Here is a 56,577-nt window from a genome sequence, read left to right as displayed (position 1 = left end):
CCCGGGTCACCTTTAGTCTTGAGTCATGTCGTCGAATCGCCACATCCTGACCGCGGTCGCCTGGCCCTACGCCAACGGCCCGCGCCACATCGGCCACGTCTCCGGGTTCGGAGTCCCCTCGGACGTCTTCTCGCGCTTCCAGCGAATGTCGGGGAACAACGTGCTGATGGTCAGCGGCACCGACGAACACGGCACCCCGATCCAGGTGCTGGCCGACCAGGAGGGCGTGAGCGCCCGGGAGCTGGCCGACCGCTACAACCGGATCATCGCCGAGGACCTGGTCGCCCTCGGCCTGTCCTACGACCTGTTCACCCGGACCACCACCGGCAACCACTACTCCGTCGTCCGGGAGCTGTTCAGCACGCTCTACGACAACGGCTACGTCTTCACGCGCACCACCAAGGGCGCGAGGTCCCCGTCCACCGGCCGCACCCTGCCGGACCGCTACATCGAGGGCACCTGCCCCATCTGCGGTTACGACGGTGCTCGCGGCGACCAGTGCGACAACTGCGGCAACCAGCTCGACCCGATCGACCTGCTCTCGCCCCGCTCGCGGATCAACGGCGAGACGCCGGAGTTCGTGGACACCGAGCACTTCATGCTCGACCTGCCCGCCTTCGCCGAGGTCCTCACCGAGTGGCTCAGCGGCAAGGAGGGCGACTGGCGCCCCAACGTCCTCAAGTTCTCCCTGAACCTGGTGGAGGACCTCCAGCCGCGCGCGGTCACCCGTGACCTCAACTGGGGTGTGCCGATCCCGCTGGAGGGCTGGAGCGACAACGCCACCAAGCGCATCTACGTGTGGTTCGACGCGGTGATCGGCTACCTGTCCGCGTCGATCGAGTGGGCCCGGCGCATCGGTGAGCCCGAGGCCTGGCGGCGCTGGTGGCAGGGCGAGGAGAGCGAGTCCTTCTACTTCATGGGCAAGGACAACATCGTCTTCCACTCGGTCATCTGGCCCTCGATCCTGCTCGGAGCGAGCGGCGGGGGGGACCGGGGCGGCGAGGCCGGGCCGCTCGGCGAGCTGAACGTGCCCACCGAGGTGGTCTCCAGCGAGTTCCTCACCATGGAGGGGCAGAAGTTCTCCTCCTCGCGCCGCGTGGTGATCTACGTGCGCGACTTCCTGGAGCGCTACTCGGCGGACGCGCTGCGGTACTACATCATGGCCGCGGGCCCGGAGAACCAGGACACCGACTTCACCTGGGCCGAGTTCGTCCGGCGCAACAACGACGAGCTGGTGGCGGCCTGGGGCAACCTGGTCAACCGCTCCGTCTCCATGGCGGCCAAGAACCTCGGCGAGATCCCCGCCGCCGGTGAGCTGACCGAGGAGGACCGCAGGGTGCTGGACGCCTCGCGGGCAGCCTTCGCCACCGTCGGCGCCCGGTTGGAGAGGTCGCAGTTCAAGGCGGCTCTCCAGGAGGCCATGCGCACGGTCGCCGAGGCCAACAAGTACATCTCCGACCAGGCTCCGTGGGCGCTCAAGAAGACCGACCCGGAGCGGATGGCGACCGTTCTGCACGTGTCCCTCCAGCTGGTCAGCGACGCCAACACCCTGCTGACGCCGTTCCTGCCGGAGGCTGCCAACAAGGTGTACGCGATGCTCGGCGGAACCGGGACCTGGACGGGCATGCCCCGCATCGAGTCCGGCCACGACACCATCGGCGGCTCCGAGGAGAAGGTGGACTACCCGGTCATCACCGGTGACTACGCCGACAACGCCGCGCGCTGGGAGTCGGCCCCGATCGTTCCGGGCACGCCGCTGAGCCGTCCGCAGCCGCTGTTCACCAAGCTCGACCCGTCCGTGGTGGACGAGGAGCTGGCCCGCCTGGCCGACCCCACGGAGTAGGCCCGACAGCATGCGGGGGCCGCACCGGCACACACGTCCGGGGCGGCCCTCGCGTGTTCGGTCGGCTCAGTCGTCCCCGGACATCCGCAGGACGACGGCCCCTCTCTTGTGCCCGGTGCCGACGTGCCTGTGCGCCTCGACCGCCTGGTCGAGCGGGTATTCCCGGTCCGTGACCGCTCGGAGCGTCCCGGCTTCGGCGAGCTCCCTGATCAGCACGAGGTCCTTGGCCTTGTCGCCTGCCGGCCTCAGTCCGGTGAGCGCGATGCCGGCCCTCTTGCTGCCGAGTCTCGTCCACACCGTCTGCCCCATGATCGCCATGCTGGAGACGGTGGTGAGGTAGCGCCCGCCCGTCCTGAGCGCACCGCGGCAGCGCCCGAACGAACTCTTGCCGACCGCGTCGAAGACGACGTCGTAGGCCCCTCGGGCCCGGGTGAAGTCCTCGACGGTGTAGTCGATCGCCCGGTCGGCCCCCAGGGAACGGACCAGGTCGAGGTTGGCGCCGCTGCACACCGCGGTGACCTCGGCCCCCGTGTGCGCGGCCAGTTGGACGGCCGCGCTGCCGATGCTGCCCGAGGCGCCGTTGACGAGGATCGACTGACCGGACTCCAACCGGGCCGCGTCACGGAGGAAGGGCAGCGCGGTCATCGCCCCCTCGGTCACGGCGACGGTCTCGGCGTGGGTCAGGTCGGCGGACTTCGCCGCCACCGGCGAGTCCTGGGAGACGCAGACGTACTCGGCGTGGGTGCCGAAGCTTCCGCTGAGCGCGACGACCTCGTCACCTGGCGCGAAGCCGCGTACGTTCTCGCCGACGGCCTCGATCCGCCCCGCGCAGTCCGCGCCGAGTACGGGGTACTTCGGCCGGATCGGCCCGAAGGCCAGCCTCGCGGGCAGGGGTTCACCCTGACGGGCGGCGCAGTCCACGGCGGTGACCGTCGCCGCGTGGACGCGGATGAGCAACTCGTCGGCCTCGGGTACGGGCACGGGGACCTCCGCCACGCTCAGCACGTCGGGAGGGCCGAAGACACGGTGGACGACCGCTCTCATGACTACTCCACCGTCCGGAGGATCTTCTCGATGGAGGTGGCGCGCGAACGCAGTTCCGCGACGTCGTTGGCCGTGCGCTGTTGCGCGTCGAGGCTGTTCTCGGCCAGCTGCTCGTACCGGTGGACGAGCTGCCGGAGGTCGTCGCGCTGGGCCGCCTCCAGTTTGGTCTTGCGGATGTCGATGAACGCGGCCATCGCGCCGCCGATCAGAATCGTCGCCATGATCAGTACGCCGAACCCGAGGATGGCGCCCGGCCAGGTCGTGAGGTCCATCAGGACTGCTCCTTGGTGTGGGGACCCTTGCCCGGGTCCGGTGCGGTGAGGGTGGCGGCTGCTTCGGCGAGGGCCGACGGTGACAGGCGCACATCGAAGTCGGCGACCTCGTAGTACTTCATGGCCTTCCCGTCGTCGGAGAGCTCCAGGGTTCCGACGATCAGCCCCGCCGCCTCCAGGCGTTGCAGGTGCATGTGAAGGAGGGGGCGGCTGATGCCGATCTCGCGGGCGAGGCCGCTCACGTAGTTCCGGCGGGCGGCCAATGACGCGATGACGCGCAGCCGTAGCGGATTGGACAGCGCCGCCAGCATGCCGACCAGTTCGTCGCCGGTCGGCGGTGATGCTGTCATCACTCTCCTTCACCTGAAAGGTTTCTCTTACACATGAAAGTAACAGGCTCCTTCTGGGACGGCAAGGCCCTCTCCGGCACCCGCACCGCCTCCCCGGCCGATCCGGGTGTCCGTCCCGCCTAGAATCACCACGGCGACGCACACGACAACGGGGGCACGACATGGGTAAGCGCAGTGGCAGGGCGGTCAGGGAGCGCAACGCGCAGACGCCGCCCCCGGCACCCGAGGCCCTGCGCGTCGCGGTGGCCGACAGCCACACCCACATGGACATGCAGACCCCGGACGTCGAGGAGATCATCGCCGCCGCGGAGGGCGTCGGGGTGACCCCGCTCGTGCAGGTGGGCGTCGACCTGCCCTCCTCGCGCTGGGCGGCCGAGATCGCGGCGGCCCACCCGGGGAAGGTGTGGGCCGCGGTGGCCCTGCACCCCAACGAGGCACCGCGCGTGGTGCACGGTGACGGCGCCGAGGGTGTGGAGGCCGACGACACCGACTGGACGGAGAAGGCCCGTCCGGCGGGCGGGATCGAGGCCCTGGAGGCCGAACTCGCCGAGATCGACGAGCTGGCCGCCCTGCCCCAGGTGGTGGCGGTCGGCGAGACCGGCATGGACACCTTCCGCACCGGCCCCGAGGGCGCCCGCGCGCAGGAGGAGTCCTTCCGCCGCCACATCGCCATCGCCAAGCGCCACGGCAAGGCGCTCATGATCCACGACCGTGAGGCCCACGAGGACGTGCTGCGGGTCCTGGCGGAGGAGGGCGCGCCGGAACGCGTGGTCTTCCACTGCTTCTCCGGTGACGCCGACATGGCCCGGGTGTGCGCGGAGCACGGTTACTTCATGAGCTTCGCGGGCAACGTCACCTTCGCCAGCGCCGAACCCCTCCGCGAGGCGGCCAAGGTGGCACCGCCGGAGCTGGTCCTGGTGGAGACCGACGCCCCCTTCCTCACCCCCAAGCCCTACCGGGGCCGCCCCAACGCCCCGTACCTGGTCCCGCTGACGCTGCGCGTGCTGGCCGAGACCAAGGGGATGGGCGAGGAGGAACTCGCCGGGGTCGTCGCGGACAACGCCCGGAGGGCCTTCGGGTTCTGACCGCTGCCGGTTCCGACCGGGACCGGGGTTCTGCTAGAAGCCGCGCTTGAGACGGGCGGCCTCCCGGCCGGCCCGGTCGTTGCGCTTCCACTCCTTCCTGCGCTCCGCGCGCAGGCGGGCATCACCCCGGGACCGGTTCCACTCGGCCTCGCGGCGCAGCCTGTACCAGCGTTCGAGGCGTCGGGTGTCGAGTTCCCCCTCGTCCACGGCGGCGTTGACCGCGCACCCGGGCTCGGCGCCGTGGGAGCAGTCCCGGAACCGGCAGCGTTCGGCCAGTTCGCCGATATCGGCGAAGGTGCGGTCCACCCCGCTCCCGTCCCCGGGCACGTCGATGCGGCGCACCCCGGGGATGTCCAGGAACAGCGCGCCCCCGGGCATCGGGATCAGCTGCCGGTGGGTGGTGGTGTGGCGTCCGCGCCTGTCGTCGCGGATCTCGCCGGTGTCCATCACCGTGTCCCCGGCGAGCGCGTTGAGCAGACTGGATTTCCCGGCACCCGAGGTACCGAGCAGGACCCAGGTGGCACCGGGGCGCAGCCGCGCCGCCAGCTCCGCCAGGCCCAGCCCGGTGTGTGCGCTGACGGTGTGCACGTCGGCGCCGGTGGTGACGGTCTCGACCAGTTCGACCACCTCGGGCAGGCGCTCACCTGCGAGTTCGGCCTTGGTGACGGCCACGACCGGGGTGGCCCCGCTGGTCCAGGCGAGGCTGAGGAAGCGTTCCAGACGGCCCACGTTGGGCCCCTGGTCGGCGGCCTCACAGATCAGCACCGCGTCGATGTTGGCGGCCAGTACCTGGTCGTGGGAGTCCTTGGCCACGCCCTGGCGGACCAGGGTCCCGGCGCGGTCCAGGACGGCCTCGACGAGCCAGGCGTCCCCGGATCGGCGTACGGCGACCCAGTCCCCGCTGGTCGGGGCGGTACTGTGGTCGGACTCTGCGGCCTTGCGGACCCGGGGGGAGAGCTTGGCGGTCTCGTGTTGCGGCATGCGGAGCCCGACGGAGCCCCGGCGGGCTTCGGTGACCCGGGCGGGGGACAGCGCGTGTTCGTTGCCCAGGGCGACGGTGTCGAAGGCGGCCTCGACGCGGGAGTTCCAACCCAGCCGGCCGAGGGGGTGGGCGGAGCTGCCATCGGGTGCGGTGTTCGTGTTGTGGTGACTCACTGCGATCTCTCTGTGGAGCGCGAGCCGGTGCCGGCGGACGGGGCCGGAGGTGTTCCCCCGAGGCCCCGGACCGTTCCGGGGGTGTGTCCTAGGGCTCGCTGACGACGGGAAGGTTCGGGTTGGGGCCAGACACTGTGCAGGTCATGGCTTGCTCCTCTCGTCAGCGGCCGGCGCGGATCGCACGGCACGCATCGAGCCTAGGACGGGGCCCGTCCCGGCGCCATCGGTTTTCGCGGTGGTCGGGTCCTCCGTGCACGCCCGGCTCCCGATGTCCGCGGAGGCATCTCAGCGCCGTCTCGTCCACACGTCGTCGCCGGGGCGGGGCGCCTGTGGTTCGGGTGTGAGCGCCTTCGGGGCGCCGTGCCTGGGGACGTAGTACACGTCGGCGCTCTGGATGGTGTGCTCCGCCGCCCGGTGGGAGGGCGCGGCGTAGCCCCGGCGCTCGTACTCCTCCTCGCCGCCCAGCAGCAGGAAGAGGCTGCAGATCAGCAGGAAGACGAACATGCCCGTCATCAGGGGCAACAGCAGGTCGCGGGCCCGCATCCCCTCGGGGGCGCCGACGTGCATGAAGTCGGTGGGGGTGATGTGTACCCCGGCCATGCCGGTGTAGTGCACGGAGGTGACGGCGACCGCCATGACCAGGGCCGCGAGGATCATACTGCCGAGGCTGCGCAGGTGCCGGGCGAACCAGAGCGCCGCCGTGGCGGCGACCACGGCGATCACACAGGACAGGGCGACGTAGGCGGGATCGTGGTGCAGTTCGCCGTGGATGTTCATGGAGGCCATGCCCGTGTAGTGCATGGCGATGACGCCCACGCCGAGCAGGACCCCGCCGCACAGGAGCCAGCCGGTGCTGGGGCGTCTGACCACCAGGTGGAGAGCGAACCCCATGACCAGAATCGGGACGATCCCGCTGACGGCGGTGAGTACGGCGTCGTAACGGATGGCCGTCCCGCTGACGGTGTAGCCGAGCATGGCGACGAAGTGCATCGACCACACGGCCACTCCACCGATGGAGAGCGCTGCCAGGCTCAGCCACTGCCACCGGAAGAAACCCGTCGTACGACGGGCCCGGGAGGCGAAGGCGAGCCCGAGGAAGGATCCGATCGCCGAGACGGCGTAGGCGATCGAGGGGGTTATCCAGCCTTGGGCTAGGAGTTCGGCCACGGTCCTTTTTCTCTACTTTCCATGACTTAAGTCACATTTGTGGCTTGTGTGCATGGAGCCTAGGCAGGTCGGACGCCCCTTGCCAAGGGGGGTGAGTCTTCTCTGTTGGCCTGATGTGGCCACGGCGGACCTGATCCCGGGGCCGTTCCGGGGTCAGCGGCGGTGACGGGCGCGTTCGCCGAAGAGTCCGACCTCGCGTTCCCCCTCGCCGGAGGGTCGGGCGTCGCGCTCCTCCCCGTCGGAGGGCCGGATCCGGCGCTCGTCCTCGCCGGCGTTCAGCAGCAGGAAGAGGCTGCAGATCAGCAGGAAGACGAACAGGCCGGTGATGAGCGGCAGGAGCAGGTCCGGTGTGCTCGCCCCGGGCGGCGGCGTGGTCGGGGCGTTCTCGGCGGGGGTGAAGCTCATGCCGAACATCCCGGTGTAGTGCATGGCCGACACGGCCACGCCCATGAGGAGTGCGGCCACCAGGGAGTACGAGATCCTGCGCAGGTTCAGGGCGAACCACAGCGCCGCCGTGGCGGCGCTCACCGCGATCACGCAGGCGGCCGCCACGTAGGCCGGGTTGTGGTGCAGGTGACCGTGGATGTTCATGGAGGCCATGCCCATGTAGTGCATGCCCACCACGCCGGCACCCGCGATCACCCCGCCGCCGAGGAGCGCGGATGCCGATCGGCGCGCGGTGGCCAAGGTGAGGGCCACGGCCATCACCCCGATCGCGAGCAGGCCGCTGGCGATGGTGAGAGCGGTGTCGTAGCGGATGGGTGCCCCCTGGACCTGGAAGCCGACCATGGCCACGAAGTGCATGGTCCAGATGGCGGTACCGCCGAGGCAGGCGGAGCTCAGGGCCAGCCAGGGCCAGCGCCCGGCCCCGGAGGCGTCCCTGGCCAGCAGGGCGAACCTCAGGCCGATGAAGGAACCGATGACGGAGAGGGTGTAGGCGGCGACGGGCGTCCACCACCCGTAGGAGAAGTGGTCGATCATGGCGCGGGGCTCCGAGAGGGGGGTCCGGAAAGAAGGGGACGACTCCACCCTAGGTGCCCGTTCTGCTTATCGATATCCCCGAGAGTCATTTTTGTGCTGGTCAAAGGGGTCACGCGGGCTGAAAGCTCCGCTTGTCGGGCGTTCCCGCCGTGCCGGGGGCGCCTCGGTGATGCTGGGCACACGGGGGTCAGCCGCGGTGGGTGCGCAGCCCTTCGAAAGCGATCCGGCACAGGGAGTCGGCGATCTCCTCGCAGGCCATGCCCCGATCCGGCTTGTACCACTCGACGATCGAGTTGACCATCCCGAAGAGCAGGCGGGAGGCGACCGCGGGGTCGACGTCGCTGCGGATGTCGCCGTCGACGACACCCTCGCGGACCAGGTCGGCGATGAGGTGGTCGAACCTGCGGCGGCGTTCCAGAGCGTGCTTCTCCACCTGGGTGTTGCCGCGGACCCGGAGCAACAGGGTGACGTGGGGGAGTTCCTCCACCAGGACCCGGACGCTGCCGCGCATCACGTGTTCGAGCCGGGCGATGGCGGGGCCGGTCGTCGCCCCCTCCTCGCGGGTGACCTCGAACAGGGCGTCCATGGCCAGATCGAGGGACTGGCGCAGCAGTTCGGTCTTGCCGGTGACGTGGTGGTAGATCGCGGACTTGGTCACGCCCAGGGCGCGGGCCAGGTCCTCCATGCTCGTGCCGTCGTACCCGCGTTCGTTGAACACGCGTGCGGCCACGCGCAGCACGGAGTCGGCGTCGTGCCCCGGTCGGCCGGAGCGGCGCCTGCCGGTCTGCCGAGGAGCGGCTGGTTCGGATGGGGAAGATCGGGACACGGTTGTCGAATCTACCTTGTGACGGGCGTGGACGTGCGTGAGGTCGCGGCACCCGTCGTGTCATCCCGGTGCCGCACCGGGCTCCGGGCGGTGCCCGAAAAAGGGCGCGGGCCGGGACGGCATGCGACACGGGTCGTCGCGAGCGCGCCGACCGCACCGACGGGGGAGCCGTTCCGGGCCGTGGGAAATCGGGGCGTTAGGAACACGTCAATCCCTCTTGTGGGCCTTCGCAGGCCGGAGGTAGCTTTTTTCCGCTTTACGACAAAAGGTCTTTTGCGTGCGAAACGGAAAAGAGATCTCATGGCCATCACCCGCCGCGGTGCCTTGAAAGCCTCGGTCCTCAGCGGCGTCGGCACCGCCGTCGCCACCACCCTTCCGTCCGCGGCCTGGGCGGACACGGATCCGATCGAGACCGCCGCCGTCGACGCCGACAGGGCGCTGCGACTCCTCAGGCAGGGCAACAGGCGCTGGGCCCGGCACCACTCCAAGCACCCCCACGAGGGCAGGGCGCGCCGGGCCCAGCTCGTCGGGGGACAGGCCCCCTTCGCGACCGTCCTGGGTTGCGCGGACTCCCGGGTGCCCCCGGAGCTGGTCTTCGACCGCGGGCTGGGCGACCTCTTCACCGTCCGTTCGGCCGGTCAGGTCCTGGACGGCTCCGTCCTGGGCAGCCTCGCCTACGCGGCCGAACACCTGCACACCCCGCTGCTCGTGGTCATGGGCCACCAGAGCTGCGGTGCGGTCGGCGCCGCGGTGGAGGCCCACCGCACCGGCGAACTCCCGCCCGGGCACGTCGGCGGCCTGGTCGCGGAGATCCTGGAGGTCGTGGAGTCCACCCCGGACGATGGCGAGGACTTCATCGACGACTGCGTGCGGGCCAACGCCGAACACGTCGCCCGGCTCCTGAGGGAGGACGACGAGCTGGGCGGATTCGTCGCGGACGGACGGCTGAAGGTCGTCGCCGCCCGCTACGGCCTGGAGGACTCCCGGGTCTCCTGGCTCTGAGCGGCTGTGCTCCGAGCGACCGCGCGCCCCGCCCGTCCCTCCGGCGGGGCGCGCGGGCCGAAGGTCCCGGAAGGCGTCGGAGCACCCAGGCGCCGTCACAGGGTGATCTCCTCCCCTTTCCAGTGCTCCAGGCGCGTTAACCGCACATTCCGTAGAAAACTCCTCTCTCGCCTTTTCCTCCTCAATAACCTGCCAACCAGCTAAGACGCGATAAATGACAGAAAAGCCTGCGGAGGGGACTCCGGGGTTCTATTCTCATGCTGTCCCCAAGGACGTTTTCCGATCCGTCCGCGGATCGGCTCCGCCGTCCCCGATCTCGTAGAGGAACGCCGTGCTCGCCATCGATCAGCAGATGCGGGAGATGCTCCACACGCCAGGGGTGACCAGTGTCTGCCTCATCGACTGGCGCAGCGGCCGTGCCCTGACCCGGGTCGGTGCCGGCGGGGCGGACGGGGTGACGGGTACGGCGGCGATCCTCCAGGCCATCCACAGCGGTCCGCTCTGCGCAGCCCAGTCGGTCGAGGACGTGGTCGTCACCGAAGGCGACCACCACCTGTTGTTCGCCGTTCTGCGCGGGTCCGAGTTCTGCGTCCAGGTGCGGCTGGAACGGGACCGGGGCAGCCTCGGCTTCGCTCTGCGCCGACTGCGCTCCCTCGCCGACGACGTCGAGGTTCCGCAACGGGACCGGGGAGGCCCGCCCCGCCGGGGCAGGGGCCCCCAGCCCCGGCCCCGGGCCCTGGTCCCCGTGGACCGTCCGGTGCTGGAACGCGTCCTGGCCGCTCTGCGCACCCTGTCCCTGGGCCGGGCCGGGGCGGGGACGGTGGTCGCGTGACCGGCGGCTCCACCCCGCACCGGCGTGCTCCGGGCCTGCGTCGCTGGATCGCCGACCGGGGAGTGCTGCGTCGGCTCAACCAAAGGAAAGAGAAGGACATGCCGAACATCGAAACCGGGCTCAAGGACATGATGGAGATCGACGGCGCCATCGGCGCCGCCGTGGTCGACTACAGCAGCGGAATGGCCCTGGGAACGCTCTCCTCGACCAACGCCCTCGACCTCACCGTCGCCGCGGCCGGGAACACCGAGGTGGTCCGCGCCAAGATGCGGACCATGGACCAACTCGGTCTCAACGACGCGGTGGAGGACATCCTCATCACCCTGTCCGGCCAGTACCACATCATCCGCCCGCTCACCAGTAAGAAGGGGCAGGGGCTCTTCCTCTACCTCGCCCTGGACCGGGCCCGGGGCAACCTCGCCCTGGCCCGCCACCGGCTCAAGGGCATCGAGGGGGTCCTGGAGGTCTGAGACGGGGTCCTGGGTCCCGGGACGGGGCCCGGGAGGGGAGCGGTGGAGGCCGGGTCCGCCTCCGCCGACCGCCTCCGGTGTCCGGCCCGCGGACTTCACAGCCCTGCGGTGATGGGGGACAATACCGGTGACCACCCCCCATGGCATGGAGACCCCTATGTTCCGGATCGCGATCAGTCAGCTCACCGACGGCGGTCGGCGCATCACACCTGAGCACCGGAGCACCGCCATGTCCGTGGACGAGGCGGTACTGGCCCTCCGCGAACACCTGCCCACCGTCGACACCAGCGCGTTCCACAGCGAGGCGGTCCAGCGCTCGGTCAACCGGGTCAACGACTTCCGCCACGACGTGGACACCGCCGACGGCGGCCACTACCGCGTGGTCATCGCCCCCATGATGTGAACCCGGCCGTACGGGCCCGGCCCGCACCGGGGCCCGGAGCGCCGCGGACCACGGAGGGGCCGCAGGCTCCGGGGCCGGTGGTCAGTCCGAACCGAAGGCGGAGTCGAAGGACGCCTCGGGCGGGTCGAAGGCGTTGGCCCGCACGAACCGCACCGCCTCGGCCGCCCCGGTCAGGCGGTCCATGCCGGCGTCCTCCCACTCGATCGAGATCGGACCCTGGTAGCCGATCGAGTTCAGCACGCGGAAGCACGCCTCCCAGGGCACGTCGCCGCGGCCGGTGGACACGAAGTCCCACCCGCGGCGCGGGTCGCCCCAGGGCAGGTGTGAGCCGAGCCGCCCGTTGCGTCCGTTGCCCACCCGCTTGCGGGCGTCCTTGCAGTCCACGTGGTAGATGCGGTCGCGGAAGTCCCACAGGAAACCGACCGGGTCGATGTCCTGCCACACCATGTGGCTGGGGTCCCAGTTCAGCCCGAAGGCCTCCCGGTGTCCCACCGCCTCCAGCGCCGCCTGGGTCGACCAGTAGTCGTAGGCGATCTCGGAGGGGTGCACCTCGTGGGCGAAGCGCACACCCACCTCGTCGAACACGTCCAGGATCGGGTTCCAGCGGTCGGCGAAGTCCCGGTATCCGGCCCGGATGACGTCGTCGCCGACCGGCGGGAACATCGCCACGTACTTCCAGGTCGCCGACCCGGTGAAGCCCACGACCGTGGACACGCCCATCCTCGCGGCGGCCCGGGCGGTCAGCTTCATCTCCTCGGCGGCACGTCGGCGGACCCCCTCCGGGTCGCCGTCGCCCCACACCCGGGAGGGCAGGATGTCCCGGTGCCGGTGGTCGATGGGGTCGTCGCACACCGCCTGGCCCAGGAGGTGGTTCGAGATCGCCCACACACCCAGGCCGTGGCGCTTGAGTACGTCCAGGCGCTCCTGGACGTACCCGTCGTCCACCGCGGCGCGGGTGACGTCGAGGTGGTCGCCCCAGCAGGCGATCTCCAGGCCGTCGTAGCCCCAGGACGAGGCGAGCGCGCACACCTCCTCGAAGGGGAGGTCGGCCCACTGGCCGGTGAAGAGGGTGACCGGTCTGGTCATCGGGTTGCCTCCATGGTGTTCGGTGCGGGGCCGCGCCTTCGGAGCGGCGGCGGCCCCGCCGGTGCCGGTCGGTTCAGAGCGGGGACGGCCCCGCCGGTGCCGGCACACCGACGAGACCGAGCATGAGGTCGCGGACCTCGGTGGCCGCGACGCGCTCCCGGGCGGGCCCGGGTTCGGAGCACAGCAGGAGAGGGCCGTCCTCGGGGGTGTCGTGCGGGCGCCCGTGCGTGCCCCGGACGCAGCCCGGGTCCAGCGGGACGACGTTCATCGTGTAGCGCAGGCCCACCCTCTTGCGGACCAGGTTGGCCGCGGCCCGTGCCTTCACCAGCGGGTCGGCGGGGTTCAGGAAGAGCTCGGCCGGGTCGTACCCGGGTTTGCGGTGGATGTCGACGCCGCGCGCGAAGTCGGGGGCCGCCCCCTCGCTCAGCCAGTAGTAGTAGGTGAACCAGGCGCCGGGCGCGGCGAACAGGACCAGCTCCCCGGAACGTTCGTGGTCGAGTCCGTACCCGGCCTGGTCCTCGCGGTCCAGGACGAGGTCGACACCGGCCAGCCCGCGCAGGAGTCCGGCGACCTTCGGCACGTCCGCGGGGTCCCGGACGTACACGTGCGCGCATTGGTGGTCGGCGACGGCGAAGGCCCGGGAGACCCACGGGTCCAGGTACTCCATGCCCTCCTGCGTGTAGACCTCCAAAAGCCCCTCCTCGCGCAGCAGTCGGTTGACGTGCACCGGCTGCTCGGCGGGGGTGATCCCGTACTCGCTGAGCACCATGACCGCGGTCCCGGAGGACTCGGCGTCGTCGAGCAGGGGGGCGAGCGCGGCGTCGAGGTCGCGGACGGCCTGCCGGGCCTGGGCGGAACCGGGACCGAAGCGCTGCAGGTCGTAGTCCAGGTGCGGGACGTAGCACAGCGTCAGGTCGGCCCGGGGGAGGAGCCTGCGGGTGGCGGCGACGATCCACTCGGTGGAGCGGATCGAGGCGGTCGGACCCCAGTAGTTGAACAGGGGGAAGGGGCCCAGCTCCGAGGTGAGTTCGTCGTGCAGGGCGACCGGACGGGTGTAGCAGTCCGGGGACTTGCGCCCGTCCGCGTGGTAGACGGGTCGGGGGGTGACCGTCCAGTCGGTGGTGGCGCCCATGGCGTACCACCAGCAGATATTGGCGGTACGGAACTCCGGTCGGTGGCGCCGGGCGGTCTCCCACACCTTCTCCCCCCGGACCAGGCGGTTGTGCTGGCGCCACAGGTACACCTCGCCCAGGTCCCGGAAGTACCAGCCGTTGGCGACGGCTCCGTGGTCGGCGGGGGCGGTGCCGGTCAGGAACGTGGACTGCACGGTGCAGGTGACGGCGGGCAGGACGGTCTCCAGCTCCGCCTGCCAGCCGCGCTCCGCCAGGGCGCGCAGGCGGGGGGCGTGTTCGAGCAGTCGCGGGGTGAGCCCGACCGCGTTGACGACGAGGAGGCGTCGGTCCTTGGCCATGGGGGGCGGTCCCTTTCGGTGTTCGGGGCGGGGGTGCTGGGTCACAGCGCGGTCAGTCCGAGGCCGGTGAGCCGGTCCCGCGCCCAGGCCAGCTCGGCGGCGATCCCGGCGATCAGCCCGTCCTCACCGACGGGGCGGCGGTCCTCGGGGAGCACCGTCCAGGTGTAGGTCTCCACCTCCACGTGGTCGGTGCGGGCGCCGCCGGGCCCCAGTAGGTGTTCCAGGGTCTGGTCCAGGTGGCCGGTGGTGCCGCGCAGCGGCGCCGCGGCGGGGGAGTGCAGCGGTACGTGGAAGTGGGTGCGCCAGGGGCCGCCCCCGGCCAGGGGGTCGGGGCCGTCGAGGGCCCCGGGGAGGTCGTCGCGGCCCGCGGTGCGGTCCGCGAGGAGCTCGCGGGTCTGGTGCAGGAACCGGTCCTCGGCGAACGCGGACAGGGCCGCCCGGGCCGCGGGGTCCCGCGGGTCGGGGATCTCCACGGCGGCCGACGCCTGGGTCTTGACCACGGGCAGGCCGGCGGCGGCCAGCCGGTCCAGGGCGGCCCGCGGTTCCTCGAACCCGACCGCCAGGTGGCAGGTGTCCAGACACACGCCCAGGTGCGGGGGCGGGACCGTGAGCAGGCGGGCGGCGTCCCCGGTGGTCTCCACCACGCAGCCGGGCTCGGGCTCCAGGCCCACCCGGACCGGGCGCCCGTCCCCGGCCAGCCCCTCCAGGGCGTCGGAGAGTTCGGCCAGGTGGCGCCGGGCGGTGTCCAGGCGGTCGGCGTCCCAGGGGGTGCGCCAGGCCAGCGGCAGGGTGGAGACGCTGCCGCGGGCGGCGTCCTCGGGCAGCAGCCGGGCCAGGACCCGGGCGCAGTCCACGGTGTAGTCCAGCCGGGCCCGGTCGGTCCAGTCCGGGGAGTACACGGCGTGCTTGACCACGGGGGCGTGGAATCCGGTGTAGGGGAAGGCGTTGAGGGTGACGGTCTCCAGTCCGGCGGACTCCATCCCCTTGCGGAGCCGGTCGGTCAGGGCGGGGTCGGCGGCGAGTGCGCGGGCCAGCGGGGCGGGCAGCCACAGTCCGAGCCCGAGCAGGTCGGTGCCCAGCGCCGCGCGGACCCCGCCGCCGAACACCCGGATCTGCCGCAGGACACCGTCGAGGTCCTCCGCCGGGTGGACGTTGGTGCAGTAGGCCAGATGGACGACGGTGCCGTCGGGGTGCCGGAACCTCACGCCGGGCCCCCTTCCGGGCGCTCGCCGCGCAGGATCGAGTTGCCGGAGAAGGTGGCCGGAGTCGTCCCCGCGGCCCTGTCCTCCGCCAGCAGCAGCCGGCCGCTCCGGGCGTAGAACTCCACCGGGTTGCGCCACAGCACCCGGTCCACCTCGTCGTCGGTGAAACCCGCCGCGAGCATCGCCTGGCCGGTGTACAACGTGGTCAGCGGATCGCTGTGGCCCCAGTCCGCGGCCGAGTTGACGATCATCCGGTCCGGGCCCCACTCGGACAGGACGCGCACCATCCGGTCCGGGGACATCTTGGTGTCCGGGTAGATGGAGAAGCCCAGCACGCACCCGGAATCGTGGACCATCTCCACGGTGGTCTCGTTGAGGTGGTCCACCAGGACCCTCTCGGGGGCGATCCCGGACTCGGCGACGATCCGCAGGGTGTGCCGGGTGCCCTCGACCTTGTCCCGGTGCGGGGTGTGCACCAGGACCGGCAGCCCGAACTCCTTCGCCAGCTCCAACTGGTGGCGGAAGACCTTCTCCTCCTCCGGGGTCCGCGAGTCGAAACCCACCTCGCCGACCGCCACCACCCCGTCCTTGGCCAGGTAGCGGGGGAGGATGTCCAGCACCCCGGCCAGCCGGGGGTCGTTGGCCTCCTTCGGGTTGAGCGCCATCGTGCAGTGGTGGCGGATGCCGAACTGCGCGGCCCGGAACCGCTCCCAGCCGACGAGGCCGTCGAAGTAGTCGCGGAAGGAGCCCGTGCTGGTGCGCGGTTGGCCCAGCCAGAAGGCCGGTTCGACCAGGGCGCGCACCCCGGCGTCGTACATCGCCTGGTAGTCCGCGGTGGTCCGCGAGGTCATGTGGATGTGCGGGTCGAAGATACGCATCACGCCTCCGGGGGTGGAGAGGGCGGGTTCGCCGGCTGCCGGGGGAGCCGGTCCAGGACCAGGTGGACGTCGCGGGGCACGGCCCGGCCCGCGCGCTCGCGTTCGAGGGCGAAGTCCGCGCACATGCGGGCCAGTTCGGGGTCGGCCCGTTCGGACAGCCCCGCCACCAGGCGCAGCGGTACCCCGGTGAACAGGCACTTGAGCACCGTCTGGCGCCAGGAGTGGTCGTCGAGCAGGTCCTGGGCGGTGCTGGCGGCGGCAGCCGCGACCAACCGGGTGTCGTTGGTCCGCATCGCGTCCGCCAACAGCAGGCGTGCGGTGTCGCGGACACCGGGCACGTCGGCGGTCAGGGCACCGATCCCGTACAGGACCGCTCGGCGCTCCTCGGCGTCGCCGTACTCGTAGATCCCGGCGACCTCCCGGGCCAGCTCGTCCGGCGGCAGGACCCGGGACAGCACACGCAGCAGCTCCGCGCGCGCCAGGTCCTCCAGGGTCGGCCCCTCCGTCCCCGTCGGGTCGCCCGAGGGCCCGGCCCCGCGCGCGACCCGGCGGGCGACGGCGGGGAAGAGCACGGCGATCCGCCCGGGGTCCCCGGCCACTTCGGAGCACAGCTCGGCGAGGGTGGTACGGGCCCGGGGGCCCCACAGGTCCGGTGGGGCGTCCGGCCCCCGGGCACCGTCGCTCACGAACCCTCCTTCGCCAGTTCCCAGGCCGCGTCGAGCGCCCGCTTGGACCGCTCCGCGACCAGGGGCGCCGCGTGCCCGTGCCGGGGCAGCTCCACCGAGGCCAGCCCTGTGTACCCGGCCCGGTCCAGTGCGCGCAGGACCCCTGGGAGGTCGATGTCGCCCTCCCCGAACTCCAGGTGTTCGTGCACGTGCGGGCGCATGTCGTCCAGTTGCACGTTGGCGGTGAGGTGGCCGGAGCGGGCGACGGCCCCCTCCGGTCCGTCGGGTTCGTTGCACACCCCGTGCCCGACGTCGAGCGTCACCCGCAGCCGTTCGGGGTCGCCCAGCCTGTGCCGCAGCTCCAGCACGTCCGCCAACCGCTCGGCGAACATGCCCGGCTCGGGTTCGAAGGCCAGGTCCACCCCGAGTTCGTCCGCCGTCACCAGGACCTTCTCCACCCCGGAGGTGAGCCGGTCCCAGCCCTGCCCGGTGGTGGTGCCGGCCGGTAGTACACCCGACCAGAAGGACACCGCCTCGGCGCCCAGGGCGTCGGCGATCCGGACCGCCCGGCGCAGCAGGTCCACCCGCACGTCGCGGCCGTGGTCGGAGACCAGGGTGGGTTCGTGTTTGCGGCGGGGGTCCAGCAGGTACCGGGCGCCGGTCTCCACCACCACCGCCAGGTCCAGTTCGGCCAGCCTGCGGCCGATCGCGCCCACCCGGGCGTTCACGTCCAGGGAGAACGGGTCGAGGTGGGGGTGGTCCAGGGTCAGGCCGACCCCCTCGTACCCGAGGTCGGCGATGATCGCGAGGGCGTCGTCGAGCCGGTGGTCCCAGAAGCCGTTGGTTCCGTAGCCCAGTCTGATGTCACCGCTCATGTCACCGACACCGCCCTGGACGCCCTCGCCGCCAGCGGCGCCCCGGCCGCCAGGGCGCAGGCGGTGCCCACCGCCCCGTACCGGGACAGCAGGGCGGCCTGGAGCGGGATCATCCCGCGGATACCCGTGCCCGTCGCGGAGCGCGCGTGCTCGGCCGAGGGCTCGTTCAGGGCCCGGCCCTGCGCCGACCCGACGGCGGCGGCGAAGGAACCCGCGAAGGCCCCGGCCGCCACCTCGCCCACCGAGCCGCGCACGGTGTCGGGCGCAGTCCGCGCCGGGTAGGCCGCCACCGCGGCCCCGGCCAGGGTGCAGGCCAGCGCCCCGGCGGCGGTACCCGGGCGGGTGCCGTGCACCTCGCCCCGGCTCAGTGCCGTCACCCCCAGGGTGTGGACGGCCATGGCCGCCGCCGGCAGTACGGCGGCACGGGTGCGCTCGCCCGCACCGAGCAGCACGTCCAGCCCCCGGTTGGCCGCCATGCCCAGCGGGGCCAGCGGTGTCGGTTTGAGTACCAGGTCGTAGGCCCACACGGTCGAGGCCAGGGCGGCGGCGACCCGTGCGCTCCGGCGTCCGCCCGCCAGCGCGGCCACCCCCACCCCGGCCGCCGTGAGCCCGGCCGCGGCCGCGAGGGCCTCACCGGGGAGCACCGCCCCGGAGGGGATGGGGCGCTCGGGGCGCTCGACCGCGTCCAGGTCGCGGTCGGCGTAGTCGTTGAGGGCCATCCCGGCCCAGTACAGGCACACCGAGGACACCGGCAGCGCCCAGGTGCGGGGTTCGTGCAACCGTCCGGCGGCCGCGGCCCCGGTCAGGGTGTCGCCGAGGACGGTCAGGGCGGCGGGCAGGCGCACCAGCCGGGCCAGGTCGCGCAGCTTCGCCGCCATCAGGACTCCCCCTCCCGCGGGTCGCGTTCCGGACCGGCGCACCACCCGGTCAGCTCCCGCCACTGCTCGGCCAGGCCGTGCACCTCGCTCCCGGCCGGGTCCTTGAAGAAGAAGCCCAGCTCCGGGACGGGCCCCGTCCGACCGGTCCGGTGAGCGTGGGCGCACAGCCGGGCCAGGTCCAGGACCAGCGGGGCGGCCAGCGCGGAGTCGTAGCCCGACCAGGTGAACTGCAGGGTCATCCGGGCGCCCAGGAACCCCTCGAAGGACACGTGGTCCCAGGCGGTCTTGGTGCCGCCCAGGTCGGGCACGTAGTCGATGTGCAGGGGACCGTCCACGGGGTGCCCCAGCAGGTGCTCCAGGCCGCGGGCCTTGGAGGAGGTCTTGCTGCTGTTGCTCTCCGGGTCGGCGAGGGTGGCGCCGTCGCCGCCGCCCAGGAGGTTGGTCGAGGACCACGAGCGCACCCGCAGCGCCCGGGACGCGAACATCGGCGCGAGCACGCTCTTGACCAGGGTCTCCCCGGTCTTGCCGTCCGACCCCGCCCACGGCAGCCCCAGGCGTTCGGCCAGGGCGGCCAGGGCGGGCGGACGCGGTCCCGCGTTGGGGGTGAACTCCACGAAGGAGCACCCCGCCCGCAGGGCCGCGTAGGCGTAGGCGGTGCTCGCCGGGATCCGGGCGGTCCCCGCGTCCAGGGCCGCCTCCAGCAGGTCGGGGTCGGTGAGCTCGGCGGAGTGCACCGGAGGGGGTTCGGTACTGGACAGGTCCACCACCACGACGCGCTCCACAGCCTCGCGCTCCGCGAACTCGCGCAGGTCGTGTTCCAGGCGCTCCACCTGGGGGCGCCCCAGCCCCTCGGGGCCGGGTTCCACGCCCCTGCGGATCGCCCGGTCCGCCGCGTCGAGCTCCTCCGCGAGGGCCTCGGGTAGTTGCGGCGGGATCACCCCCGACCTGACCAGCGGCTCCGCGCTCTTGGCCAGGTGGGTGCCGCAGACGTCGTGCCCGCCGAAGACCAGGTCGTCGAGTCCGGGCAGGTCCGCGGAGGCGAACTCGGGGCGTTCGGTGACGCACCCGGTCCGCTCCGCTGCGCCCGACCGGACGGCCAGTGCGCCCAGGACGGCCGTGGTGGCGACCGATCCGCGGGCCCCGACCAACCACACTCCGATTCGTCTCATGTGCTCCCCTGTCAGTGGTCGTCGTGTCCGGGGGCCCCGCCGCCGTCGGCCCCGTCGCCCTCCTCGGCCCCGTCGGGCTGGAGTGCGCCGCTGCCGGGTTCGGCGGGCAGGTACAGGTGGATGTGGCCGTGCCCGGCCCCGATGCTGATCACGTCCAGCTGGGTGGCGGCCACGGACCACGCCCGGACCGCCTGGTCACGCAGGTCCGCGGAGAGTTCGAGCAGCTCCACCCGCTGGTCCCCCTCGGCCCGGACGGCCGAGTGGTAGGCACTCACGGCGGAACCGAGCAGGTCCACCGAACCGCTCAGCCCGGCGTGGGTGACGTTGAAGTCGGTCTGGCCGGAGTCGGCGCTGCCGAAGTGGCCCCCGGCCTCGCGGACGGTGCCGAGCCAGCCGTCGATCACCCCGCTGTCCGGCAGGTCCCCGGAGGGCGCGGACCCGTCGGCCGGCAGGACCTCGTTCAGGGACTCCAGGACCGGCACCAGCTCGCCGTGGGCCGCCCTGGTGTGGCCGATCAGGCTCTCCACCTGGGCGACGTGGCGGGCGTCGGCGGAGGCCTCCAGTTCGGCGACCCGGGCCGGGTCCGGGGCGACCGTTTCGTCCCCTCCTCGGAAGAGGAAGACCACCGAGGCGACGACGGCGCCGACCAACAGGACCGATCCGGCGGTCAACCACCAGGTGGTGCGGTTCGTCCCCGCGGGGTGGACCCGCGAGGTCGTGTCCGGGGCGGGGCCGCCGTCTTTGCCGGAGGGGTTCTTGCGCTGCTTCTGCTCGGTGCTCACGGGCACCTCCTGTCGGGTCGACACTTGCCGGGTCGCGTGCGGCGTGCGCCGTGCGAAGGACGCCGCGGGGTGTGGCGGGGGTGTGGCGGGGCCGGGGGCCGGCCCCGCCACGGTTCGTCGGGTGGTCGCCGTACGGCGTGTCCGGTCAGGTGACAGTCAGATGTTCGAGCCCGTCCGCCAGGCCCAGCAACTCCTCTCGTGCGCCTTCGTCGGCCACACTCGACACGGCCCTGCGGAAGCGGTCGAGGGAACGCCCGGCCTGGGCCGGGCGGCCCGCGTCCGCGTGGTGCTCGCCCAGGTCCAGGTGCGGGGTCAGTCGCCGGGCCTCGGAGAAGGTCAGTCCGCCCTCCTCCTCCAGCTCCTCGACCCGGTCGCGGGCCTCGTCGAAGGTGATCGGCTCCACCTCGTCCTCCAGGTCGGTGACCTGCACGTCGCGGAACCACACCAGGTCGTCGTCACCGTGGTTCTGGAGGCCGACGCGCCCGGACGACAGGTCCCGGGCCGGGTCGGTGCTCTCGAACTCGTTGACCAGCTCGCCGTTGATCCGGACCCGGATCACCGGGTCGTCGACCTCGATCTCCATCGTGTTCCACTCACCCACGACCTCCGGGTGGGAGTCCGCGGCCTGGAAGCCGTACACGGCCCCGGTCCGGGTGAGCGGATCGCCCTCCGGAGCCCCGTACGGGTCGATCTGGACCTCGTAGCCCTCGTCGACCGCCCTCCAGGGGTCGTCGCCGGGGTCGGGGAAACCGACGAAGACACCGGAGTTGTCGGTCTCCCCGTGGGTGAGGTAGTCCAGCTTCAACCGGTGGGAGCCGAGCTCGTCCTCGTGCCAGAGCAGGCCCATCCCGCCCTCGGTCTGCAGGACGCACCCGTCGCCGCCGTCGACGACCTCGAAGCCGCCCGGACCGGCCATGTTCCAGCCGTCCAGGGACTGCCCGTCCCACAGGGCGCGGTAGCCCTCGTCCGGGGCCGCCGGGGCGCACTCGACGGGGTCGGGCACCTCGCTGACCGTGACGGTATGGGTGGCGGAGACTCCGGTCCGGCCCTCGCCGTCGGTGGCGCGGGCGCTGACCGAGTACTCGCCCTCGGCGGCGTCGGCCCAGGTGGCCTCGTAGGGGCTCCCGGTCACCGTGGCGACCGGTTCGCCGTCCACGAGGAACTCCACCTCCTCGATCCCGGCGCCGCCGTGGTCGATGACCTCGGCCGTGAGCGGGATGTCCTCGCCCACCTCGTGGGCCGCGCCGTCCTCCGGGCTGGTCAGCTCGGTCTCGGGCCCGTCCTGGTGCCCGTCGTCGCCGTCGGCGTTCACCTCGAAGTAGTTGAGGTTGAACAGGCCGTCGGTGACGCCCGGGTCGTCCCCGGTGAACACCAGGTACAGCTCGATCGTCTCGCCCGGGTCGGTGACCTCCATGGTCACGTCGGTCCACTCCTGCCAGCCGCCGGTGACCGGGACGTCGACCGTGCCGAGCAGTTCGCCGTCCGGGGAGTCGGCGCGGGCCTCGACGGCACCGCCGAACCCCTCCGAGGCCACCCGGAAGTCGATCGTGTCGACCCCGTTCAGGTGCACCGGCGTGTAGGAGACCCAGTCACCGTGTCCGATCCAGGCGACGTTGCGCAGCCCGCCCCGGGGGTCCTCCGATGCCTCGGTCTGGATGCCCCGGCTGTCGGAGAAGTACTGCGCCTGCATCCGCGACGGGTTGAGGGTGACCCCGTCGCTGCCGCTCAGCGGGGGTGTGTCGGACCCGCCCCGGTCGGTGTACTCGGCCTGGAGCACCCAGAAGATGTCCATGTCGGCGCCGTGGCCGCCGTCGCTGGCGGGGGTGCTCACACCCTCGCAACCCTCGTGCTGCGTCCAGGGGTGGGAGTGCTGGTCGTGTCCGAGCGAGGAGGTGACCTGCACGTCCTCGCAGTCGATCCCGTCTCCGACCGTGCCGTCCTCGGCGTCCTGCACGGACACCCCGAACGGGATCTCCTCGCCCCAGTCGAAGAACTCCCCGTCCCGAGGGGTCCGGAAGGACACCTCGGGTGCGGAGTTGCCGACGGTGACGGTCACCGTGGCGGTGCCGGTGCGCCCCTCCTCGTCGGTCACGGTCAGGGTGACGGTGTACCGGCCGTCCTCGGTGAAGGTGTGCGTCGGCGAGGACCCGGTCGAGGTCCCGCCGTCACCGAAGGACCAGGCGTGGTCGATGCTCTGGCCACCGGGGTGGAAGGAGTCCTCACCGGAGAACTCCACGGTCAGCGGCGCCGGACCGGAGGTGGTGCTGGTGCCGATCCTGGCCACCGGGCTGTCCCCGGAGCCGGTGTAGTCGATACGGGAGATGGCCGAGTCCTCGGACCCGCCGAACCAGCCCGAACCGTACTCCAGCACGTACAGGGCGCCGTCCGGGCCGAACTCCATGTCCATGGGGTTGGCCAGGTCGATGTCCGGCACGGTTTCGGTGATGTCCAGGACACCGCCGTCGTCGTCCAGGTGCACCTGCTTGATCCACTGCCGGCTCCACTCGTACAGCAGCGGGACGCCGTCGTAGTACTCGGGCCACTTGACGTCCGACTCCAGTCCGGGGTCGAAGTGGTAGGCGGGTCCGCCCATCGGGGCGCCGCCGCCGGTGCCCAGGTGCGGGAACTCCTCGGACTCCCCGTAGTCGTACCAGATCGCGGCGGGCGTGACCGGCGGAAGCTCCTCCAGCCCCGTGTTGCGCGGGGAGTCGTTGACCGGTGCCTCGCAGTCGAACGGCTCTCCGGACGTTCCGGAACCGAAGTCGTAGTCGACGTAGGCGGAGTTGTCGCCGATGCAGTACGGCCAGCCGATGTTGGCCGGCCCGGTGATGTGGTGCCACGTCACCGTGTTCTGCGGTCCGCGCTCGGGGTCGGCCTCCGGGGCATCCGGGCCGTAGTCGGCCAGGTAGACGCTGTTGTCCGTCTTGTCGACGGAGAACCGGAACGGGTTGCGCAGACCCATCGCGAGGATCTCGGGCCGGGTCAGGTCACCGTCGGAGGACTCCGGCGGGAACAGGTTGCCCTCGGGGATGTCGTAGCTGCCGTCATCGTTCACCGAGATCCGCAGCAGCTTGCCGCGCAGGTCGTTGGTGTTGGCCGAACCGCGCTGGGCGTCGAAGGCCGGGTTGCGGGTCTCGCGCTCGTCGTGCGGGCTGAACCCGTCCGAGCCGAACGCGCTGGTGTCGTCACCGGTGGCCAGGAGGAGGTTGCCGTCACCGTCGAAGTCGATGTCCCCGCCCACGTGGCAGCACATGCCGCGGGTGGTCCCGACCTCCAGGATCACCTGTTCGCTGTCCAGGTCCAGGGTGGGGGTGTCCCCGTCGGTGAACTGGAAGCGGGACAGGTTGTTGTGCCCCTCGTAGGGTTCGAAGTCCTCCGGGTTCCCGTCGGAGGGGGCCTCCCCGGGCGGGATCCCGTCCAGGACGGGCGCGTAGTACAGGTACACCCATCCGTTCTCCTCGAAGTCCGGGTCGAGCGCGATGCCCTGGAGCCCGTCCTCGTCGTGGTCGTAGACCGGGACCTCGGCGACGGTGTCGGCGGTGTAGGTCTCCGGGGACCACAGGGACACCCGGCCGTCTCGCGAGGTGTGCATGACCCTGCCGTCGGGCAGGACGGCCATGCCCATGGGTTCGCCGACGTCCTCCTCGCCCTCGGCGAGGGTGACCTTCTCGAAGTGGTCCCACCGGGTGGCGCCGCAGTCGCCCTCGGCCCGTCCGGCGGCCCAGCGCAGGCCCCCGAGCAGGTGCTCGGTGAACTCCGCCTCTGAGTAGGACTCGGCGGTGTGGCCGCCGCCGGTGTACCAGGACCGGCCGCCGTCGTGGACCTGGCACCAGGCGATCGGGTGGTCGAAGCCCATCTGTCCGCCCGGGTCGACCTCCTCCTCGTAGGAGGACTCGTTCAGCCCCGCCAGGACGTGTACGTCACCGCGCGGGCTGACGTCGAAGTCGTACCACTCGTCGCGCCGCTCCCAACTGGCCGGGAGCATCTCGGTGGAGGGGTGGGCCCGGTCGTTGACCATGACCTCGGCGTCCTGGGTGCCGGGCGGGTGGCTGGCGAAGTACGCCCCGACCAGGTCGCCGTACCACTCCCAGCCGTAGTGGGTGTCGGACGCGGAGTGGACGCCGACGTACCCGCCGCCGCCCTGGACATAGCCCTCGAAGGCGGCCTGCTGCTCCTCGTCCAGCACGTCGCCGGTGGTGGAGAGCCAGACGACCGCGTCGAAGCGGGCCAGGTCCTGCGGGTTGAAGACCTCGGCGTCCTCGGTGTGCTCGGTCTCGAAGCCGTGCTCCTCGGCGAGGGCCTCGTAGAGAGCCACGCCGTAGGGGATGGAGTCGTGTCGGAAGCCGGTGGTCTTGGAGAAGATCAGGGCGGTGAACGGGTCCTGCCCGTCCTCGTCCGCCTGTGCCGGGACCGACGTCAGCCCGAGGGCCAACGCGATGCTCGCCGTGACGGCGCCCAGCGCTCGGAGGGGTCTTTTGATCACGGGAAACCTCACCTGGGGGTGGGGGGTCGATGAGTCCGTGCGGCGTGCCGGCGCCGACGGCAGGGACGGCAGATCGCGTTCGCGTGGACGACCGGGGGCGGTCGTGCAGCGGGCGCGAACCGTCGGAGAGTTCCTGCTATCGCGTTCGGGAAGCGGGGAGTGGCCGCCTCATCGGTGTGATCAGTGCACGGCGGCTCCTTCCGTCGGGGGCAGGGAACGCAGGTGGGCCAGGCCGTCGACCGCGATCGCGTCCTGGGAGGCGGCCAGGGGCCGCCACACGGACGCGGCCGTGGCGATGCTGGCATTGTCGGCCGTGAACGACTCGATGACCAGGGGGCCCGAGTAACCGGTCCGGTCCAGTGCGGTCACGATCCGTGACCAGTCCAGGTGGTCGGCCCCGGGGGCGCCCCGGTCGTTCGCGCAGACCTGGACGTGGTGGATCTTTTCGCCGGCCCGCTCGATCGCGGCCGCCACGTCACGCTCCTCGATGTTCATGTGGTAGAGGTCCAGCGCCAGCCCGCAGTGCCGGGCGGGCAGGTCAGCCAGCGCCTCCAGGGCCTGGTCGACCGTGTTGAGCACGCTGGTCTCGTACCGGTTCAGCGGTTCCACGGCCACCCGGACCCCCGCGGCCGCGGCGTGCTCGACCACGGGGGCGAGCGCCTCGGTGAGTTCCGCGCGCAGCCCCGCCCGCTCGGACGTGGACATCCGCCAGGTGCGTCCGACCGAGGCGTAGGCCGGGCCCGCCACGACGGTGGAACCGACCGTCGCCGCGGCGTCCACGACCCGCCTCAGGTAGTCCTGGGTCGCCGTCCGGGTGGCCGGGTCGGTCGCGACCAGCTCCCGCCCCGGCCCCATCACCAGCACGACGCCGGCGTCCAGGCCCAGACCGTCCAACAGCGTCCGGGCACGCCGGGGGTCCCAGTCACCGGTGTTCTCCACCGGTAGTTCGAGCACGTCGAACCCCCACCCCGCGACACGGGGCGCGATCCGTTCCAGCGCCTGGTCGGTGAGCGGTGACGTCCACACCCAGGTGTTGACCCCCAGCGCGCGCATCTACCGGTCCACCCAGGCCTCGGGGAAGCCCGGCAGGTCCTCGCCGCCGAACTTGGCGTAGTGCAGTGAGGGCATGGCGGAGTTACGCTCCAGGTAGTCGTCGAGCTCGTCCTCGCGGATCGGCTCCTGCGGCAGCACCCACTCGGCCGGGACCTCCTCGCCCGCCAGGATCATGCCCGCCGCGATGACCGGGGTCCGCCACTGGAAGTTGGAGTACACCGGGGCGATCGCCGTCAGGTCCTCCTCGTCCCACTTGCGCATGAAGCTCAGCTCGTCCTCGCCGGAGATCACCGGGTAGGGCCGGCCGGCGTCCTCGAAGGCCTCCAGGCCCGCGACCGCGCCGTCGCCCGCGTCCATCCAGATGCCGTCCACGTCGCCGCGCTGGAGGTGCTGGGAGACCAGGTCCTTGATCTGGGCCCCGTCGCCCTCGGTGAACTCGAAGCCGAGGACCTCCAGTTCGCTCTCGCCGAAGACCTGCTGGGCGGCGGCCCAACGGTGTTCGAGCACGTCCACGCCGGGCAGGATGCGCAGCGCCAGCACCGTCGAACCCGGGTCCAGGTTCTCGACCAGGAAGTCGGCGGCGTCGGCACCGTAGGCGTAGCCGCCGATCGGGTGGATGAACGTGACCATGCAGTCGGAGTTCACGCCGCGGTCGAAGACGATGACCGGGACGCCGCTCTCACAGGCGGTCTCGACCGCGGGGGTCAGGGTCGCGGTGGTGGACGGCGAGATGATGATCGCGTCGCAGTCCCCGGCGTCCACGAACGCCTGGATGTCGGAGATCTGCTGGTTGTCGTCGTCGGCCGCGTCCGAGGAGCGGAAGTCGCCGATCCGACCCTCCTCGACGAGCTCCTCCACCTGCTGCTCCATGGTGATGAAGCCGGTCACCCGCCAGGGGTTGGACACCGAGGCGTTGGAGAAGCAGACGGTGGCGTCCTCGGGGTTGTCGATCGCGAACTCGGAGGTGTCGATCCACTCGGGTTCGATCGCCTGCATCCAGGGCTCGTCCTCGGGGCCCTCCGGGGTGATGTCGCGCTGGGCGAGCTGGGTGTCGAACTCGGCCTGGTCGAACCACTCGGCGTCCGGCGTCAGCGAGCCCTCCTGTCCGCCGTCCGCGGCGCCGGGGGCGCCCTCGGGATCGTCGGTCGTACAGGCCGTGAGTACCAGGGTGAGGCTGGCGGCGCCAGCCAGGAGTACGCGTGGCACGCGCATGGGGGGTTACCTCCTGGGAGAGTCGAGCGGTTGCTCGGTCGGGTGGTCCGGTCGCCGTCTCAGGCGCTCCGGCAGTCGTAGGTCGCCGCGGCGCGAGGCGTAGGCCACGGCCGCGATGATGATGAGCCCCTGTGCCGTCGGCTGGATGGTCGACGGCAGGTACAGCTGGTTGAACAGGGTGAAGAGCGCCTCGACGGTGAGGGCGCCGAGCACGGCGGCCACCACGGTTCCGCGGCCTCCGCCCAACACCACGCCGCCGAGGACGACGGCCGTGATGGCGGTGAACTCCAGGCCCTCACCGACCTGGGCGGTGACCCCCGCGAAGCCGCCGATGAGGATGGCGGCGACGGTGGCAGCCAGGGAGGAGCCGACGAAGGCCAGGGTGCGCACCCGCCACACCCGGACCCCGGAGAAGGCGGCGGCGGTGTCGTTGTCACCGGTCGCCATGAGCGTGCGCCCGTAGGGCGAGCGCATCAGCAGCACCGCTCCGGCGGTGATGACCGCTGCGATGACCAGCGCCCAGGGGATCTGGCCGAGCACCGGGACGCCCTCGACGCCGTGCCGGCCGAACACGCGGAAGCCCTCCGACAGGGCCCCGGTGGGCGCGCCTCCGGTCCAGTGCCGCACGGCGCCGAAGAGGATCAGCATCGTGCCGAGGGTGGTGATGATCGACGGGACCCTCAACAACGTGGTGACCAGGCCGTTGACCAGGCCGACCAGCAGGCCGAAGAGCAGCATCACCCCGATCACCGGGAACGTCAGCGCCTCCTCGCCGTCGATGAGGCGGGCGGCGATCACGACCTGGGCGCCCACCAGGGAGCCGACCGAGAGGTCGAACTCCCCGGAGACGATCACCAGGTACTGGCCGATCGCGAGGATGACCAGCGGGGCCACCTTCTTCGCGAAGGCCATCAGAGGCGGCCCCTCGAAGAACGACGGGTTCTGGGTGGCGATGACCGCGAAGATCAGCACCAACAGCACCGTCACCGTTCCGGTCCCGCTCCGCAGCAGGGAGAGCACGGAACCGGGTCGGCGGGGGGCCGGGCCGGCGGCCGGGACGTGCTCCGGGGGCCGGGAGGGTGTGGGGGTGGGGGGTGTCATCTCTTTCCTCCCTGGGCCAGCGGTTCCGGCGAGGGCGGTGGATCCGGCGGACCGGCGGCCGGGGGCGGTGGGCCGCCCGAGGGGAAACGGACCCGGACGGCGGTTCGGGAGAGCTGGCTCCGGGCGTAGAGGGCCACGGCGGCGATCACGATCGTGCCGCGCAGCACGTCCTTGACGAACGGGTCGATGCCCAGGGTGTTGAACACCGTGTCCAGCGTCGCGAGGATGAACACGCCGGCGACCGTCCCGGCGACGCCGCCGCGGCCGCCGAGCAGATAGGTGCCGCCGAGCACCACCGCCGCGATGGCCTCCAGCTCGTAGCCGTTGTTGTAGACCAGCGTGTTGCCGGTGCCGAAACGGGAGGCCAGGAGCAGACCGGCCACCCCCGCCATCACCGAGCACAGCACGTGCGCGGTGATCACGGGCAGTTCCGGCCGGACCCCGGACAGGCGGGCGACCTCGGCGTCACCGCCCACGGCGTACATGTGGAAGCCCATCCGGGTGCGCCGCAGGTACAGCACGGCCAGCACCGCCAGGACCAGCATGACCAGGGTGGACACCGGGAACACCCCGATCCGGGAGAGCCCGAACGTCTGGAACGCGGCCGGGATCGACCCGGTCGGTCCCTGGAACTGCGTGTCCAGGTATCCCTTGATGACCAGGCCCGTTCCCAGGGTGGCGATGAAGGGGTTGACCCGCAGTCTGGTGATGACCAGCCCGTTGGCCAGGCCGATCAGCGCGGCCAGGCCCAGGGTGGCGCCGACGCCGAGGAGGATCCGGGAGGGGTCCCCGGCCATGGTCAGTCCCGCGACCACCGTGGACAGGGCCGCGACGTAGCCGACCGACAGGTCCAGGGAGCGGCACAGGATGACCAGGGTCATCCCGATGGCGAGGAAGCCCAGCAGGCTGCTCCGGGTGAACAGGTCCACCGTGTTGGCCGCGGTGAGGAGGCTGGCGCCCCGGGCGGCCACGAACACCGCACTGACCAGCAGGACGCCCGCCAGGGCGAGGTACACCAGTCCGGTGGTGCCCAGCCGGGAGCTCAGGTCCCGGGCGGCGGTGAGGACTCGGGTCACGGGGCCGCCTCCTCGTGCCGGTGCGGCCCGGCGGAGCCCCCGCGTGCGCTCTCGTGCGCGCCGTCGGGGGGAGCGCCGGTGGCCAGGGCCATCACGGCCTCCTCGCCGGAACCGCCGGGGAGCTCTCCCGCCACCCGGCCGTCCCCGAGCACGACCAGGCGGTCCGCCATACCGATCAGCTCGGGGAGTTCGGAGCTGATCAGCAGGATCGCCACCCCGCTCGCGGCGAGTTCGCGGATCAGGGTGTAGACGGCCTGTTTCGCACCGACGTCGATCCCGCGGGTGGGTTCGTCGAGCACCATCACCCCGGGGTCGGTGGCCAGCCACTTGGCCAGGACGACCTTCTGCTGGTTGCCGCCGGAGAGGTAGCGCACCTCCTGGTGGTGGCCGCCCCGGGCGACCAGTTCCAGCGCGGAGAGGATTCCGGGGATCCGCCGGGCGCGCCGGCCGGAGCCGAAGGGCCCGGCGGCGTCCAGGACGAGGCGGCTGTTGGCCAGGATCGACTGGTTCAGTGACAACCCCTGGGCCTTGCGGTCCTCGGTGACCAGGGCCAGGCCCGATCGGACCGCCTGCCGGGGCGAACGCGGGTCGGCCCGCCGCCCGTCCACGCTGACCTCGCCCCGGGTGAAGCGGTCGATCCCGAAGAGCGCGTGTGCGATCTCGGTCCGGCCGCTGCCCTGGAGCCCGGCCAGGCCGACGATCTCACCGCCGCGCACCTCCAGGTCGATCCCGTCCAGTTGGGCGTTGCCGCCGCCGCGGACGGAGAGGCGGACCTCGCCCACGTGTTCGCCGCGGGGTTCGAGGCGTTCGGGGAAGACGGCGGAGACGGGGCGCCCCACCATCTTGCGGACCAGGTCGGCCGGGCTGGTCCCGGCGGCCGGACCGGTGTCCACCAGGTGGCCGTCCTTGAGGACGGTGATGGTGTCCGCCAGGTCGAAGATCTCCCTGAGGCGGTGGGAGACGTAGAGGACGCCCACCCCGCGTTCGCGCAGGCGCCCGATGATCCGGTAGAGCACCTCGACCTCGTGGTCGGCCAGCGCGGCCGTGGGTTCGTCCATGGAGATGACGCGGGCGTCGTGGGAGAGCGCCTTGACGATCTCCACCACCTGCTGTTCGGCCACGGACAACGATCGGACCTTCGACCGCGGTTCGATGCCCTCCAGGCCGAGGTCGTCCAGGAGCCGGACGGTGGCCCGTTCCATGGCGCCCTCGTCCACGAGTCCCCGGCGTCGGGGCTCCCGGCCGAGGAACACGTTCTGCGCGACGGTGCGTTCGGGGAGGAGGTTGAACTCCTGGAAGACCGTGGCCACGCCGGCGCGCTGCGCCTGCACGGGATGCTCGAAGGAGACCTCCCGGCCGGCGAGCTCGATCCGCCCGCTGTCGGCGCGGTGTACCCCGGCGAGCACCTTCATCAGCGTGGACTTGCCCGCGCCGTTCTCCCCGACCAGGGCGTGCAGCTCCCCGGCGCGGAGTTCGAGGTCGACCCCGTGCAGGACCCGGACACCCAGGAAGGACTTGCTGACGCCGGTCATCCTGAGCAGGGGGTGGGTGCTCATGCCCCGCCCACCTCCGGGGTCTCGGCCGCCGGAACGTCGACCCATCGGCGTTCCCGGGCCGAGGCCAGGACGGACTCGGCGAGGACGGCGGTCCGCAGGCCGTCGGCGAAGACCGGTAGGCCCTCGGGCGCGCTACCCGCGATGGCCGCCGCGGTGTCCGCGACCAGGGAGTTGAAGCAGTCCTGGTAGCCCTGGGGGTGGCCGACGGGCAGGCGGGACAGCCGTGCGGCGTCGGGGCTGAGCGCGGGATCGTCGCGGGAGATGGTTCCGGTGCGGCCGCGCCCGCCCGCCCACAGGGTCTCGGGCTGTTCCTGGTCGAAGCGCAGGGAGCCCTCCGTGCCGGAGACCTCCAGCACGAGCTGGTTCTTGCGTCCGGGGGAGACCTGGCTGATCACGGCGCTGCCGACGGTTCCGCCCGCGGTGGTGAACTGGAAGGTCACCAGGTCCTCGGTGGTGACCGAGCGCCCGCCGTCCTCCCCGCGGGTGTCGGCGATGCGGGAGGTCTGGGCGCTGACGGCGGTGATGCGGTCGCCGGTGACGAACTCGAGCATGTCGCACCAGTGGGAGCCGATGTCGCCGAAGGCGCGGGTGGGGCCGCCGACCGTCGGGTCGACCCGCCAGTTGTCCTCCTCCGGGTAGAGGAGCCAGTCCTGGAGGTAGCCGCCGTGGGCGAGGCTGACCCGGCCGATCGAGCCCGCGGCGACCCTGGCCCGGGCCTCCCGGACCATGGGGTGGAAGCGGTAGACGAAGGGGACCACGGCGACCCGGTCGGCCTCGCGCGCGGCTCTGGTGAGCTCCCGCGCGGTCCCGGCGTCGGTGGCCAGCGGTTTCTCGCAGACGACGTGCTTGCCGGCGGAGAGGGCGGCCAGACTCAGGGGGGCGTGCAGGTGGTTGGGGGTGCACACGTGCACCACGTCCACGTCGGGACTGCGGACGAGTTCGAGGGCGTCTGCGTGGGCTCGGGCGATGCCGTTGGCGGCTCGGAACATCTCGGCTTTTTCGGGGGAGGACCCGGCCACTCCGACGACCTCGCCCCCGCTGGCGCGGACGGCGTGGGAGTGGACCCGACCCATGAAGCCGGTTCCGATCACCGCGGCCCGGTAGGCCCCGGGGGTGGCCGGTCCGGAGGCTGAGGCCTCATCCGGACTTGTGACCTTCTTCACTGACATGACCGAGACGTTACGTCCGACTTATGTCGAGCGTCAAGCATAAGTTGCCGGATGTGGACAAAATAGCTGGAGTGGGATCGATCAATAGATCCTGTGCTTCACTGGTTCCATGACGGAAGACGCGCTGACGGCCTCGGGGGCCCCGGGGGCGACATCCCTGCGGAACCCGAGCGCCACCACCGCCGCGCCAGGTGCCGGAACCCTGCTCCGGCTACTCCGCGACGGCCGCCCACGAACCCGCTCCGAACTGGCCTCCGTCACCGGGCTGGCCCGCTCCACGGTGACCCAGCGCGTGGACGCGCTCCTGGCCAGCGGCCTGATCGGTCCGGCGGGCGAGGCCGTCTCGACCGGTGGGCGACCGCCCACGACCTTCTCCTTCCGCCCCGACGCCCGGGTCGTCCTCGCCGCCGACCTCGGCGCCACCCACGCCCGGATGGCCCTCACCGACATGTCGGGGACGGTGCTCGCCGAGGACCGCGCCGACATCGACATCGCGCTGGGGCCCGAACCCGTCCTGGACTGGGTGGTCGACCACGGCCGGACCCTGCTGGAGTCCGCGGGCCGCGGTACCGACGACCTCCTCGGCTTCGGAGTGGGCCTGCCCGGCCCGGTCCAGCACTCCACGGGGCGCGCGGTCAACCCGCCGATCATGCCCGGCTGGGACCACTTCGACGTCGCCGGTTACGTCAACAGCCGGATCGCCCGGCCCGTGCTGGTGGACAACGACGTCAACATCATGGCGATCGGTGAGCACCACGCCACCTGGCCCGACGCCAGTCACCTGCTGTTCGTCAAGGTCGCCACCGGCATCGGCTGCGGGATCGTCAGCGAGGGACGCGTCTACCGCGGCGCCCAGGGGGCGGCCGGGGACATGGGGCACATCCACGTCCCCAGCGGCGACGACCGGCCCTGCCGCTGCGGCAACACCGGCTGCCTGGAGGCCGTGGCCAGCGGCCACGCCCTCGCCGAGGCGCTCACCGCCGAGGGGATCCCCGCCTCGGGGGCCCGCGACGTGGTGGAGCTGTCCCGCAACGGCTCCGTGCCCGCGCTGCGCGCCCTGCGCCAGGCCGGCCGGGACATCGGTGAGGTACTGGCCGCCTCGGTGAACATGTTCAACCCCTCGGTGATCGTCATCGGCGGCGCGCTCGCCCTGGCCGGGGACCACCTGCTCGCCGGGGTAAGGGAGATCATCTACCAGCGGTCGCTGCCGTTGGCCACGGAGAACCTGAGCATCGTCTCCTCCCGGGCCGGTGAGAGCGCGGGTGTGATCGGGGCCGCCGTCATGGTGATCGAGCACTGTCTGAGCCCCGAGCACGCCGAAACCCTGGTCATGGGCGGCTGACCCCCAGCCCGCAGAACACGGTCCCGGCGCGGACCCGTTCTGTCGGTACCGCGCGGCAGGATGTCCGGATGGACCACGCAACCCTCGTCGACGTCTGGCGCCGACTCCTCTCCGACCCCCGCAAGTCCTGGGTGCTGTTCGAGCACGGGACCTGCGTCGTGCTCACCGACCCCGGGACTGACCTCGCGGAGCAGGCGAGTGAGCTGCTGCGGGAGCACGGCCCCGCGCACCCGGGCGGCCCCGCCGGTGACTTCGGGGTGATTCACCCCGACGACGCCGACGGCTGGGTCGTCACCGGGGACCACCCGGACGTGCTCACCTACGTCGCCCCCGCCGAGGTGGACGACACCTCCGACTTCGCGATCGGGATGACCGGGCGGTCGCAGCGCCACCGGGACGGCACCGACCCCGTCGTCGTCCACGTGGAGGACCGGCGCGAAGCCCCGGAGGGGTAGGACGCGGCGCCCCGTCCGTCCTGGGCCGGTCCCGGACGGACGGCTCAGCGGCGGAGGGGCCGCCGGGCGGGCTGCAGGTGCCGCATCAGGGCCTGAAAGCGTTCCCAGCCGTCCGGCTCCACCCCGTCCCCGATCCGGTACCAGACGACCGGTGTCAGGGGCGGGCCGAACGGTACCCCGCGCACCGGAGCCGCCAGAGCGTTCTCCCGGCCCACCGCGGTCACGCCCTCCGCGCCCACGGCCAGACCCACCGGGACGGGCACGCCCGCCCAGCGCGGCGGGTGGAGCAGGTCCGCGCGACCGAACGCGCGCCGCACGGTCATGGAGCGCAGCCCGTCCCGGTCGGACAGCTCACGCACGAGCGGTCGCAGCGCGTCCAGGTCAGGTTCCTCGTCGTCCCGGTGGCCCGCCGTGAACTGGACGTGTTCGCGGATCCCCGCCTCCGTACGCGAGACCCGGAGCCTTCCGGCGAAGGGACGGGTGCCCTCCTCGGCGGAGCCCTCGGGCCGACCGCCGAAGACCAGTGTGGTTTCGCCCGGTGCCCGGTTGCGTGCCAGGGCGGTGACCTCCACCGTGTCCCACTCGCGGGTCAGCGGCTCGGAGACGCCCCACACCGACGGCAGCGCCCCGCCCAACCGCTCGGCCAGCAGTTCCACGGCCCCGCCCAGTTCCAGGTCGTCGCCGGCCGGATGGTCCACCTGGAGGCTCACGTGCAGCTGGGTGCCGCTCACGTGTTCCTCCCCGGCCCGGAAGTCCCGGTGCGGGCCGTCCTCGGTCCGTGCCCGCGGGTCCGGGACGTACCCCACCCCGTCCTGCCAGGTCATCGGCAGGCCGTTGAACCCGTTGTAGTGGTGCCCGTCCGCGGTACGTACCACCCACACGGCGTTCGGGTTTCCCAGGAGCGAGCGCATCGCGTGCGTGAGCATGCTCGTGGCGGGGGTGAGCAGTTGGAGGCCGAGCCCCGCACGCCCGTACCGGGCCAGGGCGTCCACCGTCCAGCTCGACAGGGACACCACCGGCCGGTCCTGCACCAGCACGGCGTTCCTCTCGGTCACCGCGCTCACCGCGGGGTGATCGGTGCCGCCGAGCAGGTGGTCCTCCCGGAAGAGCCGTGCCGGCGGTTCCCACACCTTCCCGCCGTGCCTCCCGGCCAGGTGATGCGCGAACCTTCGCGCCGTACCGGCGGTGTCGGTGTCCGCCAGCGCGGCACCCCGGGCCTCCACCCACAGCGGCTGGGCGGGGAGGTCGTCGCCGACCCCCTCCGCCAACAGGCGGTCGGCCTCGGCCGACACCGCGAGCCGCTGCGCGGACTGCACGGCGAGCACGAGCCGTCCGTAGCCGTCGCGCAGCTGCACCACGGTTCCCTCGGCGACCAGCCGGACACGCAGGTCGGGATCGGCTGCCGCCAGCGCCTCCAGGAGTGAGCGGCGGCTGGGGCTCTCGGCCAGCAGGGCGATCACGTCACGGCTCAAGGGGGTTCCTCGGGGGTGCGAAGAGAGGGTTCTCGGGTGACTCCCACGCTAGCGCGCACGGAATCCGCCGGACGGACGGGCGGCTTGCCCGGCCCGGGTACACGAAGGGGGCGGGCCCCTTCCGGGCCCCGCCCCCTGGCGTACGGTTCGTACGTCGTCTCGCGGTCAGTCGTCACGGATGCCGTGGCGGGCACGCTCCTCCTCCGCCTTCTGGCGCTCCGCGCGGTAGCGGGCGGCGTCGTACTCGGCGTCCTCCTCCAGCGCGCGGTAGCGCTCGGGGTCGTACTCCCGCTGGTTCACGTCGGGAAGGACGCCCTCGTGTCGCAGCGCGGGTCCCGGCCGGCGGTCGGACGAGGCCGGCACCCGGCTGATGATCGCGGTCCTTCCGACCCCGCGCAGCAGCGAGGCGATCGCGACACCGCACACCAGGTTGATCAGACCCGTGGCGATCTGACTGGAGATCTCGGCGCCCTGGGTGAAGGGCGTGACGGCCGCGATGGCCGTGGCCAGACCGACGATCCAGCCGAAGAACGAGATCGCCCGGGGCGCGGACAGCAGCAGCAGGTGCAGCAGCGCGGTCGCCAGGAGCGCGACCACGCCCGCCAGGAGCGCGTAGCCGACCGTTCCGGCGTCCCCCAGGTACCCGGCCTCCTCCGGGGCCAGCACCGGGATCCCGAAGATCCCCCTGACCACCAGTGTTCCGGCGAAGATGACCAGTGCGGCGACAACCGCGGTGGCCAGACCGCCGGACCAGAGCCGGGTCACGTTGACGGCTCGTTCACTTCCGTTTTCGTTCATACCGATATCCCCAAATAGGGCTCGAACTCGGTCGTAGCCCACATACCCGCAGCTCCGCAGCGGTAATCCACGCGTGGAACACTGTGGACATGGCTCCTTTCGCGCATGCTCGCGTCGACCTCGACGCGATCACCTCCAACGCCCGGCTGCTCCGTGAGCGGGCCGGGGGAACACCGCTCATGGGAGTGGTCAAGGCCGACGGTTACGGCCACGGAATGCTGCCCGCCGCGCGCGCCCTCGTCGCCGGCGGTGCCACGTGGCTGGGGACCGCGTTCATCAAGGAGGGGCTGGAGCTGCGCAGGGCGGGCGTCACCGTGCCCGTGCTGTCCTGGATCATCCCCCCGGGAGAGCCGGTGGGCGAGGCGATCGAGGCCGGGATCGACCTCGGTGTCAGCCACCGGGTCGTCCTGGACGAGGTGGTCACCGAGGCGCGACGGCTGGGCCGGGTCGCCCGGGTCCAGCTCAAGGCCGACACCGGCCTGCACCGCGGCGGGGTCGACCGGGCCGACTGGGAGTCGGTGGTCGGTGCCGCCGCGCGCGCGGAGGAGGAGGGGCTGTTGAAGGTCAGCGGGGTGTGGTCGCACTTCGCCTGCGCGGACGAGCCCGGCCACCCCTCGATCCGGGCGCAGCTGGACGTGTTCCACGAGGCGCTGGAGGTCGCGGATAAGGCGGGGCTGACCCCCGAGGTCCGGCACATCGCCAACTCGGCCGCGCTGTTGACCCTGCCCGAAGCCCGGTTCGATCTGGTCCGCGGTGGTATCGCGAGTTACGGACTGTGTCCGATTCCCGATTATGACGTGCCCGGATTGCGTCCCGCGATGACCCTCGAAGCCAAGGTCGCACTGACCAAACGGGCACCCGAGGGCAGCGGTGTCTCCTACGGCCACCGGTACTTCACCCGGGGTGAGGCCACGCTGGCCCTGGTGCCGCTGGGCTACGCCGACGGGGTGCCCAGGGCCGCCACGAACAGGGGTCCCGTCCTGCTGGGCGGCCGTCGCCGCACCATCGCGGGAACAGTCTGCATGGACCAGTTCGTTGTCGATGTGGGAGACGACCCGGTGGAGGCGGGCGAGTACGCGGTACTGTTCGGCGATCCGAGCGAGTGCCCGGCCGTTCCCACCGCCGAGGAGTGGGCCGAGATCCTGGACACCATCCCGTACGAGATCGTCACCCGGGTCGGCGTGCGGGTGCCCCGCGAGTACACCGGCGGGGTCTGACGCTCTGCCCGATATCGGTCACGAACCTCCTCCACCCCGCCTAACCTGGGTGAAAGAGGTAACTTCGGCGCGCTCGGCCGCCGCCCGGACCACCCACCCGAACGAGCCTGCGAGAGCCATGACAGACACCACAGCCACCACCACAGGCGCGCCCCGCGTCCACGCGGTCACCGCCGCCACGGACGAGGAGATGCGCGTTCTGGGCCGTGACCTCGCCGCCCTCGCCCGCCCCGGAGACCTGCTCATCCTCTCCGGACCCCTGGGCGCGGGCAAGACCACCTTCACCCAGGGTCTCGGACAGGGCCTGGGCGTGCGCGGCTCGGTCACCTCGCCCACCTTCATCATCTCCCGGATCCACCCCTCCCTGACCGGCGGTCCCGCCCTCGTGCACGTGGACGCCTACCGGCTCGGCGGACCCGCGGAGATCGACGACATCGACCTGGACATGACCCTCCCCGAGTCGGTCACCGTCGTCGAATGGGGTGAGGGCGTGGCCGAGGGCCTGGCCGACGACCGGCTGGAGATCCGGATCGAACGCCACCCCGACGACACCCGTACCGTCCACCTGCGCCCGGTCGGCGCCCGGTGGGCCGACATCGACCTGCCCGGCACCGTCGCCGGGCGCGGATAGGCGGACAAACCAGTGCTGCTCCTGGCCTTCGACACCGCCACACCGGCGGTCACCGCAGCCATCGGCGAGACCGACCCCGACGGCGCCTTCACCCTGCGCGCCGCCGCGAGTTCGGTGGACGCGCGCCGCCACGGCGAACTCCTCACACCCACCATCCAGGGCCTGCTCGCCGAGTCGGGCCTGACCCTGGCGGACCTCGACCACATCGCGGTCGGCACCGGCCCCGGCCCCTACACGGGGCTGCGGGTCGGCCTGGCCACCGGCCACGCCCTCGCCGACGCCCTGGGCGTCCCCTGCCACGGGGTCACCACCCTGGACGCGCTGGCCTTCGCCACCAGGCGCACCGAACCCTTCCTGGGCGTGACCGACGCCCGCCGCAAGGAGGTGTTCTGGGCCCGCTACGAGGACCACCTCACCCGGACGGGCGAGGTCCGCGTCGACCGGCCCGCCGAGATCGACACCCAGGGCCTGCCGCTGGTCGGCGACGGCGCCCGGATGTACGCCGAGGCACTGGGGGCCGAGGCGAACGAGCCGCTGCTCCCGGACGCCGCCGCCATGGCCGAACTGGCCCTGCTCCGCCTGCACCGCGGCCAGAGCCTGCCCGAACCCAATCCCCTCTACCTGCGCCGCCCCGACGCGGTCGAGCCCGGCGCCCCGAAGAAGGTCCGACAGTGGGTGAAGTGACCGAGCGGGCGCACCTGCGCCGGATGACCACCGACGACGTCCCGGCCGTCATGGCCCTGGAACGAGCCCTGTTCCCGCTCGACGCCTGGAGCGAGGGCATGCTCCGCGAGGAGCTCGCCGAGACCGCCACCCGTCACTACCTGGTGGCCGAGTCCGGGGAGCCCGGGGACGCCGCCGTCGTCGGTTACGCGGGGCTGCGGTTCGTCCCGCCCGAGGGCGACGTGCAGACCATGGCCGTCGCCGAGTCGGCGTGGGGGAGGGGGATCGGCCGGGCGCTGCTCACCGATCTCCTCGCCGCGGCCGGCGAGCGCGGCGTCACCCACATGTTCCTGGAGGTGCGCTCGGACAACCCGCGCGCCCAGGATCTGTACACACGCTTCGGCTTCGAGGCGATCGGCGTACGCCGGGGCTACTACAAGGGTGCGGACGCGATCGTCATGCGGCGCGTCACGGAGAAGGGGACCGATGAGTGAGCCGTTGATCCTGGGGATCGAGACGTCCTGCGACGAGACCGGCGTGGCGCTGGTCCGGGGCTGTGAGCTGCTCGGTGACTCGGTGGCTTCCAGCGTCGAACAGCACGTCCGCTTCGGCGGGGTCGTGCCCGAGGTGGCCAGCCGCGCGCACCTGGAGGCCATGACGCCGACCGTGCGCCGTGCCCTGGACAGCGCCGGAGTGGAGCTGTCCGACGTCGACGCCGTCGCCGTCACGGCCGGCCCCGGCCTGGCCGGGGCGCTCCTGGTGGGGGTCTCCGCGGCCAAGGCCTACTCGATGGCCCTCGGCAAGCCGCTGTACGGGGTCAACCACCTGGTGGGGCACGTCGCCGTCGACCAGTTGGAGCACGGACCGCTGCCCAAACCCGCGATCGCCCTGCTCGTCTCCGGCGGTCACACCTCGCTGCTGCTGGTCAACGACCTGGCCACCGACGTGGTCTCGCTCGGCGACACCGTCGACGACGCCGCCGGTGAGGCCTACGACAAGGTGGCGCGGCTGCTGGAACTGCCCTATCCGGGCGGTCCGCCCATCGACCAGGCGGCGCAGCGCGGCAACCCCAAGACGATGCGCTTCCCGCGCGGCAAGTGGGGCGACGGCACCTACGACTTCTCCTTCTCCGGGCTGAAGACGGCCGTGGCCCGCCACGTGGAGGACACCGACCGCAGGGGCGAACCCCTGGTGGTGGCCGACATCGCCGCCGCCTTCCAGGAGTCGGTGGTGGACGTACTCACCCGCAAGGCCGTCGACGCCTGCGTGGAGCACGGGGTGAGCACCCTGGTGATCAGTGGCGGCGTGGCGGCCAACTCGGCCCTGCGGGCTCTGGCTCAGCAGCGCTGCACCGAGGCCGGGATCGAACTGCGCGTCCCGCGCCCCCGCCTGTGCACGGACAACGGCGCGATGATCGCGGCCCTGGGCGCCGAGGTCGTGGCGGCGGGCCTGCCGCCGTCCTCGCTCGACCTGGCCACGGACACCTCCCTGCCGGTGGGTTCCCCGCTGGCCGTGTAGCCGGGCCAACGCTCCCGCTGAGCCCCGCCGACCGGCCGGTCGGCGGGGCTCAGCGGGTTCCGGTGAGGGGCAGGAAATCGTAGAGCCCCAGGCCGCGCAGGTCCATGGGGAGCGACGCCAATCCGGTGACGGCGAGTTCGGAGGTCATCTCCCCGGTGGCCGCGTCATAGGTCTGGAGGGTGGCCCTGTCCTCGTCCTCGAAGTTCCGGAAGAAGACGTACAGTTCTTCACCTGACCACGAGGTGTGTACCTCGTCGGACGCCGACGCTTCGGGATCGGTGGTGAAGTGGGCGGAGGCTTCGCCGGTCGCGGTGTCGAAGCGGTACGCCTGCCCGGTGCCGTCCACGAGGTACAGGGTGTCGTCGATCAGGTGCGTTCTGCGGCTTCCGTAGTACCAGGCGGCTTCGGCGCTGGGCAGGTCGGCCTTGTCCGCTGGAGGGGCGTCGCCGTCGTCATGGGTGTAGTAGTCGTCGTAGTAGGTGGCGACGGGGTGGTGTTCCACCGATCCGTCGGAGAGGTCCACGTCGGTCAGGCGCAGGCCCACCTCCCGCTCGTCCACTCCTTCGGCCCGCCGTGAGTACTCCGGTTGATACAGGTGACCGCCGTTGACCGTGAGTCCCCCCTGCGGCAGATCCTCCTCATGGATGGTCCATTCCACGACGGACCCGTAGGTGAGTTCGGCGCCCAGTTGCGCGGCGTAGAGGGTGACGGTCAGCTCTTCCTCCTCCCATGAGTCGGGGACCCCGGTGAGGTAGAGGGTGCCGTCCGGACCTGCCCCGGTCTGCCAGATCTCGGAGTCCACGCTGCCGGTGCGCAGGGTGTCGCCGTCGTACCAGTTGACCGAGGAGGTGTAGCCGTCTCCCGCGTCCCCGGTGTTGAAGACGGTGTACAGGGTCCCGTCCGGGAGCGTTCCGCCCATGACGGCCCCGTACTCCTCGTTGCCGCGATCGAATCGTGTGGCTCCGGGACCGACGATCGTGCTGGTGGCGACCTCGTGGAACAGCAGGTCGGTTCCGTTGTAGGCCATGGCTTCGTACTGCATGCCCTCGGTCGTCACGGACTCGGTTCTGCCGTCTTCGTCGACGAAGACGACGTAGCCCTTGGTCATCGCGTTCCAGAAGCCGCTGGAGTAGTACAGGACGGCGACCTTGTCTTCCAGGTAGTCCGTGCGGTCCAGGTCGGGCCCGGCGCAACCGGTCAGGGCAAGAACCAGCGCCCCGCAGCACAGGAGGGACAGGGGTACGTGCGGTGGGTGCTCGCTCGGCAAGGAGTGCTCCGGGTTCGGGATGACGGGAGTTGGCGGGACGCCTGGAGGAGGGCGCCCCGCAGGGGGGCTTGTCGGGTGCGGTCAGACCTTGATGGTTTTGTAGGTCACCGTGTGGCTGGAGTCCCGCATGTCACGCGGGTAGACCCCGGCCCCCTTGTTGGCGTCGACGTCCAATTTGGCCTTGAGCAGATAGGCGCTCCACACGAGCTTGGAGCAGTTCTTGGCCCCGTAGTGCCCGGTCTTGCGGTTGGTGGCGAAGTTGGCCGAGTACTTGTCCTTGCCGACCCGGCTGTTCGCCCAGTTCGCCGCCGAGTTCCGCTTCGTCTGCGTGGTCTTGACGTATTGCATGACCGCGTTGTTGTAGACGAGGCGGCGGTTACGGTGGTTCTTCTGCACCGGCGTTCCGGGGATCGACTCCACGATGTTGTCCTTCGTGTGGAAGATGCCGACATGCCCGGTCTTGATCGTGTTCGGCGTGTAGAAGACGTCGCCCTTGCGTTTTGCAGCGCTGAGTTTGTGAGCGCCCTTACCGACCGACATCGTGCCCATCTCGCCCTCGGACGGACCGGTCTCCTCGGCCTCCTCCTCGGCGAGTGCCTCCTGGTGGCGGAGTTCGGAGAGGACGACCTGTGAGGCGGCCTCCTCGGTGAGCCCGTCGGAGGCGGCGTAGTCGGCGACCGCCTCGGCCATCTCCTCCGGTGAGACCCCCGGCTGGAGTTCGACGATCTCGGCCAGGTTCTGTTCCGACACGGTGGCGACGTCAGCCCAGGCCACGGAGGAACCGGTGCCCACGAGGACGAGGGCCGGCCCAGCGGCGAGGAGTGTTCTCTTCAATTTTTTGTCTCGCGATCTCTTGGAGCGAGCGGGGAGTCTTCAGGGGCTGCGGGCGGGGGACGTCCCCCGTGCCCCTCGGTGCGGTGCGCTCGGAGATTATGGCGATTTTCGTGGATCACCAAGGGCGGTTCCGTGGTCGGACGCCTGTCTCCCGGTGGGCCGGGGCCCTGACCATCATCGGAACGGAACGGTTCTGTTTCGCGGTGGCCGAAGCAGGCCACCGGCGGTGCCCCGCAGGGCATCGGGGAAAGGGCACCCGGGACTGGAACGCGGCTCGGTCTCCGTGGTTGGGTACGGGTATGTTCGCCATCACCGCAGCACGCATCTCGTTCGACGACCCCCTCTCCGGGCTGGAGGCCGGTGAGCGGCCCGACCCCGAACCCCGCGAGGGGTGGACCACGGTCCGTGTCAAGGCTGCTTCGCTCAACCACCACGACCTGTGGAGCCTGCGCGGGGTCGCGCTGGGCGAGGACCGGCTCCCGATGGTCCTGGGCGGCGACGCCGCCGGGATCGACGAGGACGGCAACGAGGTGATCGTGCACAGCGTGATCACCGAACCCGCGGCCCCCGGACGGTCGCCACGGTTCTCCCTGCTCTCCGAGGTCCACGACGGCACCCTCGCCGAGAAGGTGCTGGTCCCCAGGGAGAACCTCCTCCCCAAGCCCCCGGAGCTGTCCTTCGAGGAGGCCGCCTGCCTGCCGACGGCCTGGCTGACCGCCTACAGCATGCTCTTCGGCAAGGCCGACCTGCGCCCGGGGTCCACCGTCCTGGTGCAGGGAGCCGGGGGAGGGGTCTCGGCGGCGCTGATCACCCTGGCCTCCCGGGTGGGGCACCGGGTGTACGTCACCAGCCGCAGCGAGGCCAAGCGGGCCGGCGCCCTGGAACTGGGCGCGTACGCGGCTCTCCCCTCCGGTGAGCGGCTGCCCGAACGGGTGGACGTGGTCTTCGACTCGGTCGGACAGGCCACCTGGAAGCACTCGATCCGCTCGCTCAAGCCGGGCGGTGCCGTCGTCACCTGCGGCGCGACCAGTGGCGACGCTCCTCCGGCCGAGCTCACCCGGGTGTTCTTCCTCCAGCTCCGGGTGCTGGGCTCCACCATGGGCACCAGGGAGGAGCTGGTGGCGCTGACCGAGATGTGCGTGCGCACCGGGATCCGCCCCCGGATCGACCGGATCCTGCCGTTGAAGGACGCACGGGAGGGCTTTCGCGCGATGGCCGACGGGGAGCTGTTCGGCAAGGTCGTCCTGACCCCCTGACCCGCGCCCGGACGGACGGAGGGGCCCGGAGTGTTCGCTGCTCCGGGCCCCTCCTCAGCCTGACGGGACGGTCGGCGAGTGTTTACTCGTCGTCGTCATCGTCGTCGCGGCGGCGCTTCTTCTTGCCCTCCCGGCCCGGGCGCAGCAGCGCCTCGGCCAGGGCGAGCACCGTCTCCTCCAGGGAGGAGAACCGCTTGGTGATGTCGTCGTGCGAGTTCTCCACCGCCTCGGTGACGGTCTCCTCGAACTCGTGGCGGTCCGGGCGCTGCTTCAGCTCGCGGATGACCGGCTCCACCGCGGAGGTGACGTGCGAGTCGATCTCGTCGAGCTTGCCGGAGTGGTCCAGCAGCGGACGGTCCACCAGTTCGGTGAGGCGGCGGTGCAGCTCGCTGACCTCCAGGGTCTGCGGCAGCTGGTTGAGGCGCTGGTTGAGCGCCTCGAGGCGGTCGTCGATGGCCTCCATCCGGCCGTCGACCCCTTCGAAGTGGCCGCTGACGCCCTCGAACTGGCCCTCGACCCCGTTGACCCGGCCGTCGATCCCGTCCAGGCGGCCGTTGAGGCCGTCCAGGCGGCCGTCCACCCGGTCGATCTTGCCCTCGACGCTCTCGAAGCTTCCCTCGAAGTGGCCCTCGAAGGTGTCGAACCGGTCGGTGAGGCGGCCGAGCTCGTGGTCGACCTTGCCGGTGATCTGCGACAGGTGGTTGTCCACCTTGCCGTTGAGCCCTTCGCGGTGCCGCTCCAGCCGCTCGTCGAGCGCGCTCCGGTGGGTCTCCACCTGCTCGGTGAGGGCCTCGGTCAGGGTCTGGTGCCGCTCCTCGGCCTCGGCGGCCAGCCTGGCGCCGTCCTCGGTGACGAAGGTGCGCAGCTCGGCGAGGTCCGCGGCGACCTTCTCGGCGTCCTCGGCGATCCGGGCGGAGAGGGCCTCGGTGCGCTCGGCCACCGAGTCGCGCAGGCCCTCGGCGGTGGCCTCGGCGTGCTCACGGGTCTCGGTGCGGCCCAGCTCGATCTGCTCGTCGAGCTCGGACAGGCGCTGGCGCAGGTGCGAACGCAGGTCGTTCAGGGAGCTGTCGTGGTTCTCCCGCAGCTTGGCGAGCGAACCGGTGACGTCGGCGACGGCCGCGGTGGCCTCGGCGTGGTTCTCCTCGGCCTGGGTGTTCAGGTGGCCGAAGCCCTCGGTGACCTTGCCGGCGAGGGCTTCGTGGCGCTCCTCGGCGGTGGCGGCGAGGGACTTCAGGTCCGAGGCGAGGACCTCGTGGCGCTCCTCCGAGGTGGTGGTGATGGCCTTCAGGTCCGAGGTGAGGGCTTCGTGGCGCTCGCCGGAAGCGGTGGCGAGGGCGCCCAGTTCCTCGGCCAGGGCCGTGGTGCGCTCGCCCAGCTCGCCGGTGTTCTCCTGGAGCTTGCCGAGCAGTGTCTGGTGCTGCTCGGCGGTGCGCTCCTCGAAGAAGCCGCGCAGTTCGGCCGTGCGCTCGTCGAGGGAGGAGGTGAGCTTCTCGCCGAGGCCGGTGCTGGCGGTGTCGAGGGCCTCCCGGCTCTCCCGGACGGCCGTGGCGAGGGTCTCGCGGCTCTGGTCGATCGCTTCGGCCAGTTCGTCCTTGCCCTCGGACAGGGTGGTGCGGACCGTGGTGGTCAGCTCCTCGTGGCGTTCGCCCAGGGTGGTGTCGAGGGCGGACAACGAGGCTTCGATCTGTTCGGCCCTGCCGTTGAGGCTCTCCAGGGCCGCGTCCAGGGCGTCCAGCCGGGTCCCGACGGTCTCGCTCAGCGCGTTGACGCGCTCACCGACCTCCGCGACCTGCTCGGCGGTTCGGTTGCCGGTCTCGGACATGCGCTGGAGACGGGTGAGGGCGGTGTCGAGGTGCCCGGCGACGCGGTGGGTGTCCGCCCGCAGGGACGGCATGTCCGACAGGGGCTTGACCTGCTGTCCGACGACCTCTATGTGTTCGGCGAGGGCTTCGGCCCACTCCGGCGGGCGTGCGAGGAAGTCGTCGATCCGGCCGTCGACCGCGGTGATCGACTCGGCCAGGGAGGTGAGTTCCCGTTCGCGCAGTTCGCGAAGCAGCCACTCCATCCCCTCGAGACGCTGGCGCATCTCTTCGCTGACGGCGCCCTGGGACTTCTGCTCGGAGACGTGCTCCTGGGCGGCCTGGGAGAGCAGGTCACGCATCCGGTCGGAGACACCGGCCTGACCTCCCCCGTTGAGGAAGTTGTGATTGGTCTGTTCCACCGAGGTGCTCCTTATGGTTCTGGCGCTCCCGTCCGCGTCCGGCCCGTCGCACGGGGGCCGTGCCGGGAGGACGGGTTCTCGATGGTCCCCGGGTGGGCGTCGTTCCGCGCCAGTTGTGCCCCACTGTGATTGAAGTGTGACTGTACGTACACACGGGGGGCGTGGGCCGAGTGTGAGCCGAACCGCGGGGCGGATCAAACAAGCACGGCCTTCCGGGTGAACCCATGAGAAGGGAAAGAATTCAGCGGCGCCAGTTTAACGACATCACCCCGTGTAACCCCAGGGGTTCGCGAAAGATATGGGTGTGGGAGATAACGATACGGTCTGTGCGCCGTGTCCGGAACGCCGTTCGGGAGGCCCGAACCCCGCTTTCCGGGGCCGGATCAGCTTCCCGAAGGCTCCGTGACCTCGCGGCACAGCAGGTAGAAGGGCTTTTCCCCGATTCGGGTGAGAACGATCGTCACCGATTCCGGACCGGAGGCGCGCAGGTCGCGGCGGAGTTTCTCGGTGTCCACCGCCGAACCGCGTTTCTTGATCGTTACCGTTCCGGCGCGGTGGGCCCGAACAGAGGAGCGGAGCCGCTTCAGCGAGAACGGCGCGAACTCCACGACCTCCAACAGCCGCCACAGGGGGGAGGGCTCCGCCCGGTCCGAGGTGAAGTAGGCGATGCGCTCGTCCAGCAGGGCGCCGTCCACCCGCGCGGCGGCCTCCGCCACCAGATGGGAGCGGACCACGGCCGGGTCCGGGTCGTACAGGTAGCGCCGGGCCGCGGCGACGGGCGCGGGCCCCAGGTCCGGGTCCGCGTCCAGGTGTGCGACCGAGCCTTCGCGGGCCAGTAGTCCGGAGCGCTCGTGCAGCACCGTCGCGCGGCGGCCGGCCCCCCGGGCCAGGGCCCCGAACCACAGTGCGGTCTCCTTCAGTTCCCCGTCCACCGAGATCCACTCGGCAGAGGCCGCCCGGGGCAGCACCTCGTGCGGGATGCCCGGAGCGGCCTTCAGGCAGGCCGCCTCCGCCCCCTCCGCCAGCCGGGTGGCCACGTCCCACGGTGGCGAGTAGGCGGCGGGGTCGAAAACCCGGCCCCGCCCGCCGCGCCGGGCCGGGTCGCAGAACAGGAGTGGGTAGTCGCCAGGAGTGACCCCGTTCACGTCGCCCTCGCGGACCCGTGCGTGTCCGGCCAGGCCCAGCGCCTCGATGTTGGCGCGGGCCACCGCCACGGTCAGCGGGTCGGCGTCCACGCCCTCCACCGGAACGCCCCGTCCGGCCAGGGCGAGCAGGTCGGCGCCGATCCCGCAGCACAGGTCGCCCGAGGCCGCACCGCCCGAGACGGAGGCGGGCAGGCTCCGGGCGGTCCGCTCGGCCCGGTACTCGGCGACGGTTCGGCGGGTGGACTGCTCCAGGCCGTTCGGGGTGAAGAACATTCGCCCGGCGTTCTCCCCGAATTTCGCCCGGCCCCGCGCACGCAGACCAACCTGGGTCATGACCGCGTTGACCAGCTCCGACACCGGCAGGTCCGGGTCGAGTGCGGCCACCTTCGGATCCTGGCGCAGCCGGGAGGCGGCCGTCAGCGGGTCCCGGGCGGCGGTCACCGGGTCCACCCCCGCCAGGACCTCCCGCCCCGCGTCGGTGAGCAGCGCCGAGAAGGCGGGCACGCGCATGGATCCTCCTGCTGTGGGCACGACGGGGTGGCGGGCCGTCCCCGTGACCAGGGCCCCCGCCACATTTCCATTCTGGCACTCTCGGGGGTAGAGTGCTAAATGCGACGAGGCCGGTCTGGCACCCGCGACGACAGGCCGCCGCGGTCGCCCCTTTTACGCAGTCTGTCCGTGCACTCGCACGGGCCGACGATCAGTACACCGAGACTTTGAAGGGGGAGGTCACACAGTGTCGACCGCCACCAAGACCGTGCTGAAGCCGCTCGAGGACCGCGTCGTGGTCAAGACCCTGGAGGCTGAGCAGACCACCGCCTCCGGTCTGGTCATCCCGGACACCGCCAAGGAGAAGCCCCAGGAGGGCGAGGTCCTGGCCGTGGGTCCCGGTCGTCTCGACGACAACGGCAAGCGCGTTGCCCTCGACGTGAACATCGGTGACGTCGTTCTCTACAGCAAGTACGGCGGCACCGAGGTCAAGTACGACGGCCAGGAGTACCTGGTGCTCTCCGCCCGCGACCTCCTCGCGGTCGTCGAGAAGTAGTTCTCGGCCAAGAGCCATCAGGCGTAGAGCCATCTGCATCCCGCACCGGTCGGCCCTCGAAGCCGGGCGGGGCGGGATGTTCGTTTTTGACCCGAACGGTTAGAGGAAGCACTCACACATGCCGAAGATCCTGGAGTTCGAGGACGACGCCCGCCGCGCCCTCGAGCGGGGCGTCAACCGCCTCGCCGACGCCGTCAAGGTGACGCTCGGCCCGCGCGGCCGCAACGTCGTCATCGACAAGAAGTTCGGCGCCCCCACCATCACGAACGACGGTGTGACCGTCGCCCGTGAGATCGAGCTGGCCGAGCCCTACGAGAACCTGGGCGCGCAGCTGGTCAAGGAGGTCGCCACCAAGACCAACGACGCCGCCGGCGACGGCACCACCACCGCCACCGTGCTGGCCCAGGCGCTGGTGCGCGAGGGTATCCGCAGCGTGGCCGCGGGCGCGTCCCCGATGGCCATGAAGAAGGGCATCGACGCCGCGGCCGCCAAGGTCTCCGAGATCCTGCTCAGCCGCGCCGTGCCGATCAAGGAGCGCGAGGACATCGCCTACGTGGCGACCAACTCCGCCCAGGACGCCCAGATCGGCGACCTGATCGCCGAGGCCTTCGACAAGGTCGGCAAGGACGGCGTCATCACGGTGGAGGAGGCCCCGACCTTCGGTCTGGACCTCGACTTCACCGAGGGCATGCAGTTCGACAAGGGTTACGTCTCCCCGTACTTCGTCACGGACGCGGACCGCCAGGAGGCGGTCCTCGAAGACGCCCAGATCCTGATCAGCCAGGGCAAGATCGGCAACCTGAACGAGCTGCTGCCGCTGCTCGAGGAGGTCGTGCAGAGCAAGAAGCCGCTGCTGATCATCGCCGAGGACGTCGAGGGCGACGCCCTGGGCGCCCTGGTGCTCAACAAGATGCGCGGCACGCTCAACGTCGCCGCGGTCAAGGCGCCCGGCTTCGGCGAGCGCCGCAAGGCCATGCTCCAGGACATCGCCGTGCTGACCGGCGGCCAGGTCATCTCCGAGGAGGTCGGCCTGACCCTGGAGAACGCCGACCTCTCCGTGCTGGGCAGCGCCCGCCGGATCACCGTCACCAAGGACACCACCACCATCGTGGACGGCGGCGGCCAGCAGTCCGAGGTGGACGACCGGGTCCGCCAGATCCGCAACGAGATCGAGGCCAGCGACTCCGACTGGGACCGCGAGAAGCTCCAGGAGCGTCTGGCCAAGCTCGCGGGCGGCGTCTCGGTGCTGAGCGTCGGCGCGGCCACCGAGGTCGAGCTCAAGGAGAAGAAGCACCGCCTCGAGGACGCCATCTCGGCGACCCGCGCGGCCATCGAGGAAGGCATCGTCGCCGGTGGCGGTGCCTCCCTGGTGCACGCTTCGACCGCCCTGGGCGACCTCGGCATGACCGGCGACGAGGCCACCGGTGTGGCGATCGTCCGCCGCGCGCTGGTCGAGCCGGCCCGGTGGATCGCGGAGAACGCGGGTGCCGAGGGCTACGTGGTCACCCACCGCGTCTCCGAGATGGAGGTCGGTCACGGCTTCAACGCCGCCACCGGCACCTACGGCGACCTGACGGCCGAGGGCATCATCGACCCGGTCAAGGTCTCCCGCTCCGCCGTCCAGAACGCCGCCTCGATCGCGGGCATGCTGCTGACCACCGAGGTGCTGGTCGCGGACAAGCCCGAAGAGGACGAGGACGACGGTCACGGCCACGCCCACTAGGGTTCGGCCGTACCCGGTCCGGGGGCGGGGCGCGTCGGCGTCCCGCCCCCGTCCACTACCACGGGAGTGGCGTTTCACACCCGCACCTTTGTGCCAGTTTCGGGCTATTTTCCCAAAATGTAACCATTCCGTAGTTGCTGATTGGAGTGGTTGGGTCCCCAACTGCGGGCATCATTCGTTACGTGACGGATACAGGCGCCCGGGGGGGCGTTACCGCGCAGCGGCCAGGTGCGCCCGCAGGGCGCGAGGAGACCGACCCCGCTACGCGCGAGACGGGGTTGAACCATCTGGGATCACTCGCCGTCCAGGGGGACGACGGGGCCCTGGACTCGTTGCTGCGCGAGGTCAGACCCATGGTGGTCCGCTACTGCCGTACCCGCCTGGCCCGGGTCTCGGGGCTGGCGCACTACTCGGACGACGTGGCGCAGGAAGTGTGCATCGCCCTGCTCACGGCGATCCCCCGCTACCAGGACCGGGGCAGGCCCTTCGCCGCCCTCGTGTTCGGCATCGCCGCGCACAAGGTCGCGGACACCCTGCGGGTCGCGGGCCGGGTGGAGACGGTCCCCACCGACACCGTTCCCGAGCCGCAGGACGACGGCCCGGGGCCCGAGGAGTCGGCGGTGCGCGTGGTCGAGGCGCAGCGGGCCAGAGCACTCCTCGACGAACTACCCGAACAGCAGCGCAGGCTGCTGATCATGCGGGTCATCACAGGACTTACAGCAGACGAGACGGGACATCTCCTTGGTATGTCGGCAGGAGCGGTACGGGTTGCCCAGCACCGAGCTATTGCTCGGCTTCGGAAGGTGGCCCTGGCGAACCGCGTCCTCCCTTGAGCACGGCGCCGCGTCCCGTCCGGGCCGGCGCCCCTGTCCCAACCGGCCCCGGAACCGCGGCTACTGCCGCTATCCCCGGTGGTCCTCCTGGCGGTGACCCGCCCCGGGGCGGTGTGAGGGGCGGGGACGCACACCCGTGGCCTTGATCACTTCGTGATCGAGGTGACCGGGCGAACATCCCATTCCATCTGGCCGGTGCCGGACGACAACCTAGGATGAGACGACACGCGGGGGCGATCCGCGAAGGTGTTGCCGGGAACAGCGGAGGTTGTGTCATGGGCCAGGACCACAGCGACTACGGGGACAAACTGCTCCCGCCGGGGCTGACTTACGACGACGTGCTGTTGGTACCGGCCTACTCCGACCTCCAGCCGGGCGAGGTCGACACCACCACCAAGCTCTCCCGCAACATCTCCCTCAGTATCCCGCTGCTCTCCGCCGCGATGGACACCGTCACCGAGGCCCGCATGGCCGTGGCGATGGCCCGCCAGGGCGGCGCGGGAGTCCTGCACCGCAACCTCTCGGCCCAGGACCAGGCCGCCCAGATCGACCTGGTGAAGCGCTCCGAGGCGGGCATGGTCACCGACCCGGTCACCTGCCACCCCGAGGACGACCTCGCCGAGGTGGAGCGCCTGTGCGCCCACTACCGCATCTCCGGTGTCCCGGTCACCGACGCCCAGGGCGGTCTGGTCGGCATCGTCACCAACCGCGACATGCGCTTCGAGAGCGACCGCTCCCGGCTGGTGCGCGACGTCATGACCACCGAGAACCTGGTCACCGCCCCGGTCGGGGTCAGCCGCGGACAGGCCTTCGAGCTGTTGCGCAGGCACAAGGTCGAGAAGCTGCCCCTGGTCGACGGCCAGAACCGCCTGCGCGGCCTGATCACGGTCAAGGACTTCATCAAGAGCGAGCAGTTCCCCGACGCCACCAAGGACGCCGACGGCCGCCTGGTCGTCGGCGGCGCGGTCGGCGTGGGCACCGAGGCCGAGGAGCGCGCCAAGCAGCTCATCGACGCCGGGGTGGACTTCATCGTCGTCGACACCGCGCACGGCCACTCCTCCGGGCTCGCCGACATGATCGCCAAGCTCAAGGCCAACTCCCGCGCCGACATCGTCGCGGGCAACGTCGCCACCCGGGCCGGAGCGCAGCTGCTCATCGACGCCGGCGCCGACGCCGTCAAGGTCGGTGTGGGCCCCGGCTCGATCTGCACCACCCGCGTCGTCGCCGGTGTGGGTGCCCCCCAGCTCACCGCCATCCTGGAGGCGGGCAGGGCCTGCGGTCCCGCGGGCGTCCCGCTGATCGCCGACGGCGGCCTCCAGTACTCCGGTGAGATCGCCAAGGCCATCGTGGCGGGCGCCAGCACCGTCATGCTCGGCAGCCTCCTCGCCGGTGTCGAGGAGAGCCCGGGCGAGCTGATCTTCATCAACGGCAAGCAGTTCAAGGCCTACCGCGGCATGGGCTCGCTGGGCGCGATGCGCGGCCGGTCCTTCTCCAAGGACCGCTACGCCCAGGCCGAGGTCTCCTCCGAGGACAAACTCGTCCCCGAGGGCATCGAGGGCCAGGTGCCGTTCCGCGGTCCGCTCTCCGCCGTGGCCCACCAGCTGGTCGGCGGCCTGCACCAGTCGATGTGGTACGCGGGCAGCCGGACCGTCCCCGAACTCCGGGAGCGCGGTCAGCTGATGCGGATCACCAGCGCCGGTCTGCGGGAGAGCCACCCGCACGACATCAAGATGACGGTGGAAGCGCCGAACTACAACGCGCGCTAGACGCCGTCGGACCGCCCTCTGCGCGGGGTTGACCGCGGGCCGATAGACTCGCGTCCGCGGTCATGCGCCGGTCGACCGACCGGCGCCGCACGTCAGAGGGGAATCGAAGAGTTGGCTCAGGTGGAGATCGGGCTGGGCAAGAACGGGCGTCGTGCCTACGAACTCGATGAGATCGGGATCGTGCCCGCCCGGCGGACCCGCGACCCGGAGGAGGTGTCGATCGCCTGGCAGATCGACGCCTACCGGTTCGAGACGCCCCTGGTGGTCAGCCCCATGGACAGCGTCGCCTCGCCGAAGACCGTCGTCGCGGTCGGTGAGCAGGGCGGCCTCGGCGTGCTGGACCTCGAAGGTCTGTGGACCCGCTACGAGGACCCCGAACCGTTGCTCCAGGAGATTCGGGAACTCGACGACGTCGCCGCGACCAAGCGGCTCCAGGAGATCTACGCGGCGCCGATCCAGGAGGAGCTGATCGGCCGCCGGATCGAGGAGATCCGCGACGCGGGCCTGGTGACGGCGGCCCGCCTGTCGCCGCAGCGCACCGCCCAGTACCACAGGGCGGTCGTGGACGCGGGCGTCGACATCTTCGTCATCCGCGGTACCACCGTCTCGGCCGAGCACGTCTCCGGGCGGGCCGAGCCGCTCAACCTCAAGCAGTTCATCTACGACCTCGACGTGCCCGTGGTCGTCGGCGGCTGCGCCACCTACACCGCGGCCCTGCACCTGATGCGTACCGGCGCGGCAGGCGTGCTGGTCGGGTTCGGCGGCGGCTCCGGCCACACCACCCGCTCCGTGCTGGGTGTGGCCGTCCCGATGGCCAGCGCCATCGGTGACGTGGCCGCGGCCCGCCGTGACTACCTCGACGAGTCGGGCGGCCGCTACGTGCACGTCATCGCCGACGGCGGCATGACCGGCAGCGGCGACATCGCCAAGGCCCTGGCCTGCGGGGCCGACGCCGTCATGGTCGGTTCGCCGCTGGCCCGCGCCGTCGAGGCACCCGGCCGCGGCTACCACTGGGGCAGCGAGGCCCACCACAGCGAACTGCCGCGCGGGGAGCGCGTCGGGGTGGGCACGATCGGCGACCTCAAGTCGATCCTGCACGGCCCGGCCTCCACCAGCGACGGATCCATGAACCTCATGGGTGCGCTGCGCCGGACCATGGCCACCTCGGGTTACACCGACCTGAAGGAGTTCCAGCGGGTCGAGGTCGTGGTGAACCCGCACCGCTAGGCCTGTCGGCTCCGATCCTTCGCCCGCCGCCCGCGCGGGCCTGGGGCGGGATCCGCTTGGGGCGCCCCGGTCGACCGGGGCGCCCTTCGCGTTCTCCCGGGCCGGTGCGGTCGGTCGGCGGCGGTGTGTCACTATGGGGCGTGTTTTGCTTTCCGTGATCTCACAGTGACTTCCCCTTGGAGGACTGCATGGGTGACAGCGTGTCCGGTACCAGCCGGCGCCGTCGGCGCGGACCGGCGATCGCGGTCAGCCTGGCCCTGGTCGTGTGCCTGCTGGTGACGACGGGGGTTGTGGTCCTGGTGGGCCGTGTGTCCAGCGTGCTCAACGACTGGGCGCCGCCCAGCGCCGCGGCGGTCCCCTCGGACGGGACGATCGCCACCCCCGCGCACGAGGAACTCACCGGACCGCCCGAGCAGAGCGGGGTGACGCCCCGGGAGGACGAGGAGCCCGACGAGGCCGTCGTAGGCGCGGACGAGCGGCCCCGGCCCTCCGCGGCGCTCCGTCCGAGCGACGAGTGGCTGGACGGGGTCTCGGAGAGCACCGGTGTGCCGCGCCGGGCCCTGGAGGGCTACGCCAGCGCCCAACTGGTGCTCGACTCGGACCAGCCCGAGTGCCGGTTCTCGTGGCCCACGCTCGCGGGGATCGGTTACGTGGAGTCCCGCCACGGCACCTACGCGGGCGGCGAGCTCGGCTCGGACGGGAACACCACCGTGGACGTCATCGGTATCCCGCTGGACGGGACCAACAACACGCAGGCCATCCCGGACACCGACGGCGGAGAGCTCGACGGCGACACCGAGTGGGACCGGGCGATCGGCCCGATGCAGTTCATCCCCGGGACCTGGGCGCAGTGGGGGGAGTCCCTGGAGGGCGTGACCCCGGACCCGCACAACATCGACGACGCCGCGCTGTCGGCCGCCCGCTACCTGTGCGCCGGCGGCCGGGACCTGACGTCGGCGCAGGACTGGGAGTCGGCGGTCCTCTCGTACAACCGTTCCGGCACCTACGTCAGCGACGTCCTGGCCTACGCGCACGCCTACGCCGACGCCGCCTGAGCCGTCGCGCGCGGGGAGGTAAATCGGTCGTGTCGCGTGTGGCGGCATCCGGCGTCCCCGGCGCCCGGTTAGCCTGAGGGCGTCTTCGGCGGACGCTCAGGCCCCACCGGTCGGGTAGGCGTCTTTCCGGGACACCGATCGAGAGGGAGGACGACCAATGGCGACCACCTGGTTGGGGCCGAAGGGGCGCACCGAGGCGCTCGCGGCGATGGCTGACGAGGAACTCGACGTCCTCGTGGTCGGCGGTGGGATCGTCGGGGCGGGCATCGCCCTGGACGCCGTCTCACGCGGCCTCTCCACGGGGCTGATCGAGGCGCGGGACTTCGCTTCGGGCACCTCCAGCCGGTCCAGCAAACTGATCCACGGCGGGCTGCGCTACCTGGAGCAGTTCGACTTCGAGCTCGTTCGCGAGGCACTCCAGGAACGCGGGCTCCTGCTCACCACCATCGCCCCGCACCTGGTCCGCCCGGTGCCCTTTCTCTTCCCGTTCGAGCACCACTGGGAGCGGTTCTACATCGGCGCCGGGGTCACGCTCTACGACGCCCTGGCGCTGACCTCGCGGAACAACCGGGGACTCCCGGCGCACCGGCACCTGTCCAGGTCCGGGGCGCTCAAGGTCTTCCCCGCCCTCAAACGCAGTGCGCTGGCCGGGGCCATCCAGTACTGGGACTGCCAGGTCGACGACGCCCGCTTCGTCACCACGGTCCTGCGCACCGCCGCCGGGCTCGGGGCGCGGATCGCCTCCCGGGTCCAGGCGGTCGAGTTCCTGCGCGAGGGCGAGCACGTGGTCGGCGCGGCCGCCGCCGACCTGGAGACCGGGGAGACGAAACAGATCCGGGCCCGCCAGGTGGTGAACGCCGCCGGGGTGTGGACCGACGACATCCAGGAGATGGTCGGCGGCCGTGGCCAGGTCCACGTGAGCGCCTCCAAGGGTGTGCACCTGGTGGTGCCGCGGGACCGCATCCAGGCCTCCTCCGGGATGATCCTGCAGACCGAGAAGAGCGTGCTGTTCGTCATCCCATGGGGCCGCCACTGGATCATCGGGACCACCGACACCCCCTGGGACCTGGACAAGGAGAACCCGGCGGCGAGCCGGACCGACATCGACTACGTCCTGGACCACGTCAACCGGGTGCTGCGCACGCCCCTGACCCGCGACGACGTGGAGGGTGTCTACGCGGGGCTGCGGCCGCTGCTGACGGGTGAGTCCGAGGAGACCTCGAAGCTCTCCCGCGAACACACGGTCGCCCACCCGGTACCCGGGCTGGTCCTCATCGCGGGCGGAAAGTACACCACCTACCGGGTCATGGCCGAGGACGCGGTGGACGCGGTGGCGCACGGACTGGGCGGGGCGGTCCCCGCCTCGGTCACCGCCAAGCTGCCCCTGGTGGGCGCGGACGGGTACGCCGCGCTGTACAACCAGCGGCACCGGCTGGCCCGGGACTCGGGACTGCACGTCTCCCGGGTCACGCACCTGCTGCGCCGGTTCGGCTCCTCGGTGTACGACGTGCTCGACCTGATCAGGGAGCGGCCCGATCTGGGCAGCCCCCTCGCGGGCGCCGAGGACTACCTGAGGGCCGAGGTCGTCTACGCGGTGGAGGCCGAGGGCGCCCGCCACCTGGAGGACGTCCTGTCCAGGCGTACCCGGATCTCCTTCGAGACCTGGGACCGGGGCATCGCCGCGGCCGAGGAGGCGGCCGGGCTCATGGCCGAACCCCTGGGCTGGGACCGGGAGCAGATCGAGCGGGAGGTGGAGTACTACCGCAAGGGCATCGAGGCCGAACGCGCCGCCCAGGAGCAGGACACCGACCAGGAGGCCGACGCCGTCCAGCACGGGGCCCCGGAGATCGTCCCGGACATCCACGTCGGCGGGGAGCGGAAGCAGTCCTGAGCGCGGCCCGGTAGGGGTGCTCGGGACAGCCCGGTGGCCGGTCCGGGCCCGCTCCACTGTGGCCTGGGGCACACCACCCGGTTAGGGTGCGTGTTGACTTCCGGTTGCGTACACCTCTCGAAGGACCCCGGC

50 protein-coding genes are annotated in these 56,577 nt (G+C 71.5%); 21 read left to right on the top strand and 29 right to left on the bottom strand.

Annotated elements, in window-relative coordinates; genetic code table 11:
- The first annotated feature begins 25 nt into the window (after window positions 1-25).
- On the top strand, window positions 26-1,843 hold the full coding sequence (gene metG / locus ACUKCB_RS17715; protein ID WP_473036715.1) for a methionine--tRNA ligase: 1,818 nt from the start codon (window positions 26-28) through the stop codon (window positions 1,841-1,843).
- A gap of 66 nt (window positions 1,844-1,909) precedes the next feature.
- Here metG and ACUKCB_RS17710 read toward each other — a convergent pair whose 3' ends face one another.
- Genes ACUKCB_RS17710 through ACUKCB_RS17700 form a run of 3 tightly spaced genes read right to left on the bottom strand, consistent with a single transcriptional unit; the run spans window position 1,910 to window position 3,509 of the window.
- A complete protein-coding gene (locus tag ACUKCB_RS17710; RefSeq protein ID WP_473036714.1) occupies window positions 1,910-2,887 on the bottom strand; it encodes an NAD(P)-dependent alcohol dehydrogenase in 978 nt (325 codons plus the stop codon).
- A gap of 2 nt (window positions 2,888-2,889) precedes the next feature.
- Window positions 2,890-3,159, bottom strand: a complete 270-nt coding sequence (locus tag ACUKCB_RS17705) for a hypothetical protein (protein ID WP_191268714.1) — start codon at window positions 3,157-3,159, stop codon at window positions 2,890-2,892.
- Window positions 3,159-3,509 carry an ArsR/SmtB family transcription factor gene (locus ACUKCB_RS17700; RefSeq protein WP_473036713.1) on the bottom strand — a complete coding sequence of 117 codons (351 nt, stop codon included), beginning with the start codon at window positions 3,507-3,509 and terminating at the stop codon, window positions 3,159-3,161. Before ACUKCB_RS17700 ends, ACUKCB_RS17705 begins: the two co-directional genes overlap by 1 nt.
- A 161-nt stretch (window positions 3,510-3,670) precedes the next feature.
- Here ACUKCB_RS17700 and ACUKCB_RS17695 point away from each other — a divergent pair, with 161 nt between their 5' ends.
- Window positions 3,671-4,594 (top strand): TatD family hydrolase, encoded by a 924-nt coding sequence (locus tag ACUKCB_RS17695; protein ID WP_473036712.1) that lies wholly within the window; start codon window positions 3,671-3,673, stop codon window positions 4,592-4,594.
- A 33-nt stretch (window positions 4,595-4,627) separates the two neighbouring features.
- Here ACUKCB_RS17695 and rsgA read toward each other — a convergent pair whose 3' ends face one another.
- The 4 genes from rsgA to ACUKCB_RS17675 all read right to left on the bottom strand — a co-directional run bounded on the left by rsgA (window position 4,628) and on the right by ACUKCB_RS17675 (window position 8,723).
- On the bottom strand, window positions 4,628-5,749 hold the full coding sequence (gene rsgA / locus ACUKCB_RS17690) for a ribosome small subunit-dependent GTPase A (RefSeq protein WP_473036711.1): 1,122 nt from the start codon (window positions 5,747-5,749) through the stop codon (window positions 4,628-4,630).
- A 285-nt stretch (window positions 5,750-6,034) separates the two neighbouring features.
- A complete protein-coding gene (locus ACUKCB_RS17685) occupies window positions 6,035-6,916 on the bottom strand; it encodes an MHYT domain-containing protein (protein ID WP_473036710.1) in 882 nt (293 codons plus the stop codon).
- A 153-nt stretch (window positions 6,917-7,069) separates the two neighbouring features.
- Entirely contained in the window at window positions 7,070-7,897 is an 828-nt protein-coding gene (locus ACUKCB_RS17680) for an MHYT domain-containing protein (protein ID WP_473036709.1), read from the bottom strand.
- 187 nt (window positions 7,898-8,084) lie between these two features.
- On the bottom strand, window positions 8,085-8,723 hold the full coding sequence (locus tag ACUKCB_RS17675) for a TetR/AcrR family transcriptional regulator (RefSeq protein WP_473036708.1): 639 nt from the start codon (window positions 8,721-8,723) through the stop codon (window positions 8,085-8,087).
- Window positions 8,724-9,023: 300 nt separating this feature from the next.
- On the opposite strand from ACUKCB_RS17675, the gene ACUKCB_RS17670 reads away from it, so the two are divergent.
- From ACUKCB_RS17670 to ACUKCB_RS17655, 4 genes are all read left to right on the top strand, one after another.
- Window positions 9,024-9,725: a carbonic anhydrase gene (locus tag ACUKCB_RS17670; RefSeq protein ID WP_473036707.1), complete on the top strand. Its 702-nt coding sequence runs from the start codon at window positions 9,024-9,026 to the stop codon at window positions 9,723-9,725.
- 331 nt (window positions 9,726-10,056) lie between these two features.
- Entirely contained in the window at window positions 10,057-10,557 is a 501-nt protein-coding gene (locus ACUKCB_RS17665) for a hypothetical protein (protein WP_473036706.1), read from the top strand.
- 98 nt (window positions 10,558-10,655) lie between these two features.
- Window positions 10,656-11,027, top strand: coding sequence for a hypothetical protein (locus tag ACUKCB_RS17660; protein ID WP_191268698.1), 372 nt, complete (start codon window positions 10,656-10,658; stop codon window positions 11,025-11,027).
- A gap of 157 nt (window positions 11,028-11,184) precedes the next feature.
- A complete protein-coding gene (locus ACUKCB_RS17655; protein WP_473041055.1) occupies window positions 11,185-11,430 on the top strand; it encodes a hypothetical protein in 246 nt (81 codons plus the stop codon).
- Between the two features lie 81 nt (window positions 11,431-11,511).
- On the opposite strand, the gene ACUKCB_RS17650 is transcribed toward ACUKCB_RS17655, so the two are convergent.
- The 16 genes from ACUKCB_RS17650 to ACUKCB_RS17575 all read right to left on the bottom strand — a co-directional run bounded on the left by ACUKCB_RS17650 (window position 11,512) and on the right by ACUKCB_RS17575 (window position 32,080).
- The gene (locus ACUKCB_RS17650) at window positions 11,512-12,516 is read right to left on the bottom strand and encodes a sugar phosphate isomerase/epimerase family protein (RefSeq protein WP_473036705.1); all 1,005 of its coding nucleotides are present in this window, start codon (window positions 12,514-12,516) and stop codon (window positions 11,512-11,514) included.
- Between the two features lie 73 nt (window positions 12,517-12,589).
- Window positions 12,590-13,987 (bottom strand): alkaline phosphatase family protein, encoded by a 1,398-nt coding sequence (locus tag ACUKCB_RS17645; protein ID WP_473036704.1) that lies wholly within the window; start codon window positions 13,985-13,987, stop codon window positions 12,590-12,592.
- A 41-nt stretch (window positions 13,988-14,028) separates the two neighbouring features.
- Complete coding sequence (eboE, locus tag ACUKCB_RS17640) at window positions 14,029-15,192, bottom strand: metabolite traffic protein EboE (protein ID WP_473036703.1); 1,164 nt, start codon at window positions 15,190-15,192, stop codon at window positions 14,029-14,031.
- A complete protein-coding gene (locus ACUKCB_RS17635; RefSeq protein WP_473036702.1) occupies window positions 15,189-16,067 on the bottom strand; it encodes a TatD family hydrolase in 879 nt (292 codons plus the stop codon). Before ACUKCB_RS17635 ends, eboE begins: the two co-directional genes overlap by 4 nt.
- Window positions 16,067-16,753, bottom strand: coding sequence for an EboA domain-containing protein (locus ACUKCB_RS17630; RefSeq protein WP_473036701.1), 687 nt, complete (start codon window positions 16,751-16,753; stop codon window positions 16,067-16,069). The genes ACUKCB_RS17635 and ACUKCB_RS17630 overlap by 1 nt, the downstream gene beginning before the upstream one ends.
- Window positions 16,750-17,607 carry a sugar phosphate isomerase/epimerase family protein gene (locus tag ACUKCB_RS17625; RefSeq protein ID WP_473036700.1) on the bottom strand — a complete coding sequence of 286 codons (858 nt, stop codon included), beginning with the start codon at window positions 17,605-17,607 and terminating at the stop codon, window positions 16,750-16,752. The genes ACUKCB_RS17630 and ACUKCB_RS17625 overlap by 4 nt, the downstream gene beginning before the upstream one ends.
- Entirely contained in the window at window positions 17,604-18,485 is an 882-nt protein-coding gene (locus tag ACUKCB_RS17620; RefSeq protein ID WP_473036699.1) for an SCO3242 family prenyltransferase, read from the bottom strand. The genes ACUKCB_RS17625 and ACUKCB_RS17620 overlap by 4 nt, the downstream gene beginning before the upstream one ends.
- Window positions 18,485-19,654 (bottom strand): inositol-3-phosphate synthase, encoded by a 1,170-nt coding sequence (locus ACUKCB_RS17615; protein ID WP_473036698.1) that lies wholly within the window; start codon window positions 19,652-19,654, stop codon window positions 18,485-18,487. Before ACUKCB_RS17615 ends, ACUKCB_RS17620 begins: the two co-directional genes overlap by 1 nt.
- An 11-nt stretch (window positions 19,655-19,665) precedes the next feature.
- Entirely contained in the window at window positions 19,666-20,436 is a 771-nt protein-coding gene (locus tag ACUKCB_RS17610) for a hypothetical protein (RefSeq protein ID WP_473036697.1), read from the bottom strand.
- Between the two features lie 145 nt (window positions 20,437-20,581).
- Window positions 20,582-24,919: a ThuA domain-containing protein gene (locus ACUKCB_RS17605; RefSeq protein ID WP_473036695.1), complete on the bottom strand. Its 4,338-nt coding sequence runs from the start codon at window positions 24,917-24,919 to the stop codon at window positions 20,582-20,584.
- A 180-nt stretch (window positions 24,920-25,099) separates the two neighbouring features.
- Window positions 25,100-25,972 (bottom strand): sugar phosphate isomerase/epimerase family protein, encoded by an 873-nt coding sequence (locus ACUKCB_RS17600; protein ID WP_473036694.1) that lies wholly within the window; start codon window positions 25,970-25,972, stop codon window positions 25,100-25,102.
- Window positions 25,973-27,184 carry a substrate-binding domain-containing protein gene (locus ACUKCB_RS17595; protein WP_473036693.1) on the bottom strand — a complete coding sequence of 404 codons (1,212 nt, stop codon included), beginning with the start codon at window positions 27,182-27,184 and terminating at the stop codon, window positions 25,973-25,975.
- Between the two features lie 6 nt (window positions 27,185-27,190).
- Window positions 27,191-28,285, bottom strand: coding sequence for an ABC transporter permease (locus ACUKCB_RS17590; protein WP_473036692.1), 1,095 nt, complete (start codon window positions 28,283-28,285; stop codon window positions 27,191-27,193).
- The gene (locus tag ACUKCB_RS17585; RefSeq protein WP_473036691.1) at window positions 28,282-29,361 is read right to left on the bottom strand and encodes an ABC transporter permease; all 1,080 of its coding nucleotides are present in this window, start codon (window positions 29,359-29,361) and stop codon (window positions 28,282-28,284) included. Before ACUKCB_RS17585 ends, ACUKCB_RS17590 begins: the two co-directional genes overlap by 4 nt.
- Window positions 29,358-30,917, bottom strand: a complete 1,560-nt coding sequence (locus ACUKCB_RS17580; RefSeq protein WP_473036690.1) for a sugar ABC transporter ATP-binding protein — start codon at window positions 30,915-30,917, stop codon at window positions 29,358-29,360. Before ACUKCB_RS17580 ends, ACUKCB_RS17585 begins: the two co-directional genes overlap by 4 nt.
- Entirely contained in the window at window positions 30,914-32,080 is a 1,167-nt protein-coding gene (locus ACUKCB_RS17575) for a Gfo/Idh/MocA family protein (RefSeq protein WP_473041054.1), read from the bottom strand. Before ACUKCB_RS17575 ends, ACUKCB_RS17580 begins: the two co-directional genes overlap by 4 nt.
- A 115-nt stretch (window positions 32,081-32,195) precedes the next feature.
- Here ACUKCB_RS17575 and ACUKCB_RS17570 point away from each other — a divergent pair, with 115 nt between their 5' ends.
- Both ACUKCB_RS17570 and ACUKCB_RS17565 read left to right on the top strand, forming a co-directional pair.
- Complete coding sequence (locus tag ACUKCB_RS17570) at window positions 32,196-33,428, top strand: ROK family transcriptional regulator (protein ID WP_473036689.1); 1,233 nt, start codon at window positions 32,196-32,198, stop codon at window positions 33,426-33,428.
- Window positions 33,429-33,496: 68 nt separating this feature from the next.
- On the top strand, window positions 33,497-33,883 hold the full coding sequence (locus ACUKCB_RS17565; RefSeq protein WP_473036688.1) for a hypothetical protein: 387 nt from the start codon (window positions 33,497-33,499) through the stop codon (window positions 33,881-33,883).
- A gap of 44 nt (window positions 33,884-33,927) precedes the next feature.
- On the opposite strand, the gene ACUKCB_RS17560 is transcribed toward ACUKCB_RS17565, so the two are convergent.
- Window positions 33,928-35,355 (bottom strand): DUF6177 family protein, encoded by a 1,428-nt coding sequence (locus ACUKCB_RS17560; RefSeq protein ID WP_473036687.1) that lies wholly within the window; start codon window positions 35,353-35,355, stop codon window positions 33,928-33,930.
- Between the two features lie 165 nt (window positions 35,356-35,520).
- Window positions 35,521-36,153 carry a DUF6069 family protein gene (locus ACUKCB_RS17555; protein ID WP_473036686.1) on the bottom strand — a complete coding sequence of 211 codons (633 nt, stop codon included), beginning with the start codon at window positions 36,151-36,153 and terminating at the stop codon, window positions 35,521-35,523.
- Window positions 36,154-36,242: 89 nt separating this feature from the next.
- Between ACUKCB_RS17555 and alr the strand changes: the two genes are divergently transcribed.
- The 5 genes from alr (at window position 36,243) to tsaD (ending at window position 40,182) form a co-directional block, all read left to right on the top strand.
- Window positions 36,243-37,370 (top strand): alanine racemase, encoded by a 1,128-nt coding sequence (alr, locus tag ACUKCB_RS17550; protein ID WP_473036685.1) that lies wholly within the window; start codon window positions 36,243-36,245, stop codon window positions 37,368-37,370.
- Window positions 37,371-37,488: 118 nt separating this feature from the next.
- A complete protein-coding gene (gene tsaE / locus ACUKCB_RS17545) occupies window positions 37,489-38,001 on the top strand; it encodes a tRNA (adenosine(37)-N6)-threonylcarbamoyltransferase complex ATPase subunit type 1 TsaE (protein ID WP_473036684.1) in 513 nt (170 codons plus the stop codon).
- 12 nt (window positions 38,002-38,013) lie between these two features.
- Window positions 38,014-38,685, top strand: a complete 672-nt coding sequence (gene tsaB, locus ACUKCB_RS17540; RefSeq protein ID WP_473036683.1) for a tRNA (adenosine(37)-N6)-threonylcarbamoyltransferase complex dimerization subunit type 1 TsaB — start codon at window positions 38,014-38,016, stop codon at window positions 38,683-38,685.
- Between the two features lie 23 nt (window positions 38,686-38,708).
- Window positions 38,709-39,158 carry a ribosomal protein S18-alanine N-acetyltransferase gene (rimI, locus tag ACUKCB_RS17535; RefSeq protein WP_473041053.1) on the top strand — a complete coding sequence of 150 codons (450 nt, stop codon included), beginning with the start codon at window positions 38,709-38,711 and terminating at the stop codon, window positions 39,156-39,158.
- Complete coding sequence (gene tsaD / locus ACUKCB_RS17530) at window positions 39,151-40,182, top strand: tRNA (adenosine(37)-N6)-threonylcarbamoyltransferase complex transferase subunit TsaD (RefSeq protein ID WP_473036682.1); 1,032 nt, start codon at window positions 39,151-39,153, stop codon at window positions 40,180-40,182. Before rimI ends, tsaD begins: the two co-directional genes overlap by 8 nt.
- Before the next feature lie 49 nt (window positions 40,183-40,231).
- Here tsaD and ACUKCB_RS17525 read toward each other — a convergent pair whose 3' ends face one another.
- Window positions 40,232-41,449, bottom strand: coding sequence for a hypothetical protein (locus ACUKCB_RS17525; protein WP_473036681.1), 1,218 nt, complete (start codon window positions 41,447-41,449; stop codon window positions 40,232-40,234).
- An 81-nt stretch (window positions 41,450-41,530) separates the two neighbouring features.
- The gene (locus tag ACUKCB_RS17520) at window positions 41,531-42,283 is read right to left on the bottom strand and encodes a hypothetical protein (RefSeq protein WP_473036680.1); all 753 of its coding nucleotides are present in this window, start codon (window positions 42,281-42,283) and stop codon (window positions 41,531-41,533) included.
- A gap of 299 nt (window positions 42,284-42,582) precedes the next feature.
- Here ACUKCB_RS17520 and ACUKCB_RS17515 point away from each other — a divergent pair, with 299 nt between their 5' ends.
- A complete protein-coding gene (locus ACUKCB_RS17515) occupies window positions 42,583-43,539 on the top strand; it encodes a zinc-binding dehydrogenase (protein ID WP_473036678.1) in 957 nt (318 codons plus the stop codon).
- Between the two features lie 82 nt (window positions 43,540-43,621).
- Here ACUKCB_RS17515 and ACUKCB_RS17510 read toward each other — a convergent pair whose 3' ends face one another.
- Both ACUKCB_RS17510 and ACUKCB_RS17505 read right to left on the bottom strand, forming a co-directional pair.
- The gene (locus ACUKCB_RS17510; protein ID WP_473036677.1) at window positions 43,622-45,760 is read right to left on the bottom strand and encodes a coiled-coil domain-containing protein; all 2,139 of its coding nucleotides are present in this window, start codon (window positions 45,758-45,760) and stop codon (window positions 43,622-43,624) included.
- A gap of 383 nt (window positions 45,761-46,143) precedes the next feature.
- Window positions 46,144-47,415, bottom strand: coding sequence for a THUMP-like domain-containing protein (locus ACUKCB_RS17505; protein ID WP_473036676.1), 1,272 nt, complete (start codon window positions 47,413-47,415; stop codon window positions 46,144-46,146).
- A 226-nt stretch (window positions 47,416-47,641) separates the two neighbouring features.
- Here ACUKCB_RS17505 and groES point away from each other — a divergent pair, with 226 nt between their 5' ends.
- From groES to glpD, 7 genes are all read left to right on the top strand, one after another.
- Window positions 47,642-47,950, top strand: coding sequence for a co-chaperone GroES (gene groES, locus ACUKCB_RS17500; protein WP_191268663.1), 309 nt, complete (start codon window positions 47,642-47,644; stop codon window positions 47,948-47,950).
- Between the two features lie 118 nt (window positions 47,951-48,068).
- Window positions 48,069-49,673 carry a chaperonin GroEL gene (groL, locus tag ACUKCB_RS17495; RefSeq protein ID WP_473036674.1) on the top strand — a complete coding sequence of 535 codons (1,605 nt, stop codon included), beginning with the start codon at window positions 48,069-48,071 and terminating at the stop codon, window positions 49,671-49,673.
- Between the two features lie 182 nt (window positions 49,674-49,855).
- Window positions 49,856-50,506: a sigma-70 family RNA polymerase sigma factor gene (locus ACUKCB_RS17490; protein WP_473036673.1), complete on the top strand. Its 651-nt coding sequence runs from the start codon at window positions 49,856-49,858 to the stop codon at window positions 50,504-50,506.
- 275 nt (window positions 50,507-50,781) lie between these two features.
- On the top strand, window positions 50,782-52,272 hold the full coding sequence (guaB, locus tag ACUKCB_RS17485) for an IMP dehydrogenase (RefSeq protein WP_473036672.1): 1,491 nt from the start codon (window positions 50,782-50,784) through the stop codon (window positions 52,270-52,272).
- 120 nt (window positions 52,273-52,392) lie between these two features.
- Window positions 52,393-53,499, top strand: a complete 1,107-nt coding sequence (locus tag ACUKCB_RS17480; RefSeq protein ID WP_191269080.1) for a GuaB3 family IMP dehydrogenase-related protein — start codon at window positions 52,393-52,395, stop codon at window positions 53,497-53,499.
- Between the two features lie 188 nt (window positions 53,500-53,687).
- Entirely contained in the window at window positions 53,688-54,554 is an 867-nt protein-coding gene (locus ACUKCB_RS17475; RefSeq protein WP_473036671.1) for a lytic transglycosylase domain-containing protein, read from the top strand.
- A 157-nt stretch (window positions 54,555-54,711) separates the two neighbouring features.
- Entirely contained in the window at window positions 54,712-56,445 is a 1,734-nt protein-coding gene (gene glpD, locus ACUKCB_RS17470; RefSeq protein ID WP_473036670.1) for a glycerol-3-phosphate dehydrogenase, read from the top strand.
- Window positions 56,446-56,577 lie beyond the last annotated feature (132 nt).

Source organism: Nocardiopsis moroccensis (genome assembly GCF_055763695.1).
Note: the sequence above shows the minus strand (reverse complement) of the source record. Positions and strands in the feature narration are given on the sequence as shown.

Excerpts from the sequence above, each read along its gene's own strand:
- metG (WP_473036715.1), top strand. The coding sequence starts at position 26 with ATGTCGTCGAATCGCCACATCCTGACCGCGGTCGCCTGGCCCTACGCC.
- ACUKCB_RS17710 (WP_473036714.1), bottom strand. The coding sequence starts at position 2,887 with ATGAGAGCGGTCGTCCACCGTGTCTTCGGCCCTCCCGACGTGCTGAGC.
- ACUKCB_RS17705 (WP_191268714.1), bottom strand. The coding sequence starts at position 3,159 with ATGGACCTCACGACCTGGCCGGGCGCCATCCTCGGGTTCGGCGTACTG.
- ACUKCB_RS17700 (WP_473036713.1), bottom strand. The coding sequence starts at position 3,509 with ATGACAGCATCACCGCCGACCGGCGACGAACTGGTCGGCATGCTGGCG.
- ACUKCB_RS17695 (WP_473036712.1), top strand. The coding sequence starts at position 3,671 with ATGGGTAAGCGCAGTGGCAGGGCGGTCAGGGAGCGCAACGCGCAGACG.
- ACUKCB_RS17680 (WP_473036709.1), bottom strand. The coding sequence starts at position 7,897 with ATGATCGACCACTTCTCCTACGGGTGGTGGACGCCCGTCGCCGCCTAC.
- ACUKCB_RS17670 (WP_473036707.1), top strand. The coding sequence starts at position 9,024 with ATGGCCATCACCCGCCGCGGTGCCTTGAAAGCCTCGGTCCTCAGCGGC.
- ACUKCB_RS17660 (WP_191268698.1), top strand. The coding sequence starts at position 10,656 with ATGCCGAACATCGAAACCGGGCTCAAGGACATGATGGAGATCGACGGC.
- ACUKCB_RS17655 (WP_473041055.1), top strand. The coding sequence starts at position 11,185 with ATGTTCCGGATCGCGATCAGTCAGCTCACCGACGGCGGTCGGCGCATC.
- ACUKCB_RS17650 (WP_473036705.1), bottom strand. The coding sequence starts at position 12,516 with ATGACCAGACCGGTCACCCTCTTCACCGGCCAGTGGGCCGACCTCCCC.
- ACUKCB_RS17645 (WP_473036704.1), bottom strand. The coding sequence starts at position 13,987 with ATGGCCAAGGACCGACGCCTCCTCGTCGTCAACGCGGTCGGGCTCACC.
- ACUKCB_RS17635 (WP_473036702.1), bottom strand. The coding sequence starts at position 16,067 with ATGCGTATCTTCGACCCGCACATCCACATGACCTCGCGGACCACCGCG.
- ACUKCB_RS17625 (WP_473036700.1), bottom strand. The coding sequence starts at position 17,607 with ATGAGCGGTGACATCAGACTGGGCTACGGAACCAACGGCTTCTGGGAC.
- ACUKCB_RS17620 (WP_473036699.1), bottom strand. The coding sequence starts at position 18,485 with ATGGCGGCGAAGCTGCGCGACCTGGCCCGGCTGGTGCGCCTGCCCGCC.
- ACUKCB_RS17615 (WP_473036698.1), bottom strand. The coding sequence starts at position 19,654 with ATGAGACGAATCGGAGTGTGGTTGGTCGGGGCCCGCGGATCGGTCGCC.
- ACUKCB_RS17600 (WP_473036694.1), bottom strand. The coding sequence starts at position 25,972 with ATGCGCGCGCTGGGGGTCAACACCTGGGTGTGGACGTCACCGCTCACC.
- ACUKCB_RS17595 (WP_473036693.1), bottom strand. The coding sequence starts at position 27,184 with ATGCGCGTGCCACGCGTACTCCTGGCTGGCGCCGCCAGCCTCACCCTG.
- ACUKCB_RS17590 (WP_473036692.1), bottom strand. The coding sequence starts at position 28,285 with ATGACACCCCCCACCCCCACACCCTCCCGGCCCCCGGAGCACGTCCCG.
- ACUKCB_RS17580 (WP_473036690.1), bottom strand. The coding sequence starts at position 30,917 with ATGAGCACCCACCCCCTGCTCAGGATGACCGGCGTCAGCAAGTCCTTC.
- ACUKCB_RS17570 (WP_473036689.1), top strand. The coding sequence starts at position 32,196 with ATGACGGAAGACGCGCTGACGGCCTCGGGGGCCCCGGGGGCGACATCC.
- ACUKCB_RS17565 (WP_473036688.1), top strand. The coding sequence starts at position 33,497 with ATGGACCACGCAACCCTCGTCGACGTCTGGCGCCGACTCCTCTCCGAC.
- ACUKCB_RS17555 (WP_473036686.1), bottom strand. The coding sequence starts at position 36,153 with ATGAACGAAAACGGAAGTGAACGAGCCGTCAACGTGACCCGGCTCTGG.
- alr (WP_473036685.1), top strand. The coding sequence starts at position 36,243 with ATGGCTCCTTTCGCGCATGCTCGCGTCGACCTCGACGCGATCACCTCC.
- tsaE (WP_473036684.1), top strand. The coding sequence starts at position 37,489 with ATGACAGACACCACAGCCACCACCACAGGCGCGCCCCGCGTCCACGCG.
- rimI (WP_473041053.1), top strand. The coding sequence starts at position 38,709 with ATGACCACCGACGACGTCCCGGCCGTCATGGCCCTGGAACGAGCCCTG.
- tsaD (WP_473036682.1), top strand. The coding sequence starts at position 39,151 with ATGAGTGAGCCGTTGATCCTGGGGATCGAGACGTCCTGCGACGAGACC.
- ACUKCB_RS17515 (WP_473036678.1), top strand. The coding sequence starts at position 42,583 with ATGTTCGCCATCACCGCAGCACGCATCTCGTTCGACGACCCCCTCTCC.
- ACUKCB_RS17505 (WP_473036676.1), bottom strand. The coding sequence starts at position 47,415 with ATGCGCGTGCCCGCCTTCTCGGCGCTGCTCACCGACGCGGGGCGGGAG.
- groL (WP_473036674.1), top strand. The coding sequence starts at position 48,069 with ATGCCGAAGATCCTGGAGTTCGAGGACGACGCCCGCCGCGCCCTCGAG.
- guaB (WP_473036672.1), top strand. The coding sequence starts at position 50,782 with ATGGGCCAGGACCACAGCGACTACGGGGACAAACTGCTCCCGCCGGGG.
- ACUKCB_RS17475 (WP_473036671.1), top strand. The coding sequence starts at position 53,688 with ATGGGTGACAGCGTGTCCGGTACCAGCCGGCGCCGTCGGCGCGGACCG.
- glpD (WP_473036670.1), top strand. The coding sequence starts at position 54,712 with ATGGCGACCACCTGGTTGGGGCCGAAGGGGCGCACCGAGGCGCTCGCG.